43 protein-coding genes (1 of these 43 running past the window's edge) are annotated in these 41,620 nt (G+C 76.0%); 30 read left to right on the top strand and 13 right to left on the bottom strand.

All coding sequences use genetic code 11. The features are described from left to right. Positions 1-129: 129 nt before the first annotated feature. Positions 130-669, bottom strand: a complete 540-nt coding sequence (locus QOZ88_RS08965; RefSeq protein ID WP_305999436.1) for an Rv3235 family protein — start codon at positions 667-669, stop codon at positions 130-132. 37 nt (positions 670-706) lie between these two features. Then, a complete protein-coding gene (locus QOZ88_RS08960) occupies positions 707-1,435 on the bottom strand; it encodes a LysM peptidoglycan-binding domain-containing protein (protein WP_305999435.1) in 729 nt (242 codons plus the stop codon). 87 nt (positions 1,436-1,522) lie between these two features. Between QOZ88_RS08960 and QOZ88_RS08955 the strand changes: the two genes are divergently transcribed. After that, entirely contained in the window at positions 1,523-2,092 is a 570-nt protein-coding gene (locus QOZ88_RS08955) for a hypothetical protein (protein ID WP_305999434.1), read from the top strand. Between the two features lie 4 nt (positions 2,093-2,096). On the opposite strand, the gene QOZ88_RS08950 is transcribed toward QOZ88_RS08955, so the two are convergent. Continuing rightward, positions 2,097-2,354, bottom strand: a complete 258-nt coding sequence (locus tag QOZ88_RS08950) for a helix-turn-helix domain-containing protein (RefSeq protein ID WP_091929152.1) — start codon at positions 2,352-2,354, stop codon at positions 2,097-2,099. A gap of 204 nt (positions 2,355-2,558) precedes the next feature. Between QOZ88_RS08950 and QOZ88_RS08945 the strand changes: the two genes are divergently transcribed. From QOZ88_RS08945 to QOZ88_RS08925, 5 genes are all read left to right on the top strand, one after another. Beyond that, a complete protein-coding gene (locus tag QOZ88_RS08945; protein WP_305999433.1) occupies positions 2,559-3,407 on the top strand; it encodes an SAF domain-containing protein in 849 nt (282 codons plus the stop codon). Continuing rightward, entirely contained in the window at positions 3,407-4,702 is a 1,296-nt protein-coding gene (locus QOZ88_RS08940; protein ID WP_305999432.1) for an AAA family ATPase, read from the top strand. The genes QOZ88_RS08945 and QOZ88_RS08940 overlap by 1 nt, the downstream gene beginning before the upstream one ends. A gap of 62 nt (positions 4,703-4,764) precedes the next feature. Further along, a complete protein-coding gene (locus QOZ88_RS08935) occupies positions 4,765-6,144 on the top strand; it encodes a WS/DGAT/MGAT family O-acyltransferase (RefSeq protein WP_305999431.1) in 1,380 nt (459 codons plus the stop codon). Positions 6,145-6,200: 56 nt separating this feature from the next. Continuing rightward, on the top strand, positions 6,201-6,713 hold the full coding sequence (locus tag QOZ88_RS08930; protein ID WP_091928935.1) for a DUF6912 family protein: 513 nt from the start codon (positions 6,201-6,203) through the stop codon (positions 6,711-6,713). A 79-nt stretch (positions 6,714-6,792) separates the two neighbouring features. Next, entirely contained in the window at positions 6,793-7,302 is a 510-nt protein-coding gene (locus QOZ88_RS08925; protein WP_305999430.1) for a MaoC family dehydratase, read from the top strand. Between the two features lie 22 nt (positions 7,303-7,324). On the opposite strand, the gene QOZ88_RS08920 is transcribed toward QOZ88_RS08925, so the two are convergent. Next, a complete protein-coding gene (locus QOZ88_RS08920; RefSeq protein ID WP_305999429.1) occupies positions 7,325-7,741 on the bottom strand; it encodes an NUDIX domain-containing protein in 417 nt (138 codons plus the stop codon). Between the two features lie 99 nt (positions 7,742-7,840). On the opposite strand from QOZ88_RS08920, the gene QOZ88_RS08915 reads away from it, so the two are divergent. The 5 genes from QOZ88_RS08915 to QOZ88_RS08895 all read left to right on the top strand — a co-directional run bounded on the left by QOZ88_RS08915 (position 7,841) and on the right by QOZ88_RS08895 (position 11,228). Continuing rightward, positions 7,841-8,464, top strand: a complete 624-nt coding sequence (locus QOZ88_RS08915) for a DUF6758 family protein (RefSeq protein WP_305999428.1) — start codon at positions 7,841-7,843, stop codon at positions 8,462-8,464. A 162-nt stretch (positions 8,465-8,626) separates the two neighbouring features. After that, complete coding sequence (locus QOZ88_RS08910) at positions 8,627-8,785, top strand: hypothetical protein (protein WP_170852158.1); 159 nt, start codon at positions 8,627-8,629, stop codon at positions 8,783-8,785. A 4-nt stretch (positions 8,786-8,789) separates the two neighbouring features. After that, positions 8,790-9,425 (top strand): PH domain-containing protein, encoded by a 636-nt coding sequence (locus QOZ88_RS08905; RefSeq protein WP_091928931.1) that lies wholly within the window; start codon positions 8,790-8,792, stop codon positions 9,423-9,425. A 50-nt stretch (positions 9,426-9,475) separates the two neighbouring features. Then, on the top strand, positions 9,476-10,333 hold the full coding sequence (locus tag QOZ88_RS08900) for a PHP domain-containing protein (protein WP_305999427.1): 858 nt from the start codon (positions 9,476-9,478) through the stop codon (positions 10,331-10,333). 37 nt (positions 10,334-10,370) lie between these two features. After that, entirely contained in the window at positions 10,371-11,228 is an 858-nt protein-coding gene (locus tag QOZ88_RS08895; RefSeq protein WP_305999426.1) for a RecB family exonuclease, read from the top strand. Here QOZ88_RS08895 and QOZ88_RS08890 read toward each other — a convergent pair. The 4 genes from QOZ88_RS08890 to QOZ88_RS08875 are packed head-to-tail and all read right to left on the bottom strand — an operon-like array spanning position 11,225 to position 15,758. Beyond that, positions 11,225-12,100, bottom strand: a complete 876-nt coding sequence (locus tag QOZ88_RS08890) for an oxygenase MpaB family protein (RefSeq protein ID WP_305999425.1) — start codon at positions 12,098-12,100, stop codon at positions 11,225-11,227. The two genes, QOZ88_RS08895 and QOZ88_RS08890, sit on opposite strands and share 4 nt — an antisense overlap. Continuing rightward, the gene (locus QOZ88_RS08885) at positions 12,097-13,017 is read right to left on the bottom strand and encodes an alpha/beta fold hydrolase (protein ID WP_305999424.1); all 921 of its coding nucleotides are present in this window, start codon (positions 13,015-13,017) and stop codon (positions 12,097-12,099) included. The genes QOZ88_RS08890 and QOZ88_RS08885 overlap by 4 nt, the downstream gene beginning before the upstream one ends. 49 nt (positions 13,018-13,066) lie before the next feature. Then, positions 13,067-14,203, bottom strand: coding sequence for an outer membrane protein assembly factor BamB family protein (locus tag QOZ88_RS08880; RefSeq protein ID WP_305999423.1), 1,137 nt, complete (start codon positions 14,201-14,203; stop codon positions 13,067-13,069). A gap of 13 nt (positions 14,204-14,216) precedes the next feature. Further along, positions 14,217-15,758: a DEAD/DEAH box helicase gene (locus tag QOZ88_RS08875; protein WP_305999422.1), complete on the bottom strand. Its 1,542-nt coding sequence runs from the start codon at positions 15,756-15,758 to the stop codon at positions 14,217-14,219. A 469-nt stretch (positions 15,759-16,227) separates the two neighbouring features. Here QOZ88_RS08875 and QOZ88_RS08870 point away from each other — a divergent pair, with 469 nt between their 5' ends. Next, positions 16,228-16,878 (top strand): ferritin-like fold-containing protein, encoded by a 651-nt coding sequence (locus tag QOZ88_RS08870; protein ID WP_305999421.1) that lies wholly within the window; start codon positions 16,228-16,230, stop codon positions 16,876-16,878. Positions 16,879-17,143: 265 nt separating this feature from the next. Here the strand turns inward: QOZ88_RS08870 and QOZ88_RS08865 are convergent, their stop codons facing one another. Both QOZ88_RS08865 and QOZ88_RS08860 read right to left on the bottom strand, forming a co-directional pair. Then, entirely contained in the window at positions 17,144-17,386 is a 243-nt protein-coding gene (locus tag QOZ88_RS08865) for a DUF3107 domain-containing protein (protein ID WP_305999420.1), read from the bottom strand. Positions 17,387-17,537: 151 nt separating this feature from the next. Then, positions 17,538-18,179 (bottom strand): TetR/AcrR family transcriptional regulator, encoded by a 642-nt coding sequence (locus QOZ88_RS08860; RefSeq protein ID WP_305999419.1) that lies wholly within the window; start codon positions 18,177-18,179, stop codon positions 17,538-17,540. Positions 18,180-18,251: 72 nt separating this feature from the next. On the opposite strand from QOZ88_RS08860, the gene QOZ88_RS08855 reads away from it, so the two are divergent. The 11 genes from QOZ88_RS08855 (at position 18,252) to QOZ88_RS08805 (ending at position 31,693) form a co-directional block, all read left to right on the top strand. Beyond that, entirely contained in the window at positions 18,252-19,298 is a 1,047-nt protein-coding gene (locus QOZ88_RS08855; RefSeq protein ID WP_305999418.1) for an alpha/beta fold hydrolase, read from the top strand. Positions 19,299-19,368: 70 nt separating this feature from the next. After that, positions 19,369-20,226 carry a DUF3152 domain-containing protein gene (locus QOZ88_RS08850; protein ID WP_305999417.1) on the top strand — a complete coding sequence of 286 codons (858 nt, stop codon included), beginning with the start codon at positions 19,369-19,371 and terminating at the stop codon, positions 20,224-20,226. A 213-nt stretch (positions 20,227-20,439) separates the two neighbouring features. Further along, complete coding sequence (moeZ, locus tag QOZ88_RS08845) at positions 20,440-21,600, top strand: adenylyltransferase/sulfurtransferase MoeZ (protein ID WP_305999416.1); 1,161 nt, start codon at positions 20,440-20,442, stop codon at positions 21,598-21,600. Between the two features lie 221 nt (positions 21,601-21,821). Beyond that, on the top strand, positions 21,822-22,406 hold the full coding sequence (locus QOZ88_RS08840) for a TIGR03086 family metal-binding protein (RefSeq protein ID WP_305999415.1): 585 nt from the start codon (positions 21,822-21,824) through the stop codon (positions 22,404-22,406). Between the two features lie 125 nt (positions 22,407-22,531). Beyond that, positions 22,532-22,861, top strand: coding sequence for an MGMT family protein (locus QOZ88_RS08835; protein WP_305999414.1), 330 nt, complete (start codon positions 22,532-22,534; stop codon positions 22,859-22,861). Positions 22,862-22,957: 96 nt separating this feature from the next. Beyond that, positions 22,958-23,701: a biosynthetic peptidoglycan transglycosylase gene (locus QOZ88_RS08830; RefSeq protein WP_305999413.1), complete on the top strand. Its 744-nt coding sequence runs from the start codon at positions 22,958-22,960 to the stop codon at positions 23,699-23,701. Between the two features lie 36 nt (positions 23,702-23,737). Further along, positions 23,738-23,899: a hypothetical protein gene (locus QOZ88_RS08825; RefSeq protein WP_170852150.1), complete on the top strand. Its 162-nt coding sequence runs from the start codon at positions 23,738-23,740 to the stop codon at positions 23,897-23,899. 63 nt (positions 23,900-23,962) lie between these two features. Continuing rightward, the gene (locus QOZ88_RS08820) at positions 23,963-27,145 is read left to right on the top strand and encodes an ATP-dependent helicase (RefSeq protein ID WP_305999412.1); all 3,183 of its coding nucleotides are present in this window, start codon (positions 23,963-23,965) and stop codon (positions 27,143-27,145) included. Continuing rightward, positions 27,142-30,666, top strand: a complete 3,525-nt coding sequence (locus QOZ88_RS08815) for an ATP-dependent helicase (RefSeq protein WP_305999411.1) — start codon at positions 27,142-27,144, stop codon at positions 30,664-30,666. Before QOZ88_RS08820 ends, QOZ88_RS08815 begins: the two co-directional genes overlap by 4 nt. Positions 30,667-30,780: 114 nt before the next feature. Next, the gene (locus tag QOZ88_RS08810; RefSeq protein WP_305999410.1) at positions 30,781-31,200 is read left to right on the top strand and encodes a hypothetical protein; all 420 of its coding nucleotides are present in this window, start codon (positions 30,781-30,783) and stop codon (positions 31,198-31,200) included. A 94-nt stretch (positions 31,201-31,294) separates the two neighbouring features. Continuing rightward, the gene (locus QOZ88_RS08805; protein ID WP_305999409.1) at positions 31,295-31,693 is read left to right on the top strand and encodes a VOC family protein; all 399 of its coding nucleotides are present in this window, start codon (positions 31,295-31,297) and stop codon (positions 31,691-31,693) included. 100 nt (positions 31,694-31,793) lie between these two features. Here QOZ88_RS08805 and QOZ88_RS08800 read toward each other — a convergent pair whose 3' ends face one another. Continuing rightward, positions 31,794-32,645 (bottom strand): alpha/beta fold hydrolase, encoded by an 852-nt coding sequence (locus QOZ88_RS08800; protein WP_305999408.1) that lies wholly within the window; start codon positions 32,643-32,645, stop codon positions 31,794-31,796. Between the two features lie 78 nt (positions 32,646-32,723). On the opposite strand from QOZ88_RS08800, the gene QOZ88_RS08795 reads away from it, so the two are divergent. Genes QOZ88_RS08795 through QOZ88_RS08785 form a run of 3 tightly spaced genes read left to right on the top strand, consistent with a single transcriptional unit; the run spans position 32,724 to position 35,609 of the window. Next, a complete protein-coding gene (locus QOZ88_RS08795) occupies positions 32,724-33,689 on the top strand; it encodes a metallophosphoesterase family protein (protein ID WP_305999407.1) in 966 nt (321 codons plus the stop codon). After that, positions 33,686-34,216, top strand: coding sequence for a hypothetical protein (locus QOZ88_RS08790; protein ID WP_305999406.1), 531 nt, complete (start codon positions 33,686-33,688; stop codon positions 34,214-34,216). The genes QOZ88_RS08795 and QOZ88_RS08790 overlap by 4 nt, the downstream gene beginning before the upstream one ends. Further along, positions 34,197-35,609, top strand: coding sequence for a dipeptidase (locus tag QOZ88_RS08785; protein ID WP_305999405.1), 1,413 nt, complete (start codon positions 34,197-34,199; stop codon positions 35,607-35,609). Before QOZ88_RS08790 ends, QOZ88_RS08785 begins: the two co-directional genes overlap by 20 nt. Here QOZ88_RS08785 and QOZ88_RS08780 read toward each other — a convergent pair. Further along, positions 35,606-36,373 carry a putative protein N(5)-glutamine methyltransferase gene (locus tag QOZ88_RS08780; protein WP_305999404.1) on the bottom strand — a complete coding sequence of 256 codons (768 nt, stop codon included), beginning with the start codon at positions 36,371-36,373 and terminating at the stop codon, positions 35,606-35,608. The two genes, QOZ88_RS08785 and QOZ88_RS08780, sit on opposite strands and share 4 nt — an antisense overlap. Before the next feature lie 63 nt (positions 36,374-36,436). Between QOZ88_RS08780 and QOZ88_RS08775 the strand changes: the two genes are divergently transcribed. The 4 genes from QOZ88_RS08775 (at position 36,437) to nudC (ending at position 41,061) form a co-directional block, all read left to right on the top strand. Further along, a complete protein-coding gene (locus tag QOZ88_RS08775; protein ID WP_305999403.1) occupies positions 36,437-37,321 on the top strand; it encodes a DUF2510 domain-containing protein in 885 nt (294 codons plus the stop codon). A gap of 172 nt (positions 37,322-37,493) precedes the next feature. Continuing rightward, positions 37,494-38,804 carry a M16 family metallopeptidase gene (locus QOZ88_RS08770; protein ID WP_305999402.1) on the top strand — a complete coding sequence of 437 codons (1,311 nt, stop codon included), beginning with the start codon at positions 37,494-37,496 and terminating at the stop codon, positions 38,802-38,804. Then, complete coding sequence (locus QOZ88_RS08765) at positions 38,801-40,153, top strand: M16 family metallopeptidase (RefSeq protein ID WP_305999401.1); 1,353 nt, start codon at positions 38,801-38,803, stop codon at positions 40,151-40,153. The genes QOZ88_RS08770 and QOZ88_RS08765 overlap by 4 nt, the downstream gene beginning before the upstream one ends. Beyond that, positions 40,150-41,061 carry an NAD(+) diphosphatase gene (nudC, locus tag QOZ88_RS08760; protein WP_305999400.1) on the top strand — a complete coding sequence of 304 codons (912 nt, stop codon included), beginning with the start codon at positions 40,150-40,152 and terminating at the stop codon, positions 41,059-41,061. The genes QOZ88_RS08765 and nudC overlap by 4 nt, the downstream gene beginning before the upstream one ends. A gap of 37 nt (positions 41,062-41,098) precedes the next feature. Here the strand turns inward: nudC and QOZ88_RS08755 are convergent, their stop codons facing one another. Next, positions 41,099-41,620: the 3' portion of a nucleoside/nucleotide kinase family protein gene (locus tag QOZ88_RS08755; protein WP_305999399.1), read on the bottom strand. The gene runs 30 nt beyond the window's last position; 522 of the gene's 552 nt are visible here — the last part of the coding sequence; its start codon lies beyond the right edge, outside the window — the gene reads right to left on this strand; its stop codon occupies positions 41,099-41,101.

Here is a 41,620-nt window from a genome sequence, read left to right as displayed (position 1 = left end):
GCCCCGGCGCGGCCGGCACCGGACGCCCGCCCCCCGCGGACGGCGCCCCGCAGACCGACCGGTCTGCGGGGCGCCGTGCTCTCCGGCCCCGCCCCGAGGTGCGAGGGGTGGGGAGGACCGTGTCCTCCTTCAGCCGATCTGCAGGGCCGTGCAGCGCCACCGGCCGTCCATGCCCTCCAGCCGCGCCGCCACCGCGTGCGCCCGTCCGGCCCGGTGGGCGACCGCGCTGACCTCTGCCACCCCGTCCACCGGCTCGCAGACGCGCACCGGGCCGATCACCACCGGTGCGTTCCCCTCGGTGCACCACCGCGGCCGGCGGCCGGCCGACAGTGCGGCGTAGACGCCCGTCGAGGCCAGCGGCTGCACCTGGGCCAGCGGGCGGCGTCCGGCGAGCGCCTCGAGGGCGATGGTCACCAGTCGCCGGGCGGCCGCGCCCGCGGGCGGCAGCTCGGCCCGGCCGGTCGGCACCGGCCCGAACTCGTCATGGGCGAGGGTGGACGGCGCGGCGCTCGGCCGGGGCCCCGGGGGCAGGACGGGCAGGGGGAGCGGCCGGCCGGGGCGCACCAGGCGCAACACGGGGCGGACCTCGCCCGGCGGCTGCGGGGTGGGGACGAGGGTCAGCTGCAGGGCCGGCGGGGGAGCCGGGACGGTGCGGGACGGTGCGGTCATCGGGGACTCCCGGGTTCGGCGGTGGGGGACGGGCGGGTCACGGCAGGGCCGGCGGCCGGAGCACCTGGCCGGGCAGCAGCAGGTCGGGATCGGGGCCGATCACCTCGGCGTTGGCCTGCCACCAGGCCGTGACGGCGGTCGCCACCTCGGCGTCGGACGGCGCATGCCCCCGGGTGCGCGCCAGGTGGCCCTCGGCGATGCGCCAGAGGCACTCGCCACGCAGGACGACGTGCTCCCCGGGCGCAGGAGCCGGCGGCCAGTCCGGGACGGGGGCGGTGCTCACGCCCCCGTCCCGCACGGGCACGGCAGCCGGCGCCGGCCAGTCGGGGACGGCGTGCGCGGACGGCGGACCCGGGGCAGCGAGCACCTCGTCCGCCGCGGCGGCGGTCGTGGCCGGCAGTCCCGGTACCGCTGCCCCGAGCACCGGCGGCGCGATGCCCAACCCGAGGCCCAGGACGAGCGCGGCGGCGCGGCGGGCACCGGAGGGCAGCACGCCGTGGAGCGCACCGCCGGCGAGGGCGCCGGCGGCCCCGGGCAGCGCCGAGCACGCGGTGAGTGCGAGACCGAGCGCACCCCAGCCCCACACCGCCCACGCGAGCAGGCCCACCAGGTGCACCACCAGGACGTCGGGCCCCGCGGTGTCGGCCGTGCGCTGCGCGGCGGCCAGGGCGGCCAGCGAGACGGGTGGCGCCGAGGTCAGCAGCGCCAGGACGGCGGCGAGGCCGGCCATGCCGAGGCCCGTCGCGAGCAGTCGTCGCACCGACACCAGGCCCTCCTCTCCGTTGACGTTGCGTCACTAAAGCAATCAAACGCAATCAAACGCAAGTGAGTGTGACGATCTAGGCTGTGCGACATGCGGTGGCAGCAGCTGTTCGCGGACCTGCAGGCGCAGTTCGAGGCCGCGGAGGACGCGCAGGACCGGGCGGAGTGGGCCTCGCGCGCCCGCGCGGAGATCGGTGCCGTGCGGCTGGCCGAACGGATCGGGGGATCGGTCGGCGCAGAGCTCGTGGTGACGTGCCGGGGAGCCGGGCGGGTCCGCGGGGTGCTCGCCGCGCAGGGGACCGACTGGCTGCTGCTCGCCGACGACCGGGGACGGGACCAGCTGGTGGCGGTGGCGGCGGTCCGGGCCGTGGACGGGCTGGGTCGCTGGACCGCGGCGGCCGAGGAACCGGGACCGGTGCGGGCGCGGCTGGACCTGCGCCGTGCGCTGCGCGGCCTGGCGCGGGACCGCAGCGCCGTCCAGCTCGTGCTGGACGACGGGACGCAGCTGACAGGGACGATCGACCGGGTGGGGGCCGACTACGTGGAGGTGGCCGAGCACGCGGCGGACCAGCCGCGACGCCCGGACGCGGTGCGCCGGGTCTCCGCGGTGGTCGTCGACGCGGTGGCGGTGGTGCGCACCCTGGCGCCCGGGTGGGGCTGAGCGGTCAGCCCCGCTGCTCCGAGGAGTCGGGGCCGGCGGCGCCCGCGGTGGCCTCGGCGGCCGGCACGGTGCCGGCGCGGGCCTCGGCGTACTTCTGCTGGATGAAGCGCTCGAGCTCGTCGACCTCGACGCGCCACTGGCCGCGCCCGCCGATCTGGATCGCGATCAGCTCCTTGCGGCGCACCAGCGCATAGGCCTGCGACCACGACACGTTGAGGATCTCCGCGACGTCGTCGAGGGTCAGGAAGCGGGGCGTGGGCATCGGCGTCTCCATCCGTTTCGCGGGCCAGTCTGTCAGCCGTGCCGGTGGTCCGTGGCGGCCGTCCACACCCGAACGTGTGGACGACGGGTGCACGAGTTCGAACGCGTACCGCATCATCGGCGTCCCGATGCCGTCAACGGCCCGCACCGGCGGGTCGGCGCGCCCGAACGCGCTGGAGACGTGCTGGCAGAGAGAGAAGGTCGCGTGACCGCCGTGCGCACCCCGGGCGCCGTCCCCGGCCCTGCCGAGCTGCCGGCCGGGCCCACCCCGCGGCGGGTCCGGACGCCCGGCTGGCTGGACCTCCGGCTCGTGCTCGGCGTGCTGCTCGTCCTCGCCTCGGTGCTCCTCGGCGCGCGGGTGGTCAGCGCCGCGGACGCCACCGTGCCGGTCTGGACCGCCGCGGACGACCTGGCCGCCGGGACGGTGCTGACCGCCGAGGACCTGGTGGTCGTCGACGTCCGGCTCGACGACGCCGCGGAGAAGTACCTCTCGGGCAGCACCCGCCCCGAGGGCAGCGCGCTCTCCCGCGGCGTGCGGGCCGGTGAGCTGCTGCCCCGCTCGGCCCTCGAGGAGCCATCGGACCTCGTCCAGCTGGCCCTGCCGGTCCAGGCCGGCTACGTGCCCCCGGGTCTGCGCCGCGGGCAGCTGGTCGACGTGTACGCCGTCGCCGACCCCGCGGCCGGCGCCACCGGCCCGGACCTGGGCAGCGTCGCCCTCGTCGTCGGTGCCGCACCCGTGCAGGCCATGTCGGGCGGCGCCGAGGGTGTCCTCTCGACGCCGACCACCACGGTGCAGATCGTGGTCGGCGTGGCGGGCGGCGACGCCGGGGACGTGCTGGCGTCCATCGCCGGGCGGCCGCTCGTGGTGGTCGCCCACCCCGCCGGTGCGACGGCGGACGGGAGCACCACCGCCGTGGCCCGTGCCGGCCAGGCGCGCGCGACACCGGCACCGACGTCGGCACGGACGTCGGCCCCGTCGTCGGCCCCGGCGCCCGCTCCGGCACCGGCCGTGGCGACCGAGGGCGCGCCCGCACCGGCGGGGCCGACCGGCTGATGGCGCTCCAGGTCTTCACCGCCGTCACCGGCGCCGGCTGGGAGTCCGAGCTCGTCGGTGCCCTCGACCGCGACGACCACGGCGTCACCGTCGTCCGGCGTTGCGTGGACATCTCCGACCTGCTGGCCGCCGCCGCCACCGGCACCGGTCAGGCAGCGCTGCTGTCCGCGGAGCTGCGCCGCCTCGACGGCGACGCGGTGGCCCGGCTGCGCGCGGCCGGCGTCGCGGTCGTGGGTCTGGTCGAACCCGGCGACGAGGCCGCGGCGCAGCGGCTGCGCCGGCTCGGGGTCGCCCAGGTGCTGCCGGCCGACGCCGACCCGGAGCTGATCGCCGAGGCGCTGCGGGACGCGGTCGCCGGCGTGCCGGCGCCCGGTCACGACGTGGCCGACCTCCGCGCGGCGCTCCCGGTCCCCGCTCCCCCCGTGGAGACGGAGCGGTCGCGGGGGGAGCGGGGCCGCGTGGTGGCGGTGTGGGGCCCGACCGGGGCGCCGGGCCGGACGACGGTCGCGGTGGGGCTGGCCGACGAGGCCGCCCGGCTGGGGGTACCCACCCTGCTGGTCGACGCCGACGTCCACGGCGGCGTGGTCGCCCAGGTGCTCGGGCTGCTCGACGAGTCACCCGGGCTCGCCGGCGCGGCCCGGCAGGCGGGCCTCGGGACCCTGGACGGCGCGGCGCTCGCGTCGCTGGCGTGGGCGGTCCGGCCGGACCTGCGGGTGCTCACCGGCCTCGCCCGCGCCGACCGGTGGCCCGAGCTGCGCCCGGCCGGTGTCACCGCGGTGCTCGACGAGGCCCGCCACCTCGCGCAGCTCACCGTCGTGGACTGCGCCTTCGGCGTGGAGGACGACGAGGAGCTCTCCTACGACACCGCGGCGCCGCGCCGCAACGGCGCCACCCTGGCCGTCCTGGAGCACGCCGACACGGTGCTGTGCGTCTCCGGCGCCGACCCGGTCGCCCTCCAGCGGTGCGTGCGGGCCCTCGACCAGCTGCGCGATGTGCTGCCCGAGGTCGAGCCCGTGCTCGTGGTGAACCAGCTGCGCCGCGGGCCGGTGCCCGGCGACCCGCGGCAGGAGGTCGGTGACGCGCTGGAGCGCTTCACCGGCCGCCGTCCCCGCTCCTACCTGCCGGCGGACCGGCGCGCGACCGATGCCGCGCTCGCGGTCGGCCGCACCCTCGCCGAGGCTTCACCGGGCTCCCCCCTGCGCGCGGAGCTGCGTGCGCTCGCCGCCCAGCTCGCCGGCGTACCCGCGCCGGCGGCGGGCCGGCGCGCCGCGCTGCGCACCCGGCGGGCGAGCTGACCGCCGGGTGTCCGGATCGTCGTCCGCGACGTAGCGTGAGGGAACGCGCAGGGAGGCGGACGATGGTCGAGCGGCTGGGCACCCTGGAGGCCTCCTTCCTCTACCTCGAGGAGCCCGGCACCCCCATGCACGTCGGCGGGGTGCTCGTCCTCGAGACGCCCCCGGGCGGGCTGGATGCGCTGGCGGCGCTGGTCGAGGCGCGGCTGTCCCTGGTGCCCCGGTACCGGCAGCGGGTGGCGGAGGTGCCCGGTCACCTCGCCAACCCCGTCTGGGTCGACGACCCCGAGTTCGACATCACCTACCACCTGCGCCGGTCGGGGCTGCCGCGGCCGGGTACCGAACAGCGGCTGCTCGACCTGGTCTCCCGGCTGATGTCCCGGCCCCTGGACCGCCGGCGCCCGCTGTGGGAGGCCTACCTCGTCGAAGGGCTGGAGGGGGACCGGGTCGCGGTGGTGACCAAGACCCACCCCGCGCTGGTGGACGGGCTCGGCGCCGTCGACATCGGCCAGGTGCTGCTGGACGTCTTCCCGGACGCGCCGGCGCCCGAGCCGGCCGAGTGGCGGCCCCGCCGTCCGCCCTCCGGTCCGGAGCTGGTGTGGGCGGCCTTCGAGGACTACCGCCGCCGCCCGTCCTCGCTCGTCGAGCTCGCCCGTTCGGCGGTCACGGACGTGCGGGCCACCGCTGTGCGGGTCGGCGGCGTCGCCGGCGGGCTGGTGCGCACGGCCCGCTCGGCGATCCTCCCGGCCCCGCACAGCCCGCTGAACGCGCCGATCGGGCGGCAGCGCCGGGTCGCGGTGGCGTGCGCCGACCTCGACGACCTCAAGCGGGTCCGGAAGGCGCACGGCGGGACGGTCAACGACGTGCTGCTGACCGTCGTCGCGGGCGCCCTGCGGGAGTGGCTGCTCTCGCGCGGCGAGCCGCTGGTCGGCGGCACGTCGGTGCGCGCCCTCGTGCCGGTGTCGGTGCAGGACGAGGACGGCGCCGGTGGCAACCAGGTCACCTCGCACCTGGTGGACCTGCCGGTCGGCGAGCCCAACCCCCGGGTCCGCCTCGCGCGGCTCACCTACGCCATGCGCGGGCTGACCCAGCACGGTCGGTCGGTCGGCGCGGACAGCCTGATCGCGCTGACCGGTTTCGCGCCGTCGACGCTGCACGCGCTCGGCGCCCGTGCGGCGCGGGGGCTCTCCCGGCGGCTGTTCAACCTGGTGGTCACCAACGTCCCCGGCCCGCAGCTGCCCCTGTACGCCGCCGGCGGCCGGGTGCTCGAGGTGTTCCCGGTGGTGCCCCTGGCCCGGGGGCAGGGGCTCTCGATCGGCATGACTTCCTACGACGGCACGGTGTTCTTCGGGCTCAACGCCGACCGGGACAGCGTCAGCGACGTCGAGGTGCTCGCCGACCTCATCGAGCAGGAGGTCGCGGGGCTGGTCGAGACCTCGGCCTGAGCCGCCGTCCGGCGGCGGCTACGGTCGTCCTTCCACCGACGAAGGGGGTCGACCGGGTGCGCGTGTACCTGCCGGCGACGACGAACGTGCTCCGCACCCTGGTCGACGAGGGGCGGCTGACCGCTCCGCAGACCGTCTTCGCGATCACCCCGCAGCTGCGCCGCTTCTACGCGGTGAGCGACGCGGAGGCCGACACCGAGGAGCTGGAGTACGCCGCCCTGCTGGCCGCGGCGCGCGCCAGCCTGCGGCTGCTGGACCTCGACCCGCTGGCCGCCCGCCGCCGGGCGGTGCTCGCCGCCGACGTGCCCGACGCCGCGGTGACCCCGATGGACGACCCGCACGTCGACCCCGGCGCGGCCCGCGTCGAGCACGAGATCCGGGTCGAGGACGTGGCCAGCGCGCACCTCGACGACGCCGAGGCCGAGGACGACGTCCGCGCCGCCGTCGCCGTCGTGCTGGAGGCCGACCTCGGCAGCGAGGACGCGCAGTTCGTCGTCGACCAGGCCGAGGGGCACGAGCTCGGCTGGTACGCCACGCAGGAGATCGGTCCGGTGCTCGAGCTGCTCTGACCGGGCGCCCGCGGATGCAGGCCGTGCCCCCTCCGTAGGATCACGCCGTCCTAGAGCGTCGACGTCGGGAGCCAGCGAGATGCAGTTCGGTCGGTACTACGAGGAGTTCGAGGTCGGGGCCGTCTACAAGCACTGGCCCGGGAAGACCGTCACCGAGTACGACGACCACCTGTTCTGCCTGCTCACGATGAACCACCACCCGCTGCACATGGACGTGAACTACGCGGAGAAGACGACCGACTTCGGCAAGAACGTCGTCGTCGGCAACTACATCTACTCGCTGCTGCTGGGCATGAGCGTCCCCGACGTCTCGGGCAAGGCGATCGCCAACCTGGAGATCGAGTCGCTGCGGCACGTCGCCCCGACCTTCCACGGCGACACCATCTACGGCGAGACGACGGTCCTGGACAAGACGCCGTCGAAGTCCAAGGACGACCGCGGCGTGGTCCACGTCGAGACCATCGGCTACAAGCAGGACGGCACCGTCGTCTGCATCTTCCGCCGCAAGGTCATGGTGCCCAAGCACTCCTACGGCGAGGCCCGCGGCGGCGAGCAGCCCGGCCGCCCGGAGCCCACGCCCCGCGGCTGAGGTCGGCGGGCGTGCTGACCGGTCAGCCCGGCAGCACGCCCCACCCGCGCAGGGTTTCCACGAGCCGGGGTGTGCACGGCAGGGCGGTGAGGGTGGCGGCGTCGGCGAAGACGGCGTCGTCCGCGTCGTCCCCGGCCACCGGGCGCGCACCGGGGACCAGCAGCGTGCACGCGAGGTCGACGACGTCGTAGACCACCGCGCCGGCCTCGATGCGGATGCGGCCCACCTCCGCGCCGGCGCGCACGCGCAGCCCGGTCTCCTCGCGGACCTCCCGCTCGACGGCGTCGGCGACGGTCTCGCCCGGCTCGACGCGACCCCCGGGCAGCGACCACAGCCCGCGCCCGGGCTCGTTGCGCCGGCGGACCAGCAGCAGGCGGCGGTCCGGGTCGTGCACGACGGCGCCGACGCACGGCACCGCCGGCGGGTCGGCGGCGGTCACGCGTCGCAGGCTACGCAGGACGGCGACGGCGACGGCGCCGGGCGGGCCGCCCCCTGCGCTGCGCTTGACGATCGGCGCCACTCCCGCGACCGTGTCCCGGTGAGTGCGTCGCCGGTCTGCCCGCGCTGCGGTGAAGCACTGGCCGTCCGCCACGGGTCCGAGGCGCACGCCTGGTGCCACGTGCACGGCGCGGTCACCCCGCTGCACCACACCGCGCTGGTGGCCCACGACGCGATCGCCGCCGTCACCGCCGACGCCCGCGTGCCGGCCTGGGTGCCGGACCCGGTCCCGCCGGGCTGGGCGGTCACCGGCCTGGCGTGGGGCGGCGAACCGGATGCGCGGGCGATCGTCGTCGACTGCGCCGGCCCGGGCCCCCTCGGTGGCGCCGCGGAGCTCGTGCTGGTGGCCGAGGAACCCGGCACCGGCGTCGGGTGCGGCTACGCCGGGCTTCCGGGGCTGGACCCCGGGGACGTGATCTCCGGGCCGAGCTCGGTCGGCGTCGAGGCGGCCGGCCAGCACGCCCCGCTGTGGGCGGTGCCGACGCGCGAGGACCGGGCGGCCTTCGTCGGGGAGGCCTACGGGGTCTGGCTGTGGCTCGTGATGTGGCCGATGAGCGCGGCGTGGCTGCTGGTCGAGGAGCTGCGGCTGCTCGACCTGCGCGAACGCATCTACCCCGACCTGCCGCTGGGGCCGGTCGGGGAGCACCTGCTGCCCGGCCGCTGACCCGCACGTGCCGGAACCGGACGGGCCGCCGGGGATCGGCGCGTCGGACGGGTCCGCCGTGGGGCCTGTGTTACCCATGGGACGAACGCGTCCGCCGCACCCGGCGGGCCCTCCTGCCGGCCCGGGCGCCCGGGCTGCCTCATTCACACCACGGAGGTGGCGGTGAACCTGAAGAAGGTCCTCACCTGGGTGGTCATCGCCTTCGTCCTCTTCTACGTCATCCAGGCGCCGGAGTCCTCGGCGCAGCTGGTGCGCAACGCCGGTGAGGCGCTCGGCGACGCCGCCTCCTCCCTCGCGCAGTTCGTCGGCTCGCTCGTCTGAGCCGGTGAGCGCCCCTGCCGGGCTACCGACCCGGGCCGCCAAGGACGTCCGGAAGTACCTGCTGGACGACGAGGATGCGGTGGTGGTCACGCGCCGGCACTGGGCGGTGCTGATCGTGCCGACCCTGAAGTTCCTGCCGGTGCTGCTGATCGGCGGCTGGCTGTTGGTGCTGGACCCGGAGAACCGGGTGACCAGCACGGTCGGCATGCTCGTCGTCCTGGCCGCGCTGCTCACCTACGCCATGCGCGTCGGCGAGTGGTGGATGCGGCACTTCATCGTCAGCCGGCGGCGGGTGCTGCTCACCTCGGGGGTGATCGTCCGCACCGTCACCCTGCTGCCGCTGCGCCGGATCACCGATCTGACGTGGAAGGAGACCTTCCTGGGCCAGATCCTCGGCTACGGGACCTTCCGCTTCGAGTCCGCCGGGCAGCAGCAGGGCCTGTCGGAGATCACCTTCCTGCCGCGCGCCGGTGACCTGTACCGAGAGGTCAGCGGCCTGCTGTTCGGCAGCGACTGGGGCAGCGCGTCCGGTGGCGACGACGAGGGGAACCCGGAGGCGCCGCCGCCGGCCGGACCGGTCGCCAGCGGTGGGCGGCGGGACACCGAACCCATCCCGCAGCTCCCGCCGCGCGAGCCGTGAGCGGCTCTCCACCGGGTGCCGCGGGCCGGCGTGCGGCAGGCTGAGCCGTGATGCGGATCGACCTGCACACGCACTCCTCGGTGTCCGACGGCACCGACGACCCCGCCGCGCTGCTCGCCGCCGCGCTGGCCGCGGGGCTCGACGTCGTCGCGCTCACCGACCACGACACGACCGCGGGCTGGGCGGCGGCGGAGGAGCACCGCCCGGCCGGGTTGACCGTCGTCCCCGGCATGGAGCTCTCCTGCCGCTGGTTCCCCTTCGACCAGCCCCCGGTCAGCGTGCACCTGCTCGGCTACCTCTTCGACCCGCTGCACCCGGCGTTCGCCGCCGAGCGGGCCCGGCTGCGCGACGAGCGCCTGGGCCGTGCCGAGCGGATCGTGCAGGCGCTGGCCGCCGACGGGTACCCGGTGTCCTGGCCGGAGCTCGTCGAGCACGCCGGCGGCGGGGTCGTCGGCCGGCCGCACGTGGCGCGGGCGCTGGTCCGCGCGGGCGTCGTGGCCAGCGTCGAGCAGGCGTTCGCGGGGCTGCTGCACCACCGCAGCCCGTACTACGTGAGCAAGGCCGACACCGACGTCCGGCAGGGGATCGCCCTCGTGCGGGCGGCCGGCGGCGTGCCGGTGTTCGCCCACGGGTTGGCCACCGAGCGCGGCCGGGTGGTCGGCGACGAGGCGATCGCGGCCATGGCCGCGGCCGGGCTGCTGGGCCTGGAGGTCGACCACCCCGACCACACCGTGGAGCAGCGCGCCCACCTGCGCGGGCTGGCCGCCGACCTGGACCTGGTCGTCACGGGCTCCAGCGACCACCACGGCACCAACAAGCAGACGCCGCTCGGGGCGTGCACCACCGACCCGGAGCAGTTCGAGCGCCTGGTCGCAGCGGGGACCGGCGCCGCGCCCTGGCGCGACTGAAGCTGGGGCGTCGCCCCCCGCGGCTACCGTGACCGGCATGCGCAACCCCACCGACGGCGGGCAGGCGGTGCTGCCGGGCATGCCGCGCCGGCTGCTGCGCGCCTCGCCGAAGTCGCTGGCCGACTTCTCGGACTGCCCCCGGCGCTACCGGTTCGCCAACGTCGACCGGCCCAGCCCGCCGCGCGGCCCGCGGTTCGCCCACCACACGGTGGGGACGGCGCTCCACCAGGTGCTCTCCTCGTGGTGGGATCTGCCGGTCGAGCGCCGCACGCCCGGCGCCGCCCGGCAGCTGCTGATCGGTGCGTGGAGCCCGGCCGGCTTCCGCGACGACGAGCAGTCCGACCGCTGGCGGTCGCGGGCGGCCGGCTGGCTCACCGACTACCTGGCCGACGTCGACCCCACCGAGGAGCCCCGCGCGCGGGAGCGCACGGTGAGCACGATGACCGAGCGGATGACGCTCTCGGGGCGGGTGGACCGCATCGACGAGCGCGGCGACGAACTGGTGGTCGTCGACTACAAGACGGGCCGCTCACCGAGCACCGACGACGAGGCGCGCGGTTCGCAGGCGCTGGCGCTCTACGTCCTCGCCGTCCGCCGCACGCTGCGCCGGGCCTGCACCCGGGTGGAGCTGCACCACGTGCCCACCGGCACGGTCGCCGCCTTCGAGCACACCGAGCGGTCGCTGGCCAACCACGTGCGACGGGCCGAGGACGTCGCCATCGACATCCAGGCGGCGGGCGAGGCGGTGGCCGCGGGCGAGGACCCCGACGCCGCCTTCCCGGCCGTGCCGGGGCGGCAGTGCGGGTGGTGCGACTTCCGGTCCAGCTGCCCGGCCGGCCAGGCCGCGGGCCCGGCCCGCGAGCCGTGGAGCTTCCTCCCCGAGGACGATTCCTAGGCGGCCGACGCCTCGGCCACGCGGGCGTACCCGGCACGCACGATCGGTGACCGGTACGCCCGGTCGGGCAGCGCCAGGAACCCGGCCCGGAACGCCCTGGCCCCGGCCGTCGCCGCGGCGTCGGTCAGCGCCAGCCCCGGGAGGGAGTACACCTGCCGCGCCCAGGGCGGCAGCAGCGCGAAGCAGAGACCGGCCAGGCCGCCCCACACCGGCCGGGCCGGCGTCAGCACCTGCAGCCACCCGGGCATCGGCGGGAGGAACAGGTCCCGCACCCCCTTCAGTGCGGCCGGGGTGGCGGCCAGCGCGGGGCGGACGCCCTCGAAGTACGCGTCGAGCTCGGCCACCGACCGGGGCACCGTCTCCAGCGGCACGCCCACGAGGTGCGCGAAGGCCACCTGCTCGTCGACGTAGCGGTCGGCCTCCGCGTCCGACAGCGCCACGCCCGCCCGGCGCGCCGTCGTCAGGATCGACCGGACGGCGCAGGTGTGCACCCACAGCAGCAGGTCCGGGTCGTCGACCCGGTACGCCCGGCCGGTCGTCTCCTCGACGCCCGACAGCTTCCGGTGGTAGCCCCGCACGCGGGCGGCCATCCGGCGGGCCTCGGTCCGCCGGCCGAAGACGACGGTCTCCATGTACTGGCCGGTGCGGGTGATCCGCATCCACCAGTCGTCCTTGAAGCCGGCGGAGTTGCGGGCCACGCCGTCCATCGCCACCGGGTGCAGGGCCTGGAGCATCAGCGACGCCATCGCGCCGAGGTGGTAGGCCGGGTCGCTGTGGATTCGCCAGGTCACGCTGCCCGGGCCGAAGAAGCCGAGCCGGTCCTCCTCCTCGGTCCAATCGTCCGGCGAGGGCAGCGGCGCGAGGCGGCTCACGACCGCTCCTCGGCGCTGGACCAGAAGTCGCACAGCACCTCGAGGGTGCGCGGCGGGTTCTCCACGGCGGGGGAGTGGATGGCGAAGTCGATGACCTCGTGCCGGGCGCCCAGCCGCTGCGCCATGTCGGCCTGCACGTGCGGCAGCCAGGCGTCGTCGGCCTCGCCGTGCGCCACCAGGAGCGGCACCCCGGTGGCCTTCAGCTCGGCCACCCGGTCCGGCTCGGCCAGCATCGCGTCGGCCATGCCGCGGAGCCCGGCGGCGGAGTTGCGCAGGAATCGCCGGGAGTAGAAGGCCCGGGTCTCCTCGGGCACGGCCTGCGCCTTGGGGTCGGTCATCGCCACCTGCTCGAGCGTCTCGTGCACCAGGGGTACGCCGCCGGCGTCCAGGAGGGGGCCGAGGTGGTCGAGCAGCTCGGCGCGGCGACCGGTGAGCCGGGAGGGTCCGGAGCCCAGCAGCGTGAACGTCGTGAACAGCGCCGGCTCGGCGAGCACGGCCGCCCGGGTCACCAACCCGCCGAAGCTGTGCCCGACCAGGTGCAGCGGCCCGGTGGACTCCTCGCGCAGCACCCGCGCCACCGCGCGCACGTCGTCGCCCAGGATCTCCACCGAGTACTGCGCCGGGTCGTCGGGGCCGGGGGACTCGTACTGCCCGCGCTGGTCCAGCACCACGACCCGGTACCCGGCGGCGGCGAGCGGGCGCAGCAGCGGCGCGAAGTCCTCCTTGCTGCCCGTGTAGCCGGCCACCATCAGCACCGTGCCGCGGGGAGCGCTGCCGCCGGTGTCCAGGGCGGCGAGCGGTCCGGCGCCGCCGGCGAAGGTGCGCGGGACGGCGTCGTGCTGCGCGAGCTGGCGGAGGTCGTCGGGCGCGATGGCGAGGGACATGGCGTTGGCATCGGGGCCGCCGGGCAGGACCATGGCGCCCAGTGAACCCCGACGGCGGCGGCCGTGCCGCACCGGTGGTGCCTCAGCGGTAGGCGCGGACCTCGCCGTCGTGCGCGAGCACCACGACGGGGCCGACGACGGTGGCCACGGCACCGTCGGGGAGCTCGGGCGTCGCCGTGCTGCCGAGCTCGGTGCCGGTCGCGGGATCGAGGTGGACGATCCCGCCGGCCGTCGGGACGGGGAGGGCCGGCGCACCGTCCTCGGTCGTGGCCGCCCCACCGGGCAGGCCGGTGGCCGGGACCGACCAGAGGGGGCGCGCGGACCCGGGCTCGAGCGCGGTGAGCGTGCCGTCGGTGAGGACCAGCACGGCGGTGCCGGTGGCCGCCTGCCGCACCGCTGCCCCGGGATCGGCGGGCAGGGTGGTGAGCAGCGTGCCGTCGGCGGAGGACAGCAGCTGCACCTCGTCGTCCACGCGCACGGCGACCGGCAGGTCCGCCCCGACCAGCTCGGTCGCGCGTGCGGATGCCGGGAGGTCACGGGTCCAGTGCAGGTCGCCGTCGAAGCCGTCCATCAGCCGCAGCTGCAGGGCGGAGGAGCCGGCGCACCGCTGCAGCACCGCCACGCCCGCGTCGCCGGCGGCGGACTGCAGGAACTCGCAGCCCTCCGGGGGGGCGTACCGCCAGCGGATGCCGCTGCCGGTGGGGTCCAGCGTGACGATCCCGGTCGGCGTGGCGGCCAGCACGATCCGGTCGGTGGCGGTGAGGGTCACCTCGGGCCGGAAGTCCACGTTCCGGGTCCACGCGCGCACGCCCGTCCCGGCGTCGAGGGCGACCGCCTCGTCGCAGCGGTCCTCGGTGCGGAAGACCGCGACCGCGACACCGTCGGTGACGGTGAGCCCGCACAGCGCCGCGTTCCCCCGCGTGTAGTGCCACGCCTCCTCGCCGGTGACCGGGTCGAGCGCGCGCACGCCGTGCGGCGAGCCGACGAGCACCCGGCCCTCGGCGACGACGTTCCCGGGCAGCGGGTCCGCCGCGGCGGACCACGCCTCGGAGACGGCGCCGGCCGGCGCCCCCGGGGGGACGTCGGCCGGTGCGGCGGTGGTGCTGGAGGTGGCGGCCGCGTCGGACCCCCGCCACAGCAGGGTGGCGACGACGACGAGCGCGAGCGTGGCGGCGGTCCAGATCCACACCCGCAGGGGCGGGCGCGTCAGGCGTGCCATGCGGAGGAGCGGCTCAGGAAGCCGTGTCGGCGCCCGTGCTCGCGGCGTCCGGGCTGCCCGTGGCCTCGGCGCCCGAACCGCCGCGCCCGGCACCGCCACGGCGGCGGCGACGGCGGCGCGGCTTGGCGCTCCCGCCCTCGGCGGAGGCGTCGGTCGCCGGCGGGGCAGCACCCTCGGCCGCGTCGCCGGCGGCGTCGGTGCCCCCGCTGCGACGGGTGCGGCGCCGCGGACGGCTCTTGCCGCCGCCCGTGGACTCCTCGCCGCCGGTGTCCCGGCGCTCCGCCGGGCCACGGGCGTCGCCACGACCGGCCGGGCGGTTGCGCTTGCCCGTCTCGCCGAGGTCCTCGAGGGTCTCGGCCTCCAGGCCCTCGCGGGTGCGCTGGGAGCGGGGGAGCCGCCCCTTGGCGCCCTCGGGCACGTCGAGGTCGGTGTAGACCCACGGCGAGGTGGAGTAGGTCTCCGGCGGGTCGTCGAAGCCGAGCCCCAGAGCCTTGTTGATCAGCTGCCACCGGGGGATGTCGTCCCAGTCGACGAGGGTGACCGCGACGCCGGTGCTGCCGGCCCGGCCGGTGCGACCGATCCGGTGCACGTAGGTCTTCTCGTCCTCGGGGCACTGGTAGTTGACGACGTGGCTGACGCCGGTGACGTCGATGCCGCGGGCGGCGACGTCCGTGGCGACGAGCACGTCGACCTTGCCGCTGCGGAAGGCGCGCAGCGCCTGCTCGCGGGCGCCCTGGCCGAGGTCACCGTGCACCGCGGCCGCGGCGAACCCGCGGTCGACCAGCTCGTCGGCGACCTTCTGTGCGGTGCGCTTGGTGCGGCAGAAGACCATGACCAGCCCGCGGTCGCGCGCCTGCAGCACCCGGGACAGCAGCTCCGGCTTGTCCAGGTTGTGCGCCCGGTAGATGAACTGCGTCGTCTGCGGGACCGTCGAGCCCTCGTCGTTGCCGTGCGCCCGGATGTGGGTCGGCTGGGTCATGAACGACCGCGACAGGGTGACGATCGGGCCGGGCATGGTCGCCGAGAAGAGCATCGTCTGCCGCTTCTCGGGCACCATCGCCAGGACCCGCTCGATGTCGGGCAGGAAGCCCAGGTCGAGCATCTCGTCGGCCTCGTCGAGGACGAGGACGCGCACCTTGCCCAGGATCAGGTCGCCGCGCTGGGCGAGGTCGAGCAGCCGCCCCGGCGTGCCGACGACGACCTCGACGCCGTTGCGCAGCGACTCGATCTGCGGCTCGAAGGCGCGCCCGCCGTAGATGGCCTGCACGCGGATGCCGCGCGTGGCGCCGGCGGTCCCGAGGTCGCGGGCGACCTGCACGCAGAGCTCGCGGGTGGGGACGACGACCAGCGCCTGGGGGACGCCGTCGGCGCCCTCGCTCGGCGGGGTCACGCGGGTGAGCAGCGGGACGCCGAAGCCGAGGGTCTTGCCGGTGCCCGTGCGGGCCTGGCCGATGAGGTCGTTGCCGGCCAGTGCCAGCGGAAGGGTGAGCTCCTGGATGGCGAACGTGCGGGTGATCCCGGCGTCGGCCAGTGCGGAGACGATGTCGGGGTGCACGTCGAAGTCGCTGAACAGCGGGCTGTCGGCGGCGACGGGGGCGCCGCCGAGCTCCTCGACGGTCTGCTCCAGTTCCTCGGGGGCGGGCGCGCCGGTCTCGGCGTGCTCCAGCTCGGGTGCGGTGGTGGGGGTCTGCTCGGTGGAGGTCAGTGCTCTCGCCTCTGGTGTGCTGGGGGACCGGCTGCGGCAGCGGTGTCGCCGCCTCGCGCCCGTCCCGGGTCGGGTGTCGCGGGATCGGTTCCTGCGCCGACGCGGCCAGCAGAACCGGACCTCGCCACGGCCCGGGAGACAGCCCGGGGGGCGTCGTCCAGCGGTCGTCAGCGCACAGATGTACGAGCGTGCCCGGAGGCTCGCCGATTCCCATGCTAGCGCGAGCACCGGTTAGCCTCTCGGCGCCGCGCTCCCCGCTGCCGGGTGCCTCACCCCTCCGGGGCACGCGGCGTCCTCGTCGCCGAGCCCAGGAGATGCCGTGCCACCGGTCGAGAACACGGCGGTCGCCGACCTGCTGGGCGTGCTGGCCTACGCCGAGCTCACCGCGTTCGACCGGCTGGCCGAGGACGCCCGCATGGCGCCGTCCCTCACCGGCCGGGCCGCGCTCGCCCGGATGGCCGCCGCCGAGATCGGGCACCACTTCCGGCTCACCGCCCGGCTGGAGGAGCTGGGGGTGGACCCGGCGACGGCGATGGCGCCGTTCGTCTCGGCGCTGGACACCTTCCACGAGAGCACCCGGCCCAGCACCTGGCTGGAGGGGCTGGTGAAGGCCTACGTCGGCGACGGGCTGGCCGCCGACTTCTACCGCGAGATCGCCGGCTTCCTGCCCGAGCCCGACCGGGGGCTGGTGCTCGAGGTGCTGGCCGACACCGGGTACGCGGACTTCGCCGTCCGCGAGGTGCGCGCCGCGATCGCCGCCGACCGCGCGGTCGCCGGCCGGCTGGCGCTGTGGGGACGGCGTCTCGTGGGCGAGGCCATGACCCGGTCGCAGGCGGTGATCGCCGAGCACGACCGGCTGGCCGAGCTCATCGTCTCCGGCACCGGCGACCTCGCGGGGATCGGCCGGCTCATCGAGCGCATCACGCAGGCGCACACCACGCGGATGAAGGCGCTCGGCCTCAACCCCTGACGCCACGACCTCCCGCCGGGACGGCGGATGCGCCGATCAGCCCAGGCATGGGGCGCGCCGATCAGCGCAGGCATTGGAAGCTTTACCTGTGGTCCGGGCCCCGGAACCACAGGTAAAGCTTCCTATGCTCCGGGCGCCCGCCGGGCCGGTCACCGGTCGCCGACCGCGAGAACGGCAACGCGACCGCGAGAACGGCAACGCGACCGCGAGAACGGCGACGGGGCGCCACCGCAGTGCGGTGACGCCCCGTCCGGGGAGCCTGGGGTCAGGCGCCGGTGCCGGCGATGAAGCCCACGCGGCGCTGGTCGGCCTGCGCGATCTCCACGTAGGCGATGCGGTCGACGGGGACGAGGACCTGGCGGCCCCGCTCGTCGACCAGGGTCAGCAGGCCGTCCTTGGTCGAGCCCGACATGGCCTTGGCCACCTCGGCCGCGATCTCGTCGGGGGTCTTGGGGCTGTCGATGACCAGCTCCTTGGGCGAGTGCTGGACGCCGATCTTGACTTCCACGTGGGCGATGCCTCCTCGTTGCGCGACTGCCCCCAACGCTAGTGCAGACCGCGCCGCGGGGACCGGCCGAGCGGGTGCGCCGTCAGCGAAACCGCGGACCCCCTGCCCCCCACCCCTCGCGAGTTCGCGGTGGGCCCCTGCAGCGGGCCGCTCAGGAGCCGGCGTCGCCGTCCACGCGCGGGAAGCCGGAGATGCCGCGCCAGGCCAGCGCGGACATGAGCGAGACCGCCTCGTCGCGGGAGACCGTGCCCTTCTGCGGCAGCCACCAGCGGGCGGCGGTCCCGGAGAGCCCGGTCAGCCCGGAGGCCAGCAGGTGGGCGCGCTCCGGGTCGAGGCCGGTGTCGGCGGCGATGACGCCGGCGATCGCCTCCACGCACACCCGCGTGCCGCGGTCGACGATGGCGCGCACGTCGTCGTCGTTGCGCAGGTCGGACTCGAAGACCAGCCGGAACGCCTCGCCGTCGGCGTCGATGAAGTCGAAGTACGCGCCGACGGCGGCGTCGACCCGGGCCCGGTTGTCGGCCGTGCGGCCCATCGCCTCGCCGACCCGGTCGGCCAGCTCGGAGACGTGCTCCTCCAGCAGTGCCAGGTAGAGCTCGCGCTTGCCCGGGAAGTGCTGGTAGAGGACCGGCTTGCTGACCCCGGCGCGGACGGCGATGTCGTCCATGGCCGCGGCGTGGAAGCCGTGCGCGACGAACACGTCCTGGGCCGCGCGCAGCAGCTGGAGCCGCCGCGCACCGCGCGGCAGCCGGGAGGTGCGCCGGTTGACCGCGGCGGGCTGTGTGGGCTGCATGGCAGGGGGGATGCTACCGACGCGTCCCGGCTCCGCTCGACCGACGGGTACGGAGCGTTACCGTCGACGGCGATGTCCGAGGCCGAGCTCTCCACGACCCCCCTGCCGGTGCTGGGCCCCTCCGTGCCGCCGTGGCCGGGGAAGGAGGTGCTGGTCCGCGGTGGAGCGGTGTTCGTGCGCCGCACTCCGTGGACGGGTCCGGTCGAGGGCGGGCCGGCGACGGAGGCCCCCCGGGAACGGGCCCTCTACGTGCACGGCCTCGGTGGCGCCTCCACCAACTGGACCGACCTCGCCGCGCTGCTCGCGGTGCGGTTCGACGGCTGGGCGGTCGACCTGCCCGGGTTCGGCCGGTCGCGGCCCCCGGCGCGCGGCCGGTACTCCATCCGCAGCCACGTCCGGGCCGTCGTCGACGTCCTCGAGCACGTCGTCGCCCAGCCGGGGACGGGCGAGGAGCGCTTGGTGCACCTGGTCGGGAACTCCCTCGGCGGCCTGGTGAGCCTGCTGGTCGCCGCCCTGCGCCCGGACCTCGTGGCGACGCTGACACTGGTGTCCCCGGCCATGCCGGTGTACCGGGTGCCGCCGGCGTTCAGCCGGGCGCTGCTGCTCCTGCTCGTGCCCGGGGTGCCGACGCTGGCGGAGCGCCGGCTGGCCGCCGTCACCCCCGACGAGAACGTCCGGTCGATGGTGCGGATGTGCTTCGGCGACCCCGGTGCCGTGCCTCGCGAGCGGCTGGAGCAGGCCGTCCAGGAGATGCACGAGCGGGCCCAGCAGCCGTGGGCCGACCGGGCCCTGGCCCGCAGCATGCGCGGCCTGATCACCTCCTACCTGCGGCTCGGCCCGGCCAACGCCTGGAGGGCGGCCCGGGGCCTGCGGATGCCGGTCCTGGTCGTCTGGGGCGGGCGCGACCGGCTCGTCGACCCGGCGCTGGCCCCGCGCCTGGCCGCGACCGTGCCCGACAGCCGGCTCCTGCTCCTCGACGGCGTCGGCCACGTGGCGATGCTCGAGGCCGCGGAGTCGACGGCGCGGGCGGTGCTCGGGATGGTCGAGGGCCGAAGCGTCGAGCCGGGCGTGGCGGAGCCGCCGGCTGTCGCCGACGGACCACGCAGCGTGAGACCCTGAGCGCACCGGGGGACGGAGCGAGCGAGCGGGGAGGCGACCGGTGGGAGGACGTCTGACCGACGGCCGTCCCGTGGCACGTGCCCGCCCGCCCTCGCCGCGGGGCCCGGCGCGCCCCGGGCGCGACGACCGGAGCCCCCGCGGCCGGCTGCGCCGGTTCGTGCGCCGCCACGGGTGGCGCGCCTACGCGATCCCCGTGCTGGCGGTGGCCACCGTCGCCGTCCTCGTCGACCTGGTGCTCCACCCCCCGGGGGCGACGCCCACCACCGCCGCCGCGGACCCCACCTCCGCCCCGGTCGCCACGACCGCCGCCGCACCGCCGCCCGCAACGGAACCGACGGCCCCGGCCGAGGGTGACGCCGGGCCGTCGGAGACCGCCCCACCCGAAGCGGTGGCGGAGGAGTACGTGCAGCAGGGCGCCGGCAGCCTCTCGCTGGTCGACGGCGCCTCCGAGGTGCACGGCACCGGCCCGCTGCAGCGGTTCATCGTCGAGGTCGAGGACGGCATCGGCGTGGACGGCGCGGCGTTCGCCGATGCGGTGACGGCGACGCTCGGCGACCCCCGGTCCTGGGGAAACGGCGGGCGCCTGTCGTTCCAGCGGGTGGGCGCGGGGGCGGCGTTCGACTTCCGGGTGAGCCTGGTGAGCCCCGGCAGCATGGAGACCTACTGCCCGGGGGTGGGCACCGGCGGGTACACCTCGTGCCGCTACGGGGACCGCGCCGTCATCAACCTGGCCCGGTGGGCGACCGCCGTCCCGCACTACGAGGGCGACATCGCCACCTACCGGCGCTACGTGGTCAACCACGAGGTCGGCCACGTGCTCGGCAACGGCCACGTGCAGTGCCCCGGGCCCGGTCAGCCCGCTCCGGTGATGCAGCAGCAGACCCTGGACCTGCAGGGGTGTGCGAGGAACGCCTGGCCCTTCCCCTGACCGCCCTCCGCCGGGATCAGGTGACCTGATCATCGAGCGTCCTCCCGCACGGTCTGCGGTGAGGGAGGACGCGCTCCGGCGGGGGAGGACGGCGGGTCGGTCCCGCCGCGGCAGCCGGCCGAGGACCGCGGGAATCCCGCTGCGTGTCACGCTGTTCTCCGCGTGAACGCTGGTCCTCCGGGGCCGCAGTCGAGATGACCCGAGGAGCAATCCGTGTCCCTGCCACCGCTGGTGGAGCCGGCCGCCGACCTGTCGATCGACGAGGTCCGCCGCTACAGCCGCCACCTGATCATCCCCGACGTCGGCATGGACGGTCAGAAGCGCCTGAAGAACGCCAAGGTCCTGGCCGTCGGCGCCGGCGGCCTCGGTTCGCCGGTGCTGATGTACCTGGCCGCGGCCGGTGTCGGCACGCTCGGCATCGTCGAGTTCGACACCGTCGACGAGTCCAACCTGCAGCGCCAGATCATCCACGGGCAGTCCGACGTCGGCCGGTCCAAGGCCGAGAGCGCGCGGGACTCCATCAAGGAGATCAACCCGCTCATCGACGTCCGCCTGCACGAGACGCGGCTGGACAGCGACAACGTCCTCGACATCTTCGGTGAGTACGACCTGATCGTCGACGGCACCGACAACTTCGCCACGCGCTACCTGGTCAACGACGCGTGCGTGCTGCTGGGCAAGCCGTACGTGTGGGGTTCGATCTACCGGTTCGACGGCCAGGTGTCGGTGTTCTGGGACGAGCACGGCCCCAACTACCGCGACCTCTACCCGGTGCCCCCGCCGCCCGGCATGGTCCCGAGCTGCGCCGAGGGCGGCGTGCTGGGCGTGCTGTGCGCGACGGTCGGCGCCATCCAGGCCACCGAGGCGGTCAAGCTGATCACCGGCATCGGTGAGACGCTGCTGGGCCGGCTCATGGTCTACGACGCCCTGGAGATGACCTTCCGCACGATCAAGGTGCGCAAGGACCCCGAGGGTGAGCCGATCACCGGCCTCATCGACTACGAGGCGTTCTGCGGCGTCGTCTCCGAGGAGGCCCAGCTGGCGGCCGCGGGCTCGACGATCACCGTCGACGAGCTCAAGGACATGATGGACGCCGGCAAGGAGTTCGAGCTGATCGACGTCCGGGAGCCCAACGAGTACGAGATCGTGTCGATCCCCGGCGCCAAGCTCGTCCCCAAGGACGAGATCCTCTCCGGCCGGGCGCTGTCCTCGCTGCCGCAGGACAAGCCGATCGTGCTGCACTGCAAGACCGGTGTCCGGTCCGCCGAGGCGCTCGCCGCGATCAAGAACGCGGGCTTCAAGGACGCCGTGCACGTCCAGGGCGGCGTGACGGCGTGGGCAACCCGCATCGACAAGGCGCTGCCCACGTACTGAAAGGACCCCGTCCCTCCCCGCGACACGCTCCGCGGGGCCCTGGGACGGGGCCGGTTCCAGCACGTCACCTGCTCGGCGCGGGTTCCTGCGACGGGGCCGGTTCCAGCACGTCACCTGCTCGGGCCGGGACAGTGCGCAGGGGCCGTTCCATCGTGTTCCGGGGGCCCGGTCCGCTTCTCCACGGGGAGGCGGGCCGGGCCCTCGGCATGTTCACTGGCGCCATGGCCGACTTCTCGCCCGTCGAGCTCCTGGAGCTCTTCCAGCGCGCGCAGAACCAGTTCACCGACCGGGTCGACGCCGTGGCCCCGGACCAGTGGGAGGACGAGTCGCTCCCCGGGTGGACCGTGGGCGACCTGGTGGCGCACCTGGTGAACGAGGCGCTGTGGGTGCCGCCGCTGCTCGCCGGGGAGCCGTACGACGTGATCGAGGGGCGGTTCCCCGACGCCACGACCGACCTGCTGGGCGACGACCCGCTGCTGGGCTGGGAGTCCGCGGCCGACGGCGCGCTGGCCGCCTTCGCCGCGGACGACGCCCTGCGGCACACGGTCCACCTCTCGCGTGGCCCGACGCCGGCGGGTGAGTACATCTTCGAGATGGCCACCGACCTCACCGTGCACGCCTGGGACCTGGCCCGCGCCACCGGCGGGGACACCGAGCTGGACGGTGAGCTGGTGACCGCCGCGCTCGTCTACGCCGAACGGCTGCCCGACGGCGGTGTGCCCGGGCTGTTCGACCCGCCGCTGGACGTGCCGCCTTCCGCGGACCCGCAGAGCCGGTTGCTGGCCCGGTTCGGCCGCCGGGGCTGAGCGGCGGGCGGACGCGGCTGAGCTGTGGTCGCCGGGGCCGAGCTGCGGTCGGGCGGTGACCCCTGGGCGGACATCTCACGGCTTCGGATGTCCGGTCGGGGGACATCGCTTGCCATGATCGGGGCGTGACCCCCGACCCCAGGGACGTCGACGAGGCGGTGTTCGACGTCGTCGAGCGGATCCCGGCCGGCCGGGTCAGCAGCTACGGGGCGATCGGCGAGCTGGTGGGTGTCGGGCCCCGCCGAGTGGCGCGGGCGCTGGCGCAGGGCGGCGCGGCGGTGCCCTGGCACCGCGTCGTCCGCGCCGACGGCTCGGCCGCCGAACCGGTGCGCGCCCGCCAGCTGGAGCTGCTCGCCGCCGAGGGGGTGCCGGCGCGGAACGGGAAGGTGGACCTGGCGGCCGTCGGCTGGCCCGACCGGGCGACGCCCGTGCGGCGCCGTCCTCCTGCGGGATGATCACGGCCGGGCCGCCGATCGCCCCGCAGGGCGATGCGCGCGGACCGTGCCGCACGGTGAGCTGACCCGGTGACCCCGCATCCCCGGCAGCAGCCCGTGCCTCCCGCTCCGGTCGCGTCCCGGCCCCGCCGGTCGCGCGGTGCCCGCCTCCGGCGGGCCGGCCTCCGGCTGCTGGCCGGCCTGCTCGTCCTGCTGTTCGCGGCGTTCGCCGTCGGCTGGGCGGTGACCGCCGGGGTGGCCGACGCCGAGCAGCGGGTGGCCGCCCGCCTGGACGCGTTCGGTGGCACGCCGTCGACCGGGGAGGTGCCGCAGCGGATCGCCGCGGCCCTGCTGGCCACCGAGGACAGCCGTTTCGGTTCCCACCCGGGCATCGACTGGCGCGGCGCGCTCCGGGCGCCGCTCGGGGTGGTCCTGGGCCGGGACCTGGGGGGTTCGACGATCCAGCACCAGCTGGCCCGGGTCCTCTACGAGGACGGCGCGACCGACGCCGGCGCCCGGGCCCGTTCCGTGGTGCTGGCCGTCAAGCTCGACCAGGCGTGGCGCGACGAGCAGCTCCTGCGCATGTACCTGGACGCGGTGTACTTCGGCCACGGCTTCTACGGGGTGCAGGCGGCGGCCGAGGGCTACTTCGGGCTGGCCCCCGAGGAGCTCGACTGGGCGCAGGCCACCGTGCTCGTCGGGCTCGTGCAGGCGCCCAGCGCCTATGACCCGTTCGAGCACCCGGAGCGGGCGGCCGCGCGGCAGGCGCACGTGCTCGACCGGCTGGTGGCCGTGGGGACCCTCTCCCGGGCGGAGGCCGACGGGATCGCCGCCGAGCCGTGGCATCTCACAGGCGGATGACTCCAGTTCCGCGCCGGGTGTGCCGAACACCAGGGCATGAACACGATGGCGTGCCGGGCAGTGGCCCAGGCCGGGCTGGCTGCAGGGACCGCGTCGCTGGACGAGGAGCGGGCCTGGCCGCTGCTCCTGGTGGCCGGCTGGCTGACCACCGCGGCCGACCTGATGCTCGAGCAGTCGCTGCTGGACTCGCTGGCCTGACCCGCCCGCTCCACCCGCCCCGTCCGTCGCGGGATCGTCGTACCCCCGTGCTTCCATCGAGGGGTGGCGCAGCGCGGGGGTGAGGGTGGTCCGGTCTACCGGTTGCTGCCGGGGGAGCCGCCGCGCAGCAGTGCGCCGGTGCTCGACCCGACGCAGCAGGCCGTCGTCGACCACCCCGGCGGGCCGCTGCTCGTGCTCGCCGGCCCCGGCACGGGCAAGACGACGACGATCGTCGAGGCCGTCGCCACGCGCATCGACGCCGGCGTCGACCCCGAGCAGATCCTCGTCCTGACCTTCAGCCGCAAGGCCGCCGCCGAGCTGCGCACCCGCATCACCTCCCGGGTCGCCCGCACCATCCGCGAGCCGCTGGCGCGCACCTTCCACTCCTACGCCTACGGGGTGCTCCGCCGGGCCGCCGTGCTGCGGGGTGACCCGCCGCCCCGGCTGCTCACCTCCGCCGAGCAGGACGCCGTCGTCGCCGAGCTGCTGCGGGGCGACGCCGAGGGGGTGGGCACCGTCCGCTGGCCCGAGGACCTGGCGCCGGCGCTGGGCACGGAGGGCTTCCGGGCAGAGCTGCGCGAGCTGCTGCTGCGGGCGACCGAGCGGGGCGTCGACGCCGAGCGGCTGGCCGCCTGGGGCCGGGAGGCCGGCAACGAGCACTGGGTGCACGCCGCGGCGTTCCAGCAGCAGTACGAGAACGTCAGCGACTTCTGGGTCGCCTCCCGCGGCGACGCCTCCGGCTACGACCCCGCGGAACTGGTCCGCCAGGCGATCCTCGAGCTGACCGGCGACCAGGAGCTGCTCCGCCAGGAGCGCGAGCGTGCCCGCTGGCTGTTCGTCGACGAGTACCAGGACACCGACCCTGCGCAGGTCGAACTGCTCGAGCTGCTGGCCGGGGGCGGGAGCAACCTGGTCGCCGTCGGTGACCCCGACCAGTCCATCTACGCCTTCCGCGGCGCGGAGCCGCGGGGCATCGTCGAGTTCCCCGAGCGCTTCCGGCACACCGGCGGGCGGGCCGCAGCGCGGGTGTCCCTCGGGGTGTGCCGCCGCTCGGGCGCCGAGCTGCTCCGCATCAGCCGGCAGGTGGCCGAGGGCCTGCCCGGTCCGTGGGAGCACCGCCGCCTGGCCGCAGGGGAGGGCACGCCGCCGGGGGAGGCGGAGGTGCACGTCTTCGGCTCGGCCGCGGTCGAGGCCGCCTACGTCGCCGACGTGCTGCGCCGGGCCCACCTGCTCGACGGCGTGCCGTGGTCGGGCATGGCCGTGGTCGTGCGCACCGCGGCGGTGCTCGGCCCGTTCCGGCGGGCCCTGGCCTCGGCCGGGGTGCCGGTCGCCGTCTCCACCGACGAGCTGCCGCTGGCCGCCCAGCCCGCCGTCGCCCCGTTCCTGCGCGCGCTGTCCGCGCTGCTGCCCGGCCCGGGTGGGGAACCGGCGGGCCTGGACGAGCCGGGCGCCGAGGCGCTGCTCTCCTCACCCCTGGGCGGGGCGACCGTGCTCGACCTCCGCCGGCTCCGCCGCGCCGTCCGCATCGCGCTGGCCAAGCAGGGGATCGACGCCGCCGAGCGCGGGGCGCCGCTGGCCGCCGCGCTCACCGACCCGGCCCTGCTGGAGGCGCTGCCCGAGCACGTCGCCCGCCCGGCCACCCGGGCCGCCGCGGTGCTGGATGCCGGCCGGTTCGCGCTCGCCGACGACGGCACCGCCGAGGACGTGCTGTGGGCGATGTGGCAGCGCAGCGGCCTCGCCGCGAGATGGGCCCGGTCGAGCGCCGCCGGTGGTCCCTCCGGTGCGGTGGCCGACCGCGACCTCGACGCGGTCGTCGCCCTGTTCGACGCCGCCGCCGGCTTCGTCGACCGGCTGCCGTCGGCCGACGTCCGGGCGTTCGTCGAGCACCTCTCCGCCCAGGAGCTGCCCGGTGACACCGGCGCAGCCCGGGCGGTCGCCGGCGAGACGGTCCGCTTGCTGACCGCGCACGCCGCCAAGGGGCTGGAATGGGACCTGGTCTGCGTCTCGGGGGTGCAGGAGGGCCTGTGGCCGGACCTGCGCGAGCGCGCCTCGCTGCTCGGCGCAGAGGTGCTGGTCGAGAAGGCGGCCGGCATCGACGGCGCCCGCACCGACCGCCGCACCCTGGCGCTGGCCGAGGAGCGGCGGCTGTTCTACGTCGCCTGCACCCGGGCCCGGCGGCGTCTGGTGGTCACCGCCGTGGAGGGCGCCCTCGACGGCGCCGACGCCGGCGCGAGTGCGTCCCGCTTCCTCGACCTGGTGTCCCCGCCGCCGCCCGACGGCCGGCCGCTCACCGAGCTGCCCCGCGCGCTCACCCTGCCTGCGCTGGTCGCCGAGCTGCGCCGCGCGGTCACCGACCCGCACACCGCGCCGGCCCGGCGCTCCGCCGCCGCGGCCCTGCTGCGCCGGCTGGCCGACGAGGGCGTGCCTGGTGCGGCGCCCGCGCGCTGGTGGGGGCTGGCGCCGCTGTCGGACGACGCCCCGCTGGTCGACGAGGAGCTGCCGGTGCGGGTGCGCCCGTCGGCCATCGAGACCTTCCAGCGCTGCCCGCTGCGGTGGGTGCTCGGCGCGGTCGGTGCCGAGGCCTCGCCCGATGCGACCCGCACCGTGGGTTCGGCGGTCCACGCGGTCGCCCAGCAGGTGGCCGACGGGCTGCCGGCGAGCGACGCCCGCCCCGTGCTCGACGCCGAGCTCGACCAACTCGACCTCGGTCCGGGCTGGGCCGACCAGCGGCAGCGGGTGCAGGGCCACGACATGCTCGACCGCTTCCTGCGCTGGCACGCCGCCAACCCGCGCGAGCTCGTCGGCGCGGAGGTGGACTTCGACGTCGTCGTGGGACGGGCCCGCATCCGCGGCCAGGTCGACCGGCTCGAGCGCGACGCCGAGGGCCGGCTGGTCGTCGTCGACCTCAAGACCGGGAAGACCGCGGCCAAGAACACCGAGGAGCACGGGCAGCTCGCCGCCTACCAGGTCGCGGTCGCGGCCGGCGCCTTCGAGCAGCACGGCACCGTTCCCGGCGGGGCGGCGCTGCTGCAGGTGGGCACCGGCGCCAAGGCCAAGGAGCAGCACCAGGAGCCGCTGCCCGCCGACGTGCCGCTGGAGAGCACGTGGGCCGGGGAGCTCGTCGCGGAGGTGGGCGCCGGCATGGGCGCGGGGACGTTCGAGGTGCGCACCGGCAGCCACTGCTCGCGCTGCCCGGCGCGGCGCAGCTGCCCGCTGCAGGAGCCCGGCCGGCAGGTGACCGGATGAACGACGGGCAGCTCTCCTTCGACGAACTGCTGGCCGAGGCCGCGACGCCGGAGCCGGCACCCCGCCGGCTGCTCACGCCGGCCGAGGTCGCGGAACGCTGCGGCCTCTCCTACGCCCCCTCCGACGAGCAGGCCGGTGTCGTCTCCGCACCCGCGGACCGGCCGCTGGTCGTCGTCGCCGGGGCCGGCTCGGGCAAGACTGAGACGATGGCCGCCCGGGTCTCCTACCTGGTGGCCAACCGGGTCGTCGAGCCCGAGGCGATCCTCGGTCTGACCTTCACCCGCAAGGCCGCCAGCGAGCTGAACGAGCGCATCCGGCTGCGGCTGGGCGCGCTGGCCCGCCACCCGGAGACCGAGGACGACCTGCGCGAGCGGCTCGCGATCGCGCAGCCCACCGTCTCGACCTACCACGGCTACGCCGCCGCGCTGGTCGCCGAGCACGGCCTGCGGATCGGCGTCGAGCCCGGCGCCGGCGTGCTCGGCCCGGCCATGTGCTGGGGGCAGGCCGCGACGGTGGTCGCCGCCTGGACCGGTGACATGGCGGACGTGCCGCTCACCCTGCTCACCACCGTCGAGGACGTGCTGGCGCTCGCGGCGGAGATGGGGGAGCACGACGTGACCGCCCCGGCCCTGCGCGCGTGGACGGCGCGGCTGGAGGCGCAGATCGCCGGCTACGCGGACGCGCCGAAGAAGAAGGGCCCGTACGCCGCCGTCACCGAGATGCTCGCCCGGCAGAAGGCGCGCGTGGCGCTGCTGCCGCTGGTCGAGGCGTTCGAGGCCCGCAAGCGGGCCCTCGGTTCCATCGACTACGCCGACCAGGTCGCGCACGCCGCGCGCATCGCCGTCGCCGCACCCGAGGTCGGCCGCCGCGAGCGGGCGCGCTGGAAGGTGGTGCTGCTCGACGAGTACCAGGACACCAGCGTCGGGCAGCTCCGCATGCTGGAGGCGCTCTTCGGCGGGGCGAGCGGCCACCCGGTGCTCGCCGTCGGCGACCCCCGCCAGTCGATCTACGGGTGGCGCGGGGCCTCGGCCGGCACGATCGAGCGCTTCGACCGCACCTTCCCCGGGCGCCCGGGCCGCGCGGCGCAGCGGCTGACGCTGGCCACCAGCTGGCGCAACGACGAGGCGGTGCTGGCGGTGGCCAACGCCGTCTCGGCGATGCTGCCGGCACCGGCCCAGCCCTTGCCCGACCTCGCCCCGGCGCCCACCGCCGGCCGCGGCTCGGTCACCGTCGGGTTGTACGAGACCGTCGCCGAGGAGACCGCCGCCCTGGCCGACCGCCTGGCCGCCGTCTGGCACGCGAGAAGTCTGGAGGCCGGTCGGCCCGAGTGGGCCCCGGAGGGGTCCGCGCAGGGCCGACGCAGCGGCTCCACGCTGCAGGGGGACGGCCCCTGGACGCGGTGCGATCCGGAGGACCGCGATGTCACGGCCCCGGAGGGGTCCGCGCAGGGCCGACGCAGCGGCTCCACGCTGCAGGGGGACGGCCCCTGGACGCGGTGCGGTCCGGAGGACGACGAGGTGCGACGGCCGCCGTCGATGGCGGTGCTGGTGCGCACCCGCAAGCAGCTGCCCGGCATCGCCGCGGCCCTGCGCGAGCGCGGGCTGCCGGTCGAGGTCGTGGGGCTGGGCGGCCTGCTGGAGGTGCCCGAGGTCTCCGACGTCGTCGCGACGCTCACGGTGCTGGTCGACCCGACCGCGGGCGACGCGATGGGTCGCCTGCTCACCGGCGCCCGCTGGCGGATCGGCCCCCGCGACCTCGCCGCGCTCGAGGCCCGCGCCCGCGCACTGGTGCACGCCCGCCGGCCGGCCCGCCCGACCGAGGGCGAGGAGGCCCCCGCAATCGAGGAGGCCGCCGCAGTCGAGGCACCACAGGAGCGGGGCAGCATCGTCGAGGCGCTCGACGACCTCGGCGACGCGCAGCAGTACTCGCCCGCGGGCTACCGGCGGCTGCGCCGCTTCGGCGCCGAGCTCGCCCACCTGCGCGGCCGGATCGGGGAGTCGCTGCCCGACCTGGTCGACGAGGTCGCCCGCACGCTGGGCCTGGAGACCGAGCTCGCCAGCGCCCCCGGGGTCAGCCCGGCCGGCGCCCGCGCGCACCTCGACGCGCTGCACGGCGTCGCCGCCGAGTTCACCGAGCTCGCCGAGCTGCCGTCGCTGCCGGCGTTCCTCGGGTACCTGCGCGACGCCGAGGAGCGCGAGCGTGGCCTGGAGCCCGGCGAGGTGGCGGTCAACCCGGAGGCGGTGCAGCTGCTCACCGGGCACTCGGCCAAGGGGCTGGAGTGGGACGTCGTCGCGGTGCCCGGCATGACCGCCGACCAGTTCCCGGCCCGCACCAACGCCAGCGACTCCTGGATCAAGGACCCGGGCGCGGTCCCGGTGGACCTGCGGCTCACCGACCGGGAGGAGCTGCCCCGGCTGCGGCTGCCGGTGCCCGGCTCCGGTGACCAGGCGGCCGTGCGCGATGCGCTGGAGGACTACGTCCAGGACTGGAAGGATTTCGGCCGGGACGAGGAGATCCGGCTCGGGTACGTCGCCGTCACCCGCGCCAAGCGGCTGCTGCTGTGCTCGGGCAGCTGGTGGCGCGACGGCGTGAAGCCGTGCGGCCCCTCGTCGTTGCTGACCACCGCCCGGGAGGCGTGCGAGGACGGCGCCGGCACCGTCGTGCACTGGGCGCCCGCGCCCGAGGACGGCGCGACCAACCCCGCCCTGGAGGAGTGGCCGGTCGGCGTGTGGCCGGCCGACCCGCTGTCCGAGCCGCGCCGTCGCGCGCTCACCGCCGCCGCGCAGCTGGTCGAGGGCGCGGCGCCGCACCCGCTCGACCCGGAGCGGGCCCTCGGCGGGCAGGACGAGCTGGTCGACCAGTGGGTGCGCGACGCCGACCTGTTGCTGCGCGAGCGGGCGCGGCAGGACAGCCCCACCGTCGACGTCCCGCTCCCCTCCCACCTGTCGGTGTCGGCGCTGGTCACCCTCCGCCGCAACCCGGCCGAGCTGGCCCGCCGGCTCCGCCGCCCGATGCCGGCCGCGCCCGCGCCGCAGGCCCGCCGCGGCACCGCGTTCCACGCCTGGCTGGAGGAGCGGTTCGGCGCCGCGCGGCTGGTCGACCTCGACGAGCTGCCCGGCTCCGGCGACGAGCTGGCCGCGCCCGACGATGCCCTCGAGGAGTTGCGTGAGGCCTTCCTGGCGAGCGAGTGGGCCGACCGGCAGCCGATCGAGGTCGAGGTGCCGTTCGAGACGCCGCTGGGCCCCATCACGCTGCGCGGCCGGATCGACGCCGTCTTCCAGCGCGAGGACGGCGGCTACGAGGTCATCGACTGGAAGACCGGCCCGCCGCCGAGCGGTGGCGAGCTGACCGCCGTGGGCGTACAGCTGGCCGCCTACCGGCTGGGCTGGTCCCGGCTGACCGGGGTGCCGGTCGAGCGGGTGAGCGCCGGCTTCCACCACGTGGCCGCGAAGGAGACACTGCGCCCGGTCGACCTGCTCGACGAGGCGGGCTTGCTCGCCCTGGTCACCGGGACGGGCTGACCGGCTCCCGAGGGCGCACCTTGAGCGGGTGGGCAGGTCGTGGGCGGCGCCGCTACGGGGGCGTCACGGGCTGGGCAGCAACGGGGCGTCAGGACGAGCATCCGAGGAGGCACGGTGAACCTGTCGCGGCGTCGCACCGCACAGGCCCTCCTTGCGTCCGGCGCCGTGCCATTCCTCGTCGCGTGCGGTGGCGGCGAGGCGATCTCGGCAGGCGGCGTGACCGTCCTCGTCTCCGAGCAGACAGGCTTCGGCATGGACGCTCTCGGCGGCGGCCGGCTGGAGGTCGTAGGGGGATGCCTCGGTGCCGGCGGCTCCGTGATCGTCTGGCCCCACGGCACCGAGGTGGTCGACGAAGCACCGTTGACGATCGATGTGCCAGGCCACGGCACCTACGGCCTCGGTGACGAGGTGGAGGTCAGCGGCGGTTTCGTCCTCGAACACTCCTCCCAGGACGCACCGCCCGGGCCTTACGACGTCGCGGGCGTGACCGTCCCGGCCGGGTGTGCAGAGCACGACATCTTCCTCGCTCGCTGACGTCGCTCAGCTCACGATCGTCCGGCAAGGCCTCCGTGCCCGCCCACCCATGCGCTCCTCAGCGCACCCCGTGCGGTTGGACGAGGATGGCGCCATGGACGTCCTGAGCAGCCGCATCCTGCTGCGACCGTCGGACGCCCGGCGATCGCAGTCGTTCTACCGGGACGTCCTCGGGTTGGCGGTGCACCGCGAGTTCGGCCCACCGGAGCATCCCGGCGTGGTCTTCTTCCTGGGGAATGGGCTGCTGGAGGTCTCCGGCCGGTCGGAGGAACGCCCCGCGGCCCTGGCCCTGTGGCTGCAGGTCCGGGACGTCGCGGCCGAGCACCGTCGTCTGGCGTCGGCCGGCGTGACGGTGACCCAGCCGCCCCGCCTGGAGCCGTGGGGCCTGGTCGAGATGTGGATCGGGGACCCCGACGGGGTGCGGATCGCCCTGGTGGAAGTCCCCGAGGAGCACCCTCTGCGCCGCGACCAGCGCTCGGTCGACGCTCCCTGAGCCGCGGGCAGCCCCCGACCGGGGACGCCCCGCCGGCGCGGGATCCGCACGACGTCGGCGCCCGCCCGGGAGGCGTTCCCGCGGGAACGCGGAAAGGGGCTCAGGTGCCGGCGACGCGGTCCAGGATCGCGCGGGCCAGCTCCTCGGGTGCCTGCTCGGGGATCCAGTGGGTCACCCCGGGCAGCTCCACGAAGCGGTAGTCGCCGGTCACGAACTCCGCGCACGCCTCCGCCGCCGTCCGGCCGATGGCGACGTCGCCGTCGCTCCACACGTAGGTCGTCGGCACCTCGACCTTGTCGACGCGGATGTCGGAGCTCATCGCCCGGTACCAGTTCAGCGCCGCGGTGAGCGCGCCAGGAGCCGACAGCACGGCCACGTACTCGTCGGCCGCCTCGGGGGAGACCCCGGTGTCGCCGTCGGCACCCAGCAGCATCCGGCGCAGCCGCCGCGCGTCGTCGGCGAGCAGCACCTCCTCGGCCTTGCCTGGCTGCCAGAACAGCCGGATGTAGGCCGAGCGCTCCTTCTGCTCCGGGTCGATCCGGAAGGCGGCGGTGTAGGCGGCCGGGTGCGGCACCGAGACCGCGGTGAGCGAGCGGACCCGGTCGGCGTGCCACGCGGCGAGGGTCCAGGCGACATTGGCGCCCCAGTCGTGGCCCACGACGTCGGCGACCGGGATCTCCAGCGCGGTCATGAGGTCCGCGGTGACCTGGGCGAGGTTCTGCATCGCGTACGCCTCGACCTCGGACGGCCGGGCGCCGGGGGAGTAGCCCAGCTGGTCGGGCGCGTAGGTGCGCAGGCCGGCCTGGGTGAGCAGCGGCGTCACCGCGGCCCAGGACGCCGAGGTCTCGGGGAAGCCGTGCAGCAGCAGCACCGGCCGGCCGTCCTCGGGTCCGTCGACGCGCACGTCGAAGGTCAGGTCGCCGACATCGGTCCGCAGCAGCTCTCCGGGCATGCCCCGGACGCTAACGGTCCGGCGCGGGCGCCGCGCCCCCCGGGAACGTCCCGGCGGCGTCGGCGCGTTGAACCCGTCATGTCGCTGACCAGACGACAGTTCCTCGCGGCCGCCGCCGGCGTCGGCGGAGCTGCCCTCACCGGAGGAGTCCTCGCCGACCAGGTGTGGCCGCTGCTCGGCCGGGAGGACCTCGTCCCCGGCCGCACCCCCGAGCTCGTCCTGCCCCGGCAGGCCTGGACCACCACCCCTGACCGGCTCACCTTCGCGGCGGTGGGCGACACCGGCACCGGCGGACGCCAGGCGGTCGCGGTGGCCACCCGGATGGCCCGGGGCTACGAGGAGAACCCGTACGGGCTGGTCACCCACCTCGGCGACATCTGCTACTACGGCCGGATCCAGGACCGCTTCGAGGACGTCTTCCTGCGGCCCTACGGCCCGCTGGTCGACGCCGGGGTCGACGTGGAGCTGGCGATCGGCAACCACGACGGCGACGTGTACTTCAGCGAGGCCCGGCTCGAGGAGATCGAGACCGAGCTGCGGCTGCTGGGCACGCCGGCCCGCTACTACCGCAGCACCCACGGTCCGGTCGACTTCTTCTACCTCGACTCCAGCACGCCCGGTCTCTTCGGCCCGGGGGCCACCGACCAGGTCGACTGGCTCGACGACGCGCTCGCGACCTCGACCAGCCAGTGGAAGGTCGTCTGCCTGCACCACCCGCCGTACTCCTCGGGCCGGCACGGGAGCACCCCGGGCGCGGAGGAGAAGCTGGTCCCGGTCCTCGAGCGGCACGCCGTCGACCTGGTGCTGGCCGGCCACGACCACAACTACGAGCGGACCGTCCCGCTCGACGGCATCACCTACGTGGTCAGTGGCGGCGGCGCCAAGCTCACCCCGGTACGCCCCAGCCGGATCACCGCCGTCGCGGCCTCGGTGCTGCAGTACCTGCACGTCGAGGTCGACGGCGACCGGCTGACCGCCCGCTGCATCCGCCCCGACGGCGGGCTGGTCGACCGGTTCACGCTGCGGGCACGCGAGGGCCGGTGAGCACCCGGTTCCGGCCGGCGCGCGCCGTCCGGGAGGGCGCTGCGGCGCTCTACGGGCTGGCCGCGCTCGCCGTCGTGGTGGCACCGGCGCTGATCATCGGCTCGACCGCCACCGGCGGCGGGGTGGCGCCGTCGTGGCAGGCGCTGGACCTGCTCGCGGTGAGCGCGGTGCTGGGCCTGGGCTACGGCGTCGTCTGCTTCCGGCGGCTGCGCCGGCAGTCGACCGAGACCAGGTCGCGGCCGAACGCCTGGATCGCCGCCGTCCACGCCCTGGTGGCCCTCGCGCTGCTCTCCTCGGTGCTGCTCGCCGTGGTGCTGCACGAGCTCGGCTCGCTGCAGGCCCCGCTCGCCGGCCAGGAGTGGAGCCTGCTCGCCGTCTGGGGCGGGGTGCAGGTGGTCGCGATCGTGGCCGCCGAGGCCGTCGAGCGCGGGGTGTTCCGCTGGCTGGTCCGCCCCGAACGGCGGGCGCAGGCAGGTCTGCCGGGCGGCGCGGCTACCGTCGGGGACCGTGACCAGCGCCGAACGTGACTTCGTCCTCGACCACCTCGACGACCTGCACGCCGACCTCGACGCCTGGCTGCGCATCCCGTCGATCTCGGCCGACCCCGCGCACTCCCGGGACGTCGCGGCCAGCGCCACCTGGCTGGCCGACGCCCTGCGCCGCGTCGGCTTCCCCACCGTGGAGATCTGGCAGACCCCCGGCGCCCCCGCCGTCTTCGCGGAGTGGTCCAGTGCCGACGCCGGCGCCCCGGTCGCCCTCGTCTACGGCCACCACGACGTGCAGCCGGTGGACCCGCTCGAGCTGTGGGAGCACCCGCCGTTCGAGCCCACCCGCGTCGAGGGCCCCGACGGCCCCGAGCTGCACGCCCGCGGCGCCATCGACGACAAGGGCAACGTCGCCTTCCACCTGCTCGGCATCCGCGCGCACCTGGCCGCCACCGGCCGCGACACCCCCGCCGTCACGGTCAAGCTGCTGATCGAGGGCGAGGAGGAGTCCGGGTCGCCGCACTTCGAGGGCCTGCTCCGCGACCACGCCGACCGGCTCGCCTGCGACGTCGTCGTCGTCAGCGACACCGGCATGGCCGCACCCGAGGTGCCCAGCGCCGTGACGGCGATGCGCGGCCTGGCCGACGCCGAGATCACGCTGCGCGGGCCGGCCGTGGACCTGCACTCCGGCTCGTTCGGCGGGGCCGTCCCCAACCCGCTGCACGCGATGGCCGAGCTGCTGGCGAAGCTGCACGACGAGCAGGGCCGGGTGACCATCCCGGGCTTCTACGACCGGGTGCGCCCGCTGAGCGACCGCGAGCGCGAGCTGATGGGCCGGGTGCCGTTCGACGAGCAGGCCTGGCTCGCCGGCCCGGCCGCCTCGCGGGCCACCTACGGCGAGGCCGGTTACAGCACGCTGGAGCGCACCGGTGCCCGGCCGACCGCCGAGGTGAACGGCATGTGGGGCGGCTACACCGGCCCCGGCCACAAGACGATCATCCCGGCCGAGGCGCACGCCAAGGTCACCTTCCGCCTGGTCTCCGACCAGCGCCCGGAGGACGTCGGCCCGATGCTGCGCGCCTGGGTCGAGGCCAACCTGCCCGACGGCATCGCGGCCGAGGTGCACACCCCGCCCGGCGGGGTCGCGCCCTGCGCCAGCGACCTGGACTCCCCGCACATGGAGGCGCTGCTCGCCGCCATCGGCCAGGCGTTCGACACCGACCCGGCCGACGTGCTGTTCACCCGCGAGGGCGGCAGCGGCCCGGAGGCGGCGATCGTCGAGGCCCTCGGCGCCCCGCTGCTCTTCCTCGGGGCCGGGCTGCCGACCGACCGCATCCACTCCCCGAACGAGCGGGTGCTGCTGCCGATGCTCTACCGCGGCGCGGAGGCCGCGGCCCACCTGTGGCGGGAGCTCGCCGCCCGCCGCGCGGGCTAGCGACGGGTGCCGACGACGACCGTGGCACCGCGGTCGTCGTCGGTGACCAGCCGGGCCGCCAGCCCGGCGTCGGTGACCAGGCCGAGCGCGGCGGCCACCTGGCCCTCGCCGCACTCGAACAGCAGCGCGCCGCCCGGCGCCAGCCACTCCCGCGCCCCCGACGCGACCCGGCGGGCGAGCGCGAGCCCGTCCTCGCCGCCGTCGAGCGCGGTCGCCGGCTCGTGCTCCCGCGCCTCCGGGGGCAGCAGGGCGATCGCCGCCGTCGGCACGTAGGGCACGTTGGCCGTGAGGACGTCGACGCGGCCGCGCAGGCCCGCCGGCAGAGCGGCGAACAGGTCGCCCTCGTGCACGGGCGTGCCGGGGAGGTTGAGCCGGGCGCAGGCCACGGCCGCCGGGTCGAGGTCGGCGGCGTGCAGGTCGATGCCCGGCACGGCGGCGGCCAGCGCCGCGGCCACCGCGCCGGTGCCGCAGCACAGGTCCACCACCAGCGCACCCGGCCGGGCGAGCGCCACGGCCTCGGCCACCAGCACCTCGGTGCGGCGCCGCGGCACGAAGACACCGGGTGCGACGGTGATCCGCAGGCCGCAGAACTCCGCCCAGCCCACCACCTGCTCCAGCGGGGCGCCGGCCACCCGCCGCCCGACCAGCCGGGCCAGCTCGTCGGCGTCGCGCGCTGCCGATGCCAGCAGGGCCGCCTCATCCTCGGCGAAGACGCACCCGGCATCGCGCAGCCGGCGCACGAGGGCGGCGTCGGGGGAGTGCACGGCGGCCTCCTTCGACGGGCGCGGGTCACGGGAACGCCGAGGTGCAAGCCCTACGCTGGGGCCGTGACCGGAGTGGGCCAGGACGCGGCGCCGGGCTGGTACCCCGACCCGGCCGGCGCGTCCGGCATGGTGCGCTGGTGGAGCGGCACGGAGTGGTCCGACGTCATGATGCCCGCGGGTCCCGGCGTCGAGGTGCACCGGGTCGCCGCCCGGCCCGCCGGTCACGAGCCGGCCGGGCAGGAGGTCCCGCCGGCGCCCGCCGGCCGCCGCTCGCGCGCCCGGCTGTGGGTGGCCGCGGGGGCGGTGCTGGTGCTCCTCGTCGCCGCCGTCGTGGCGGTGCTGGGCACGGGGCCGGACGGCGACGACGCGAGCGCCACGGCCCTGGACCCCGGCATCGCGCCCGTCCCGGCGCCCGGCGAGCCCTTCCCGCCCGGCACGGTGCGGATCATCGACGAGGTCGCCGGCATCTCCTACCCGTACCTGGGGGAGGGGTGGTCGGAGTTCGACCTGGGCCGGCAGCTGGAGACGACCGCGACCGCCGGCCAGTACTTCACCACCCAGGAGGCCACCCCCGACGGCGGCATCTTCATCTCCCAGTGCACCTCGGGCCCGGTGGCCGAGGGGTACGGGTGGGCCGGCCCGTCGACGCTGCAGAGCACGGTGACGACGCTGGCCGCCAGCGTCCGCGCCAACTACTACCCGGGGCCGAACACCATCGAGATCCGCCGGGACGAGCCCCGGACCGTCGACGGGCGCCTCGCCCACCTGCTCGAGTTCCAGCTGTCGTGGGACGTCGAGGGCTACGACGCCTCGGGGGAGCGGGCGGCGCTGCTGCTGGTCGACGTCGGCCGGCCGGCCCCGGCGCTGCTGTACGTCTCCATCCCCAACACCCACGCCGAGCTCTACGGCGTCATCGACCGCGTCATCACCGACGTCGACGTTCTCTGACTGCCTTCCTGGATGATCAAGAGACCTGATCATCCAGGGGCCTGGCTCACCGTCGACCGTGAGCCAGGACCCTGCGAGGTGAGCCAGGATGCCGCGAGGTGAGCCAGGACGGCCCGCCCCCGTGGGGTGACGGCGCGGCGAGCCGTCGGCGTCCGCGGCTACTGTCGGGCGCGTGACTGCAGCTGGTACCGAACTGACCCTGCGGCACCCGATCGAACGGTTCACGCTGGACAACGGCCTGCGGGTGGTCCTCGCCCCCGACCGCAGCGTGCCGGTGGTGGCGGTGAGCGTCTACTACGACGTCGGGATGCGCAACGAACCCGAGGGGCGCACCGGCTTCGCGCACCTCTTCGAGCACATGATGTTCCAGGGGTCGGCGAACGTCGCGAAGATGGAGCACGCCCGGCTGGTGCAGGCCGCCGGCGGCACCTTCAACGGCTCCACCCACCAGGACTACACGAACTACTTCCAGGCGCTGCCCGCCGAGGCGCTGGAGCGCGCCCTCTTCCTCGAGGCCGACCGCATGGCCGCGCCGGCGATCACCGAGGAGAACCTCCGCAACCAGATCGACGTGGTGAAGGAGGAGATCCGGGTCAACGTGCTCAACCGCCCCTACGGCGCCTTCCCGTGGCTGCAGCTCCCGCAGGTCGCGTTCGAGACCTTCGCCAACACCCACGACGGCTACGGGTCCTTCGTCGACCTGGAGTCCTCGACCGTCGCCGACGCGACCGACTTCTTCGACAAGTACTACGCGCCGGGCAACGCCGTGCTGTGCATCGGCGGCGACCTCGACGTCGCCGCGACCGAGGAGCTCGTCCGCCGGTGGTTCGGCCCGATCCCCGGCCGCCACGTCTCGCCGCTGCCGTACACCGGCGAGCCCTCGCCGACGACCGTCCGGTCCGCCGTCGTCGAGGACCTGCTCGCCCCGGCGCCCGCCTTCGCCCTCGGCTGGCGGGTGCCCGACCCGGTCGGCGACTTCGACACCTACCTGGGCAGCGTGCTGCTGGCCGAGCTGCTCAGCGAGGGAGATGCCTCCCGCCTGGAGACCCGTCTGGTCCACGACGACCGGATCGCCATCGCCCAGAGCAGCTACGTGGGCCTGTTCGGCGACCCCTTCGACGTGCGCGACGCCACGCTCCTCACCACCCAGGTGCATCACCCGGCCGCTGTCCCGGCCGAGCGCGTGATGGCTGCCGTGCACGAGGAGGTGGCCCGCATCGCCACCGACGGCGTCGGCGCCGACGAGCTGCGCCGGGTGCAGGCGCGCATCGAGGCGCAGCTGCTGCAGCAGGCCGACTCGGTGCTCGGTCGCACGCTGGCGTTCGCCGCCGCCGAGCTGGTCCACGGGCGCGCGGAGCTCGCCGGCGAGCTCGCCGCCCGGCTGGCGGCTGTCTCCCCGGAAGCGGTGCAGGCCGCCGCCCGGGGGCTGGATCCGGGCACCGCCGCGGTGCTGGAGCTGCGACCGGCCGGAGGTGCCCGATGACCGCCGCCCTGATCCCCCCGTTGGGCGAGCCGCGCCCCCAGCCGGCGCCGGCCGCCGAGGAGACGACGCTGCCCAACGGTCTGCGCGTGGTCGTGGTGCCCCGGCCCGGTGTGCCCCTGGTCGAGCTGCGCCTGCGGGTCCCGTTCGCGGCGGCCGGCGCGCGCAACGCCGGCGTGCACGCCGCACGGGGCGCCGTCCTCTCCGGGGCGGTGCTGCTGGGCACGCAGCGGCACGACCAGGCCCAGGTCGCCCAGCTGCTGCAGAGCCACGGGGCCGAGCTGTCGGTGAGCACCGACGCCGACCGGCTCGTGTTCGGCACCACGCTGCTCCCGGGCGGGCTCGGCCCGGTGCTGGAGCTGCTCGCCGAGCTGCTGACCGGCGCCGGCTACCCGGCCGGTCGGGTCGACGGCGAGCGCGACCGGCTCGCCGAGCGGATCGCGATCGCCCGCACGCAGCCGGGCACGATCGCCCGGTCGGCGCTCGCCGCCCGCCGGTACGGCGCCCACCCGTACGCCATCCAGCTGCCCGACGCCGAGCTGGTGGCCGCCGTGCGCGCCCCGGCGCTGCGCCGGCTGCACCGGGAGCGGGTGCTGCCCGCCGGCAGCATCCTCGTGCTCGTCGGCGACCTGGACCCGGCGGCGGCGACCGACACCGTCGCCGCCGCGCTGGAGGTCTGGGCCGGCAGCGGGACAGCGGTGCAGGCCCCGCCGGTCACCGAGCAGCCGGCGCAGGGCATCGAGCTGGTGCACCGGCCCGGCGCGGTGCAGTCGAACCTGCGCCTGGGCGGCCCGGCGCCCAGCCGGACCGATCCCGACCTCCCGGCGACGCGGCTCGCGGCGATGGTCTACGGCGGGTACTTCTCCTCCCGGCTGGTGGAGAACATCCGCGAGCGGCGCGGCTACAGCTACAGCCCGCGGAGCGCGATCGACCACCAGCGCGCGGCGTCGTCCTTCCTGGTCGAGGCCGACGTCGCCACCGAGGTCACCGGCCCGGCCCTGCTGGAGACGCTCTACGAGCTGGGCCGCATGGCGCTGACCCCGGTCACCGCGGCGGAGCTGGACGCGGCCCGCCGGTACGTCCTCGGCAGCATGGCGCTGTCCACGTCCACCCACGCGGGCCTGGCCAGCACTCTCTCGGCGCTGCTCGGGGTGGGCCTGCCGGCGGACTGGCTGAGCAGCCACCAGCGCGACCTCACCGCGGTCACCGTGGAGCAGGTGCAGGCCGCGGCCGCGCGCTACCTGGCGCCCGAGGCGCTCACCGCCGTGGTCGTGGGCGACGCCGACCGGGTGGCCGCCGAGCTCGGCACCCTCGCGCCGGTCACCGTCACCGGGGGCGGCGGGCAGGCGTGACCGCGGGCCCTGCTTCCGGCGACGTCGGTCCGCTGCTGTCGCGCTCCGGGCACGACCGGGCCCACCTCGCCCGGACGCTGACCGACCCTGCGAACGGCCGTCCGGTCCGGGTGCTCACGGTCGACTCCGCCCGCGCCGTGCCGGTGGAGGAGGGGCCCGCGGGTCCGCGCCTGGTCTGGGACGAGCGGCCGGCCCTGCCCGCGGGCGCGGTGTTCCTCGGCGAGGCCGGCGGGGTGCCCTACGCGGCGGTGCGCGGCGAGCGGTCGCTCACCGTGAACGGCCGGCCGGTCGAACACTGGGCCGGCCTGCGCGAGGTCGGCGCGGAGCTCGAGGACCTGGACGCCGGTCTGCTGGCGCAGGCCGTCGGCATCCTCGAGTGGCACGAGCGCAACCGGTTCAGCCCGCTCACCGGGGTGGCGACGACGGTCGAGCGGGCCGGCTGGTCGCAGCGCGACCCGACCACCGGCACCGAGTTCTTCCCGCGCGTCGACCCGGCGGTGATCATGCTCGTCCACGACGGTGGCGACCGCGTGGTGCTGGGCCGGCAGGCGGCCTGGCCTCCGGGGCGGTTCTCGATCCTGGCCGGCTTCGTCGAGCCGGGGGAGTCCGCCGAGGCAGCCGTGGCCCGGGAGGTCGAGGAGGAGGTCGGGCTGCGCGTCACCGACGTGCGCTACGTCGCCAGCCAGCCCTGGCCGTTTCCGCAGTCGCTCATGCTCGGGTTCGTCGCCCGGGCCGACGGCGACCAGCCGCTGCGGCTGGACCCGCACGAGATCGAGGAGGCGCGCTGGTTCACCCGCGAGGAGCTGCGCGGCCCCGACGGGCAGCTGGCGGTGCCGCCGTCGATCTCGATCGCCCGCCACATCCTCGACCGCTGGTTGGAGGACGAGCTCCCTCCCACGCCTCGCTAGCTCGGCGCGGGCCCTCGGAGCCCGCCGTGCCGGCACGTCACCCGAACCGGCCCTGGAGCACCAGTGCGGGGCGGTCGGGGTGGTCGGCCAGCACGACGGCGTCGGCGAGCGCCACCGGGTCGACCTCGTCGTCGTAGCGGTCGAACGCCGGCAGCTCCCAGGCCTGCTCCGGCGGCGTGCGGCGGCTCCGCGCGGCCGGGGCCATCCGCAGGTGCACCACGACGTCGAACGCCAGGCCGACCCCCTGGAGCAGCGAGCCCGGCACGAGGAGCACGCCGCCGGCCGGCGCGGGCCGGCGCGGTAGCCGGGCCGATCGGTCCCGCGCCAGGTCCCACAGCGCCGGCAGGAACTCCCCGGAGCCACCCGGGCCGACCGGGCCCAGGACCTCGCGGCCGAGCGCGCCGGTGTCGAGCCAGTCGGTGTAGCGGGCGTCGGGATCGGTGCGGCCGTGCTCCAGCCGCAGCGATGCGGGCCGGTAGAAGCCCACCGCGGGGACGACGACGGCGGCGCGACCGAGCATCGGCAGCCGCGCGGCGAGCGAGCCCGCGAGCGCGTCGGG

The organism is Blastococcus carthaginiensis, assembly GCF_030731085.1.
GTDB classification, from domain to species: domain Bacteria; phylum Actinomycetota; class Actinomycetes; order Mycobacteriales; family Geodermatophilaceae; genus Blastococcus; species Blastococcus carthaginiensis.
Note: the sequence above shows the minus strand (reverse complement) of the source record. Positions and strands in the feature narration are given on the sequence as shown.

Bases quoted from the DNA above. Each gene is read 5' to 3' on its own strand.
- QOZ88_RS08805 (WP_305999409.1), top strand. From the start codon at position 31,295: ATGGACGTCCTGAGCAGCCGCATCCTGCTGCGACCGTCGGACGCCCGG.
- QOZ88_RS08765 (WP_305999401.1), top strand. From the start codon at position 38,801: ATGACCGCCGCCCTGATCCCCCCGTTGGGCGAGCCGCGCCCCCAGCCG.
- QOZ88_RS08895 (WP_305999426.1), top strand. From the start codon at position 10,371: ATGCGCAACCCCACCGACGGCGGGCAGGCGGTGCTGCCGGGCATGCCG.
- QOZ88_RS08950 (WP_091929152.1), bottom strand. From the start codon at position 2,354: ATGCCCACGCCCCGCTTCCTGACCCTCGACGACGTCGCGGAGATCCTC.
- QOZ88_RS08880 (WP_305999423.1), bottom strand. From the start codon at position 14,203: ATGGCACGCCTGACGCGCCCGCCCCTGCGGGTGTGGATCTGGACCGCC.
- QOZ88_RS08935 (WP_305999431.1), top strand. From the start codon at position 4,765: ATGGTCGAGCGGCTGGGCACCCTGGAGGCCTCCTTCCTCTACCTCGAG.
- QOZ88_RS08795 (WP_305999407.1), top strand. From the start codon at position 32,724: ATGTCGCTGACCAGACGACAGTTCCTCGCGGCCGCCGCCGGCGTCGGC.
- QOZ88_RS08940 (WP_305999432.1), top strand. From the start codon at position 3,407: ATGGCGCTCCAGGTCTTCACCGCCGTCACCGGCGCCGGCTGGGAGTCC.
- QOZ88_RS08815 (WP_305999411.1), top strand. From the start codon at position 27,142: ATGAACGACGGGCAGCTCTCCTTCGACGAACTGCTGGCCGAGGCCGCG.
- QOZ88_RS08855 (WP_305999418.1), top strand. From the start codon at position 18,252: ATGTCCGAGGCCGAGCTCTCCACGACCCCCCTGCCGGTGCTGGGCCCC.
- QOZ88_RS08860 (WP_305999419.1), bottom strand. From the start codon at position 18,179: ATGCAGCCCACACAGCCCGCCGCGGTCAACCGGCGCACCTCCCGGCTG.
- QOZ88_RS08885 (WP_305999424.1), bottom strand. From the start codon at position 13,017: ATGGTCCTGCCCGGCGGCCCCGATGCCAACGCCATGTCCCTCGCCATC.
- QOZ88_RS08800 (WP_305999408.1), bottom strand. From the start codon at position 32,645: ATGCCCGGAGAGCTGCTGCGGACCGATGTCGGCGACCTGACCTTCGAC.
- QOZ88_RS08825 (WP_170852150.1), top strand. From the start codon at position 23,738: ATGAACACGATGGCGTGCCGGGCAGTGGCCCAGGCCGGGCTGGCTGCA.
- QOZ88_RS08925 (WP_305999430.1), top strand. From the start codon at position 6,793: ATGCAGTTCGGTCGGTACTACGAGGAGTTCGAGGTCGGGGCCGTCTAC.
- QOZ88_RS08955 (WP_305999434.1), top strand. From the start codon at position 1,523: ATGCGGTGGCAGCAGCTGTTCGCGGACCTGCAGGCGCAGTTCGAGGCC.
- QOZ88_RS08965 (WP_305999436.1), bottom strand. From the start codon at position 669: ATGACCGCACCGTCCCGCACCGTCCCGGCTCCCCCGCCGGCCCTGCAG.
- QOZ88_RS08840 (WP_305999415.1), top strand. From the start codon at position 21,822: ATGGCCGACTTCTCGCCCGTCGAGCTCCTGGAGCTCTTCCAGCGCGCG.
- QOZ88_RS08900 (WP_305999427.1), top strand. From the start codon at position 9,476: ATGCGGATCGACCTGCACACGCACTCCTCGGTGTCCGACGGCACCGAC.